Here is a 41,153-nt window from a genome sequence, read left to right as displayed (position 1 = left end):
GCGTGGCTTTTTCGGCGGGGTGCGGATGGCATCGCCCGTGAAAACCGCGCCTTGATTACGCTCCACCTCGTCGAAAAATCGGCGTCCCCTTCCGGCAATGTCCACACACAATGCATATGGTCCGGCAACACAACCCATGCGTCGATGTGGAACGGTCGCTCGGCCCGGGTGACCCGCACCGCCTCTCGCAAAACCTCCACCTCCCGCACCAACACATCCGACCCAGGCTCAACCAAAGCCACCGTGAAAAACACGGTCGCGCCGGGGTGATTGGGGCGGGTGTAAAGCGACATGTCTCACCCTGCCAAAGCTTGGTTAACAAAGCGTTCGCGGCCTTAACCTCCCCTTGACACGCCTTGCCAAAGCGTTACCCCACCGTGACGGCCTGTAGCTACGAAAGAACTACGCAGAACCTACGGGTCAACTACGCAAAACCGACGCTGAATTTCGGGGGCTGATCGATGATCCTTTACGGACTCTCCACCTGCGACACGACCAAAAAGGCGCTCAAGGCACTGGAGCGGGCGGGCAAAGAGGTCACCTTCCGCGACGTCCGCGCCACACCTTTGTCGGCGGCAGAGATCGACGCGATCATCACAGAATTCGGTGAGGCGGCCGTGAACAAGCAATCCACGACCTACCGGAGCTTCTCGGCCTATCTGCGCGAAAGCCAGCCCGAGGCGCAGATTGCCGCGCAGCCGACCGTAATGAAGCGCCCCATCATTCAGGACGGGGCGACTTGGTATATCGGTTGGGACGCGGAAACCGAAGCTAAAACAACAGCTTAAAGAATCCGCAGATCGCCGGCCGACTGTTTGCCGTCGCGGCCTGATTGCAGTTCGAAGCCGATCTTCTGATTCTCGTTCAGCCCTTTCAGGCCGGCGCGTTCCACGGCCGAGATATGCACGAACACATCCTTGCCGCCGTCATCCGGTGCAATGAACCCATAGCCTTTGGTCGCGTTAAACCACTTCACGGTGCCCGTCGGCATGCCGCTTCTCCCATCCAAACCCTCCCGAGGCGATATTGCCCCGGGCCGTGCGGCCAGACGTTTCTTGGCCTTCACGAGGGAGGCGGTCAGAACTTGGTCGTCACAACGTGATGATGCCAAAGGTTAAACGAAAATCAAGTGGAACCTTGAAAACAAGGCTTTTCCGCCGATTTCCGCCGGAAAACCAATTCATTCCCTTGCAAGAACCGCGCCTAGCAAGGGCCCCGCAAAGGGCCGGGGACGCAGGTCGCCCCGCGTCCCCGGCAATCTTGTCAGGCAGAGGGCGGCAGGGCTGCGAAGCCGAACTCGGCCAGGGCTGCGGCAAAGCTCATCGTGTCAGTCCGGGATTCGCCCAGACGGCGCACCGAGACCGAACGGTCCTCGACCTCCTTCATGCCGATCGCCAACAGGACCGGCACCTTGCCCAGCGAATGTTCGCGGACCTTGTAGTTGATCTTTTCGTTGCGGATGTCGGCCTCGGCCCGCACACCCGCCTTCTTCAGCGCGTTCACGACCTCATGTACATAGGCATCCGCATCCGAGACGATCGAGGCCACAACCACCTGACGCGGGGCCAGCCAGAACGGCAGCTTGCCGGCGTAGTTCTCGATCAGGATGCCGATAAACCGTTCAAAAGAGCCAAGAATCGCGCGGTGCAGCATGTAGGGGCGGTGCTTGGCACCATCCTCACCAACATATTCCGCACCCAGCCGTGTCGGCAGGTTGGGGTCAACCTGGAAGGTGCCGCACTGCCATTCGCGGCCGATGGCGTCGGTCAGCTTGAAGTCCAGTTTCGGGCCATAAAACGCACCGTCGCCGGGGTTGATCTGGTAGGGCAGGCCAAGGTTTTCGATGGCGGCTTTCAGCGCGCCCTCGACCTTGTCCCACGTCTCATCCGAACCGATCCGCACAGCTGGCCGGGTGGACAGCTTGATGTCGAACTTGGCAAAGCCAAGGTCCTTGTAGACCGAGGACAGAAGCGCAATGAAGCTGGCACATTCGCTTTCGATCTGGTCTTCGGTGCAGAAAATATGGGCGTCGTCCTGCGTGAAGCCCCGCACCCGCATCAACCCGTGCATCGAGCCTGACGACTCGTAGCGGTGGCAGGACCCGAACTCGGCAAGACGCAGCGGCAGGTCGCGGTAGGACTTCAGGCCTTGGTTGAAGACCTGAACGTGGCAAGGGCAGTTCATCGGCTTCAAGGCGTTGATGCGCTTTTCCTTGGCACCCTCTTCGTCGACTTCGACGATGAACATGTTCTCGCGGTAGGCTTCCCAATGGCCGGATTTTTCCCACAGGATGCGGTCAACCACTTGAGGAGTCCGGATTTCCTTGTAGCCCGCCGTGCGCAGGCGGCCGCGCATATAATCCTCCAGCGAGCGCCAGATCTGCCAGCCGTTGGGGTGCCAGAACACCATGCCCGGCGCTTCGTCCTGCAGGTGGAACAGCTCCATCTCGCGGCCCAGCTTGCGGTGATCGCGCTTGGCGGCCTCCTCCAGCATGGTTTGGTGGGCCTTCAGGTCGTCCCGGTTCTTGAACGCCAACCCGTAGATGCGCTGCAACATGGGCCGCGTGGAATCCCCAAGCCAATAGGCGCCGGCGACATGGGTCAGCTTGAACGCATCCGCCGGGACCTGGCCCGTATGCTGCAAATGGGGTCCACGGCACAGGTCCTGCCAATGGCCGTGCCAGTACATCCGCAGGTCTTCGCCCTCGGGGATGCGGTTGATCAGTTCGATCTTGAAGGGCTCGCCGCGCTCCTCATAATAGGCGAGGGCGCGGGCGCGGGGCCAGACTTCGGTCTTCACGGGGTCGCGGGCATTGATGATCTGCTTCATCTTGGCCTCGATCTGGCCAAGGTCTTCGGGCGAGAAAGGTTCTGCCCGATCAAAGTCATAGAACCAGCCATAGTCTCGGACCGGGCCGATGGTGACCTTCACATCCGGCCAGATTTCCTGCACCGCGCGGGCCATGATGTGGGCGCAGTCGTGGCGGATCAGTTCCAGGGCTTGGGCGTCATCGGCCATGGTGTGAATGGCGATGGAAGCGTCGGTCGTGATCGGCCATTGCAGGTCGTAGTGCACCCCGTTGACGGTGGCAGAGATGGCTTTCTTGGCCAGTCCCGGAGCGATCGAGGCCGCCACTTCGGCAGCGGTGACGCCTGCGGAATATTCACGCCGGGCGCCATCGGGAAATATCAGGGAGATTTGTGACGTATGGGGCATGGCCCTCTCCTCGTCTGTTTGGCGCCTACCAAGCGCCCGGTTGCGGGTATGTGGCCGGGGTTTTGACCGCAAGGCGGACGGTTGTCAATCCGCGCGGGACCCGTAGGATGGTGCAGATTGCCCGTGTTACCCGGAAGATACCCATGACCCAGCCGCAATACCTCACCTCACCCCAAGGTCGCCGTCTTGCCTATCACCAGACTGAGGGGCAAGGGCCGGGGATCGTCTTCTTGGGCGGCTATCGGTCGGACATGACCGGCACCAAGGCCGTGGCACTTGAGGCTTGGGCCAAAGCGCAGGGCCGTGCGTTTCTGCGGTTTGATTACGCAGGCCACGGGCAATCAGGTGGCGATTTCAACGTGCTGGGGATCGGGGACTGGTTTGCCGATGCGCAGGCGGCCCTGACCCTGACCCAAGGTCGTCAGGTGCTGGTCGGGTCCTCGATGGGGGGCTGGATGGCCTTGCTGCTGGCGCGGGCCGCCCCGGATCGGGTGGCGGGGCTGGTGGGCATCGCCGCAGCCCCCGATTTCACCGAAGACAGTCTGCTGCCCAGCCTCACTCCCGCCGAAGAGCTGGACATGGCCCAACAGGGCCGCATCGAGCGTCCCTCGGCCTATTCCGCCGATCCTTATGTTTTCACACGCAATCTGGTGGAGCAGGGGCGGGCCAATCTGGTCCTGCGCGCTCCGCTTCGGTTGCCGTTTCCGACACGCTTCCTGCAGGGATCCAACGACGAGGATGTGCCGCCCGAGGTGGCGATCCGCCTATTCAACCATGCCAGCGGGCCGGATATTCGCCTGACCATGGCAAAGGGGGCGGATCATCGCTTTTCCACCCCCGCTTGCCTTGCCATGATCGAAACCGCCGTGGCGGAGGTCTCTGCTTAGGGTTTGCTGGTCCGGCGGATCGGCGTCACCTTGTCCGCTATGGGCGCTTCAGAAGCCGCGCGCGCATCGACGGGTTTGGCGGCATCGACGGGCTTGGGCGCCTCGATGGGTTTGGCGGCCTCGACCACTTGCGCCGTCTCGACGGCTTTCGCAGGCTCTGCCACCTTTGCCGGTTCCATCGCTTTTGCCGTCTCGACCGGCTTTGCGGCGTCTACCTGAACCGGTTGCGGTGCGACCGGGACGGCCTCCGGCACGACAACGGTTTCAGCGACCAAGGGTTTCACCGCCACCGCCGGTTTTTCAGTGGCGACAGATTTCACAAAGACCGCCTTCGTGTCAGACGCCTTTGGTGCCGCGACGGTGGTATGGGCGTCGATGAACCCCAGCACCAGCGGCCGGATGTTCAACCGCCAGCTTTTCCCGGCGAAGATGCCGTAATGGCCGGCATCAGGTTCCAGATGCTGGGTTTTCTTCTCTTCGGCCAGCCCGGTCAGCATCTTCAGGGCAGCGACGCATTGGCCGGGGGCAGAGATGTCGTCCTTCTCACCCTCAACCGTCATGACGGCAACACGCTTGATGGCGCCCAGATCCACCCTTTTGCCGCCCACGATGAATTCGTTCTTCGCAATCTCGCGATTCTTGAAGATGCGTTCAACGGTGGACAAGTAGAACTCTGCCGTCATGTCCATCACAGCGAGGTATTCGTCATAAAAGCGATTGTGCGCATCGTGGTCCGAGGCCTCGCCGCGCGCGACACGCATGATCTGTTCCTGAAACGCCTTGGCGTGTCGGTCACCGTTCATCGAGATGAAGCCGGCAAGCTGCAAAAGGCCGGGATAGACCAGACGGCCGGCACCCTTGTATTTGAAGCCGACGCGCTGGATGGCAAGCTGTTCCAACTGGCCCATGGTGACACGGCTGCCAAAGTCGGTGACATCGGTTGCGGCGGCGTCCGGGTCGATCGGTCCACCGATCAGGGTCAGCGTGTGGGGCTGTGCGTCAGGGTCCTCGGCTGCCAGATAGGCGGTGGCGGCAAGGGTCAGGGGGGCGGGCTGGCAGACGGCGATCACATGGCTGTCCGGCCCCAGATACCGCATGAAATCAACGAGGTAGAGCGTGTAATCCTCAATGTCGAACTTGCCCGCCGATACGGGAATGTCGCGCGCATTGTGCCAGTCGGTCACATAGACGTCAGCATCAGGCAGCAGGCTGAGGACGGTCGAGCGCAGGAGGGTGGCATAATGCCCCGACATCGGCGCGACGACGAGGATCTTGCGCGCCAGCGGCTCGCGACGGCGGACCGAGAAGTGGATCAGGTTGCCAAATGCCTTCTCAACCACGGTCACCACGTCAACCAGATGGTCCTGTCCGGTCGGCCCCACGATGGACCGGATGCCCCAGTCGGGTTTCGCGCTCATCCGGCCAAAGCTGCGTTCGGCCACTTCGCCCCAGGCGGCGGTCAGGCCGATCATCGGGTTCATCGACAAGGCGAATGCCGGATAGGATGCCATGGCCCGCGCCGTCGCCCCTGCCCATTCACTGGTGTTGCGAAAGCTTTCCATCCAGTCGTATGTGGCCATATACTTCATGAGGCGTCCTTGCGATGCTGGGGTTGTGGTCCTAAGGGTCGCATGGCGACCGGGACCAGCCGTGGTTATGCTGCACAGCGGCGAGAATAGGGGCGAAAGTTTAACATGACAACCGACGAGATTGCCGCACAAGCAAAGTTGACGCGGTTGACCGAGAATCTTTCGCGGGTTGAACAGTTATCGGCCCGTCTGATGCAGGCGATGGCCGCGCGCAAACCGCATGATCAGGCGCTGGATGGGCCAAGCCAGGAGGTCTACATGAAGGCCGCCTCGGCCTATCTTGCCGGGATGATGCAGAACCCCGCCAAGCTTATGGAGCAGCAGGTCAGCTATTGGGGCAAGACGATGCAGGCCTATGTGGCCGCCCAGCAGGCGCTGGTGACCGGAACCGCCCCTCCGGCAGAGCCGACCAAGGACCGTCGCTTCACCAACCCGATGTGGGACACCAATCCGGCCTTTGCCTACCTGAAGCAGCAATATCTTCTGAACGTCGAGTCCGTGCAGAGTGCCCTCGCCGACATGGAGACGCTTGACGCCGATGACCGCAAGCGGGTGGAATTCTTCACGCGGCAGATTGTCGACATGTTCGCGCCGACGAATTTCCTGGGAACCAACCCGGACGCGCTGGAAAAGGCCCTGGCAACCGATGGCGAAAGCCTGGTGCAGGGGCTGGAAAATCTGGTGCGGGACATGGAAGCCAACAACGGCGAATTGTCGGTGACCCTCGCCGACCGCGAGGCCTTCAAGGTCGGTGTCAACATCGCCACCACGCCCGGCTCTGTCGTGTTCCGCAACCACCTGTTCGAGCTGATCCAGTACACTCCGGTCACCGAAACGGTTCATAAGACCCCGCTGCTGATCTTCCCGCCGTGGATCAACAAGTTCTACGTCATGGACATGAAGCCCGCCAACAGCCTGATCCGCTGGATCGTCGAGCAGGGGTTCACGCTCTTCGTGGTGTCATGGGTCAACCCGGATGCGTCCTATGCCGACATTACGATGGACGACTACATCCGCGACGGCTTCCTGACCGCCATGGCCGAAACCCGGCGCGCGACCGGCGAGAAGCAGATCAATTGCATCGGCTATTGCATCGCCGGCACCACGCTGGCCCTGACACTGGCCCATCTGGAAAAGGCCGGCGACCAGTCGGTGAACGCCGCCACATTCTTCACCACGCTGACCGATTTCTCTGATTCGGGTGAGGTGGGCGTGTTTCTGGCCAATGACTTCGTGGATGGAATCGAGCGGCAGTCCAAGGTCGATGGCATGCTGTCCAAAGCCTATATGAGCCGGACCTTCAGCTTCCTGCGCTCCAACGACCTGATCTATCAGCCTGCCATCAAAAGCTACATGCTGGGCGAGGCGCCTCCGGCGTTTGACCTGCTGTACTGGAACGGCGATGGCACCAATCTGCCCGCCAAGATGGCCGTCGAATATCTGCGCGGGCTGTGTCAGGACGACGGTTTTGCGCAGGGGACGTTCAAGGTTTTCGGCAAGACCGTGAAGCTGTCGGACGTGAAGCTGCCGCTTTGCGCCATTGCGTGCGAGACGGACCACATCGCGCAGTGGAAGGGAAGCTTCAACGGGATCAAGCAGATGGGGTCGACGGACAAGACCTTCATCCTGTCGCAGTCCGGCCATATCGCTGGGATCATCAACCCTCCGGCCAAAGGCAAGTACGGCCACTATACCAACGGCACGCCCCAAGGCGCGCCTGAGGATTGGCTGAAGGGCGCCACCTTCACGCAAGGCAGCTGGTGGCCACGCTGGCGCGATTGGCTGGCCGCCCGATCAGGTTCTCAGGTTGCGGCGCGCCAGCCGGGACAGGGTCCCTTGCCGGTCCTTGGCCCCGCCCCGGGCACCTATGTGACGGCTATCCCAAAGAGCTGACCCGGTGTTTCCGGAAGGCCGTCATGCGCCCTTGACATCGCTGCGTCGCAGAAATTTCACTTGAAATGCTGCAGCGCAGCATGTATATGTTCCTCATCAGAAACGGGACTGGACCCGCTTCATCAGGAGAGCATGAAATGACCAAGACCCCCGATTTCACCAAAGTTATGCAAGACATGATGGCGTCTTTCCCGGTTGACGCTTCGGCGTTCCAGAACGCCTTCAAGACCCAGGCTGCCTTCGGCGAGAAGCTGACCAAGGTTGCGCTGGAAGCCGCTGAAAAGTCGACCGAGATCTCGTCCAAGTGGGCGAAAGAAGCGCTGGCCAAGTTGTCGGCCGCGTCCAAAGCCAAGGCCGAACCGGCTGACTACACCAAAGCCGCCACCGACTTCGCCTCGGCCGCTGCCGAGATCGCTTCCGAGCACATGGCCGCTTTCGCGGAAGTTGCCAAGAAGGTTCAGGCTGACACCGTTGAACTGCTGCTCGCCGCTGGCAAGGACGCTTCTGTCGAAGCGACTGCCGCTGTGAAAAAAGCCACCGACGACGTTGCCGCTGTCGCCAAGAAGGCCACCGCTGCCGCCGCTGCGAAGTAATCGCCTGCGACACTGAATCAGGGGCGGGCTGCAAAGCCCGCCCTTTCTTTTATTCTGCACCTCGCCTAAGCTTCTCTGCACCGCAATATGTTCGGAGAGAGCACAATGGCTGAAACGGCAAAACCGCTGCTGATCAAGCGCTATGCAAGCCGCAGGCTCTATAACACCGAAACCTCGGATTATGTGACGCTTGAGGATATCGCGGGCTTCATCCGGTCCGGTCGTGAAGTGCAGATCATCGACCTGAAATCCGGCGATGACCTGACACGGCAATACCTGCTGCAAATCGTGGCCGAGCATGAATCGAAGGGCGATACCGTTCTTCCGACCAATGTGCTGACCGATCTGGTGCGCGCCTATACCACCAACATCCAGTCCGTCGTGCCGCAGTTTCTGGCCGCGAGTTTCGAGATGCTGCGCGATGGCCAGTCCAAGGTGCTGGAAAACCTGACCGTCATCCCGAACCCGCTGACCGCGATGCCGGGCTTTGATGCGATGCGCAAGCAGCAGGAAGCCTTCATGAAGACCATGATGGGCGGCTTGCCTTGGACCGGGGCTGGCACCAAGCCCGAGGCGGACGCCTCGACCGAAGCGCCCGAGGATTTGGCCGAGATCAAGCGCCAGTTCGCCGAACTGCAGAAGAAACTGTCCAAGCTGTAACGCCTGCAGCCTGAAGCGGAGGCCGGATTTTGCCCGATCCACAGGGACGTGTGACCCTTTGGGGCATAGAATGCTTTCTGGCCGTGGCCGAAGAGGGGGCGATTTCCGCTGCTGCACGTCGGCTTGGAGTCAGCCCCTCGGCGATCAGCCAGCAGATCACCGGGCTTGAGGCGGCTTTGGGGTCGCCCCTGCTGGATCGCTCGGCCCGGCCGATGGTGCTGACCCCCGGCGGCCAGATGTTCCGCCGCCACGCCCAGACCATCCTGAATGCGGAAGCCGAAGCGCGCGCGGATCTGGCGATGGCCGACCTGTCAGGCCTGACCACCCTGCGCCTTGGCATGATCGAGGATTTCGACGCCGAGGTGACGCCCGGCCTGCTGACCGCGCTGGCGCAAGACCTGCGCGGCTGCCGCTTTCTGCTGGAGACCGGGGCCAGTCACCGATTGCTCGACCAGTTGGAGGCTCGCGCGCTGGATGTGATCGTCGCCGCCGATCAAGGCACCGAAGGCGGCGAGGAAGGCTGGCGCGAGGTGCATCCGATCCTGTCGGAACCTTTCGTCGCCGTCACGCCAAAGGGCAAGACCATCGAGGGCCTGCCGCTGATCCAATACACTGCCCGCCACCTGATGGGCCGTCAGATCGCCGCACACCTCGCGCGGCAGAACCTGCGACCAGCGCATCGCTTTGAACTGGATAGCTATTCCGCCATTCTGGCCATGGTGGCCCAAGGCGAGGGCTGGACGATCCTGACGCCCTTGGCCCTGCACCACGCCGCCCGCTTCCGCCCTGCTGTCACAGTTGCCCCGCTGCCCTTCGCGCCGCTGGAGCGCAGCCTGTCCCTGTCAGCCCGGGCCGGGGTGTTGCGCGACATCCCGTCGCAAGTCGCCGTCCGCCTGCGGGGGTTGGTGGATGAACAGGTCCTCAAACCCGCGCTGCGGGATTGGCCGTGGATGCAGGGCAGCTTGCGGTTGCTTTAGGTCGGATGGGCGATCCGCCCCTCAGCCCTTCACATCCACTGCGGCATCGACCAAGGCGCCGGCGATGAAATCCAGCTCCGCCTCGGTCAACCTGGTCGGCAGGCGCACGTCGCAAGCGCGCATCAGCATGGCGCGGGTCTGCGGCAGGTCGGGCTGCTCACCCAGGAACTGCCAGTTCCAGAAGGCACGGGCGTTGTCAGCACTCAGGCCAAAGACCTGCACCGCTACACCGCGCTCTTTCGCCCGGGTCTGAAAGCTGCGGGCTTCGTCGTCAGTCCAGGTCCCGGCCAGGTTGAACTGGATCGAGTCCGGGGCGCGTTCTTCCGGCGGCAGGGCAGGGGGCACCGCCAGCCAGCCGCATTCGTTCAGCCGTGCCGCCACCCGGTCATGGCCCGCGCGACCCTTGGCAACGCGGCTCGCAACTTCGGGCAGCTGCGGACGGATCACCGCCGCCGAAAGGTTCTGCATCCGCATGTTGTACAGCGGCAGCTTGTTTTGCCACTGCATGAAGCTGTTCTGCAGGCCGGGGTGCTTCTTCCAGTTATGCTCGTAAGCGCCCGACATGATGACGCAGCGCGCCGCCAGTTCCGGGTCGTCGGTGACCAGCATCCCGCCTTCGCCCGCATTCACCAGCTTGTAGGACTGGAAGGAAAAGCAGCCGATCTTGCCGATGGTGCCGATCTTGCGGCCATTCCATTCGGTCCCCAGCGAGTGCGCCGCATCCTCGATCACCGGAATGCCAGCCGCGTCGCACAGCGCCAGAATGGCATCCATGTCCGAGGTGTGGCCGCGCATGTGGCTGATCAACACCGCATCCGCACCCGGCAGTTTGGCTGCGAAATCCTCCATGTCGACGCGGTAGTTCTTGCCCACTTCCACCAGCACCGGCACGCAATCGGCGTGGATCACCGCCGAGGGCACGGCGGCGAAGGTAAAGGCCGGGATCAGCACCTTCGCGCCGCGCGGCAGGTCAAGGGCTTTCAAAGACAGGAACAGCGCCGCAGAACACGACGACACCGCCAAGGCGAAGCGCGTGCCCATCATCTCGGCAAATTCACGCTCCAGCATGGCCACCGGTGCACCCTCGGCGGCGGTGTAGCGAAAGAGGTCGCCCGAGATCAGAAGCCGCTCAATCTCGGCCATTGCCGAGGCCGGGATCGGTTCCGCGTCATAAACATTGGGGGCGATTGCCTGACCGTCATGTGCCATGATTGCAGCTTTCCTGAAACTCTTCTTTAGGAAAGCTGTAAACCTGAGGAAAGTGACGCGCCAGTGACAAAACTTTGGCACCGGTGAAATCCGCCGAAAGTATTTTGATTGTTGCTGTCAGAACCCCAATCGATCGCGCAAGGAATACCATGTCATCGCAAGAACCAGCATCGGCCAACGCAGGGCCGGGCCGCCCGGAAAGGCCATTTGCGGGATGGATGCCATCAGGTCAAAGCGCTCGTTCTGGCCCGCAACGGTCTCGGCCAGAACGCGTCCGGCCAGCGTTGCCATGGCCACCCCGTGACCAGAATATCCTGACGCCGAAAGGATATTTTGGGCAGGTCGGGCAAAGCAGGGCATCCGGTTCATCGTGATCGCCAGGGTGCCACCCCAGGCGTGGTCGATCTTGGCGCCGGCCAGTTGCGGATAGATTTGCAACAGCGGTTTGCGGACGGTCTTTATGATGTCCGGGAAGCGGTAGCCATATGTCTCACCGCCGCCGAACAGCAGGCGATTGTCTTCGGACAGGCGCCAATAGTTCACGACGAATTTAGTGTCGGCCACGGCGACGGGTTCGGGCAGAATCTCGCGTGCGATCTCGCCCAAAGGCTCGGTCGCCACGATGAAATTGTTGATCGGCATGACCCGCGCGGCCACCGCCGGGTTCAGTCCGCCAAGATAGCCGTTGCAGGCGAGGATCACCTGACCCGCCCGCACCAGACCGTGGCGGGTGCGTACGAGGGGCTTGGCCCCGGGTTCGACTGACGTCACCTCGGACCGTTCAAACAGGCGGGCCCCGGCGGTCAGCGCGGCCTTGGCCAGCCCCAGCGCATAGTTGAGGGGGTGGACATGCCCCGCGTCGCGGTCCAGTACGCCGCCCTTGAAGGCGGTCGAGCCGGTCAGTCGTGCGATACCGGCATGGTCCAGGGATGCGTTGTGACCATAGCCGTAGTCGCGCTCCAGCTTTTCGGCATAGGCGATCGCGTCTTTCACCTCTGCCTCGCGCCAGCAGGCGGTGGCCACGCCGGGATGAAAGGTGACCGGCATCGCGTGGTCGCGGATCAAGCTTTTGACCAGACCTTTGGCCTCTTCGGCCAAATCCCAAAGCCGATGCGCCGCCTCGCGCCCCACTTCGGCCTCCAGCCAGTCCTGATCCTGCCGCTGTCCTGACCCCACCTGACCGCCATTGCGGCCAGAAGCGCCGAAGCCCATGCGGTGCGCTTCCAGAAGGACGACCGAATAGCCCTTCTGCGCCAGATGCAACGCCGCAGACAGCCCGGTATAGCCACCGCCGATAATGCAGACGTCAGCCTGAACCTCACCTTCCAGCGCGGGAAGGGCGGGGAAGGGGGTGGCGGTGGCGGCATAGTAAGACGGGGGATATTCCCCCGCCCGATCGTTCACATGCAGCAGGTTCATACGTTCAACAGCAGATGCTGACGCTCCCACGGGGAAATCACCTGCAGGAACTCTTTGTATTCATTGCGTTTGACCGATTCATAGACCTTGCAGAAGTCCTCACCCAAGACCCCCACCAAAGCCTTGTCGGCCTCCAATAGATCGAGCGCATCGCCGAGGTTGGACGGAATGTCGTCGCTGTCGATATAGGCGTTGGCCTTGAATTCTGGCCGGGGGGTCTTCTTCTCCATCAAGCCCAGATAGCCGCAGGCGAGGGTGGCGGCGATCCCAAGGTAGGGGTTGCAGTCCATCCCCGGCAGTCGGTTTTCAATCCGGCGGCCCGCAGGGGTCGAGATCGGGATCCGCAAGCCGGTGGTGCGGTTGTCGCGGCCCCATTCCAGATTGATCGGCGCCGAAAAGTCCGGCACATAGCGACGATAGCTGTTCACATAGGGTGCAAGAACGGCAATCGCCCCGGTCAGATGGTTCTGCATGCCGGCGATGAAGTGGAAGAAGGCCTCGGTCTCTTCGCCCTTCTTTTCGGAAAAGATGTTCTTGTCGGTCCGGCTGTCCACGACCGAGGTGTGGATGTGCATCGCCGAACCCGGTTCGCCAGCAATTGGCTTGGCCATGAAGGTGGCGAAGCAATCATGCCGCATCGCCGCCTCGCGGATCAGGCGCTTGAAGAAGAAAACGTCGTCGGCCAGACGGACCGGGTCACCGTGTTCGAGGTTGAGTTCGATCTGACCCGCGCCGCCTTCTTGCAGGATGCCGTCGATTTCAAGGCCTTGCGCCTCGGCATAGTCATAGATGTCGTCGATGACCTTGCCATATTCATCGACGGCCGACAGCGAATAGGCCTGCTTGCCTGCCGCCTTGCGGCCGGACCGACCCATGGGGGGTTCGACCGGCATGTTGGGGTCAATGTTGCGGGCGGTCAGGAAGAATTCCATCTCGGGCGCCACAACCGGGGTCCAGCCTTGGTCGTTGTACAGTTGCACGACGCGTTTCAGCACGTTGCGGGGCGAGAAGGGGATCGGGTTGCCCTCCTGGTCCATCGCGTCGTGGATGACCTGCAGGGTCACGTCCGCTGTCCAGGGGGCTGCGGTGGCGGTGGTATAGTCGGGGACCATGACCATGTCCGGCTCTGTGAAGGCATCGAAGGGGTTGTCGGCCCATTCGCCGGTGATGGTTTGCAAAAAGATCGAGTTCGGCAGGAAGTAGTTGGTTTGCTTGCCGAATTTGGTAGCAGGCATGGCTTTGCCGCGGGCCACACCGGCAATATCGCCAATCACGCATTCCACTTCATCCACGCGGCGCGAGCCGATATATTCCTTGGCGGCTTCGGGAAGTTGGTCGGTCCATTTGGACATGAAATCACACTTGGGTTTGGCAGGCCCTAGGCCCGCACCATTTCAAAGAAGGCCGCAATCTGATCGGCCATGGTCTGATCATCGAGGGGCAGGTCCAGACGCTCGGCGGCGGCGGCCATCAGATCGTCGGGCACCAGCCCTTTGCCCCGTGTCGTCATCAGCCCATCAATGAATTCGGGGCGGAATTCAGGATGGGCCTGCACCGTAAGGGCGCGGTCACCGTAAAGCAGGGCGGCGTTGGTGCAGAACGCGTTGGAGGCGATCACTTCCGCCATCGGCGGCACCTCGGTGACCTGATCGCGGTGCCAGGCGTTCAATCGCAAGGTCCTGTCGCCAAACGCATAGTCGGTGGCGCCGACAGCCCAACCGCCCGGGTAGCGTTCCACTTTGCCGCCCATGGCTTGCGCCACGATCTGGTGGCCAAAGCAGATGCCCACGATCGGCACATGGGCCCAATAGGCGTGGCGGATAAAGTCTTCGAGCGGCGGGATCCAGGGATGATCCTCGTAGGCGCCATGCCGCGAGCCGGTGATCAGCCAGCCATCGCAGTCCTCAATCGAGGCGGGAAATTCGCCATCGACCACGCGGTAGGTGACAAAATCAAAGTCATGCCCCGCCAGAAGCCGGGCGAACATGTCCGGATAGTCCCCCATCTTGTCCTTGAGGGTGTCGGGGGCCAGGCCGGTTTGCAGGATGCCGATTTTCATATGGGTTCCGTTTGCTGTGCAGCCAGCCTAGCGCAGCGCCCCCCTATGCGGTCAAGGGGGGCGCGCCAGAATTTGATCAAACCGTGTCGAGATACAGCTCAACCTTTTCGGACTCGTTCAATTCGTCCAGATAATGCAGTTCCTGGCGCTTGGTCTGGATCAGGTTCTTGATCAATTCCGGATGCAGGAAGCGCGGCACGATGCTGCTTTGCTCCAGCGCGTCGATGGCGGTTTCCCAATCCTCGGCGATCTGTGGCAGGCCTTCGACGGCATAGGCGTTGCCGACGATCGGGCTGGCGGGCTCCATCTCGTTCTCGATCCCGTCAAGGGCGGCGCCCAGAATGGCGGCGAGCATCAGATAGGGGTTCACATCGCCCCCCGCCACACGGTGTTCGATCCGCCGGGCCGAGGGGTTGCCTGCGGGGATGCGGATGGCCGAGGTGCGGTTTTCATAACCCCAGCAGACAGCGGTCGGCGCGTGCTTGCCGGGGACAAGGCGCTGATAACTGTTCTGGTGCGGCGCGAAGATCAGGGTGCTGTCGCGCATGGCGTTCAGGCATCCCGCGACGGCCTGTTTCAGCATCGCGGTGCCTTTCGGGCCGCCGCTGTCGAACACATTGCGGCCGGTGTCGTCGATCAGGCTGAAATGGGTGTGCAGGCCAGAGCCGGAATATTCCGGATAGGGTTTGGCCATGAAGCTGGCGGCAAAGCCGTGGCGGCGGGCGAGGCCTTTGACCAGCATCTTGAAAAGCCACGCATCATCGGCGGCGCGCAGCGCATCGTCGCAATGCATCAGGTTGACTTCGAACTGCCCCAGACCGGTTTCCGAGGTGGAGGTGTCGGCCGGAATGTCCATTGCTTCGCAGGCGTCGTAAAGGTCGGTGAAGAAGGTGTCGAACACGTCAAGCGCCCGGATCGACAGGGTTTCCGCCGCCTTGCGCCGCTTGCCGGAGCGGGGGGAGGGCGGCACTTGCAGGGTCTTGCCGCTATCGTCGATCAGGAAGAACTCCAGCTCCATCGCGCAAACCGGGGTCAACCCGCGGGCCTTGAAACGTTGCACGACGGTCGCCAAGGCGTGGCGGGGATCGCCCTCGTACGGCGTGCCGTTTTCGCGGAACATCCAGATCGGCAGAAGGGCGGTTGGCGCCTCCAGCCAGGGCATCGGCATGAAGCCGCGTTCGGTGGGTTTCAGGACGCCGTCCTGGTCGCCTTGTTCGAAGACGAGGGGGGAGTCGTCAATGTCTTCGCCCCAGATGTCGAGGTTGAGGACCGAGAAGGGGAACCGCGTCCCGTCCTTCACGATCTTGTCCGCAAAGCGCGCCGGAACCCGTTTGCCGCGCGCCTGCCCGTTCAAATCCGCCGCGGCCACGCGAATGGTCCGGACGTCCGGGTGTTTTCTAAGCCAGTCTTTCATCATAGCACATCGGAAAGGCACACCCCCGCCCACACTTGGAACGCCCCTCTTGGAAAAGCGAAACCCAGCAGGCAGGTCGGATCATGCCCTTGATCCATCCCTTTTTGTCGATCCCGGCAGAGGTCGGTATAACCCACGCGCAATTTGATCAAATCTGAGAATAGGCGGGATGCGCGATTCCGGCAAGGAAAATCGGTGATTTGCCCCGAGCCGCGATTTTTCTACGAAAAATCAGTGCTATTCTGCGGAGTAGCCGAGGGCTTCAGGCGTTGGAGGGAAGGGGACGGCAAGGTATGTCGCAGGCTCGATGCGGACAAGGCCGCGCAGGCGCAGGGTGTCGCGGTCTTGCGGGGGCAGGTCGGCGATGGCTTTGGCGATGATGCGGAACAGGGTTTCCGGCGCGCTGCCAAGCGCCGAGATATAGGGCAGACCGGGGGTGGGTTCGGTCTGGCCCACGACTTTGAGGTCCGCGGCAAAAGCCTCCCACCGGGCGATCATCGCCCAGGTGATGGCATCGAGGGCGCCGATCTGGGCGCGGCCTTCGGCCACGGCGCGGGCCGAGGCGAGGTGGCCGCCGGTGCGCAGAAAGGGCATCAGGGTCAGGTTGTGGGCCTTGGCGTGGTTCTGCGGCGCGGCCCAACCCGATTGCGACAGGTCCTCGTTAAAGGCGAGCGTGGCACCGTTGAAATCGGCCAAGGTGGTGCCGGGATTGTCTTTTCGCACCACAAAGACTGAGCGGTAATAGCCCGGGGCACAGCCTTCAACCCCGTAGTCCGGCGTGCCGATCAGGGTTACTTTGCCATGCAACTGGGCGCGATAGGGAAAGCCGCAGGTTTGCGACAGGATCAGGTCCGGCGCCTGCCACGCGTCCCAATAGGCGCCAGCGCCCCGGGTCAAAGTGTCAGGTGCGGCAAGACCTTCGGCCCGCAAGCCATCCCGGATCAGGGCCCAGAGGCGGTCATTGGCGGGCTGGCATTCGACCCGGTCATACATGCCCAAGGAGGCGATCATTGGCCCTGCGCCTTGCGTCGGGCGATGGCGGATTCGACATCGGTCAGCCCCAGAAGTCCGGCCACCAGCCGCAACAGGCGGTCTTCTTCGGCATCCCTTTGCCCATCGGCCAGCGCCACGGCCCACAGCGCCTCGACCAGACCGGCGCGGGCCTCCAGCGGCACAGCCTCTTTCAGGGCGCGGGTGAAGCGCACCGTGTCGGGGGCAAGGGTTTCGGCCGTCTCGGCCTCGTGCCGCAGGGCAAGCGCGGCATCGGGGGCAAGGCCGTAGCGGGTGGACAGGATCCGGTCGATCCGCGCCAGCTCGGCGGGCGAGGCATAGCCATCCGCCCGCGCCACGCGCACCAAAAGGGCAGCCAGCGCCAACTGCTCATCCGGGGCAGGCAGGCGGGACGGGGCGGGGCCGAAGAGGCGATCAAGAAAGCTCATGGGCGGAACATAGGCGGCGGAGGGCGGGCTGCCAATGGGTTAGCGGCCCATTCAGCGCCTGTGCGCCTCAAAGATCGCGTGAAGGCGGGCGGCTTCCTCGGCAAGGCCGTAAGGCGGGTTGACGAAGAACATGCCGGACCCGGCCATGCGGTGGCCCGTGCGGATCGGCGGGAAGCGGACTTCCGATGTCAGACCTTCCGGGAACTCTCGTGTCAGGGCGGCCAGCATCGGCACGTGGGGAATGTCGAGAAGGATCGGATACCACAGCGCAATGATCCCGACATTCCAGCGCTTTGCGACCTTGGCGATGATTTTCGGGATTTGGTCGTAATCGTCCTTCACCTCATACGAGGGGTCGATCAGCATCATGCCCCGGCGCGGCGTCGGCGGGGTCAGCGCCAGAGCGGCCTCCAGCCCGTTCACCTGGGCGATATGGGCGCCCCAGGGTTTCAGGTTGGCCTCGAGCGCGCGGAATTCCTGCGGGTGCAGTTCGCATAGGTGCATGACGTCGCCAGACCGCAATGAGGTGGCGGCGATCAGCGGTGACCCGGGATAGGAGGCCGCGCCATGATGGGCGCGCACCTCGGCCAGACGGCGGCGGTAGGGATGGTCGGCGGGCAGCCAGTCGATGGCGCGGGCAATGCCGCCAGCCGCCTCGCCGGTCTTTTCCGCTTCGGCCCCGGTCAGGTCATAAAGCCCCCGGCCGGCATGGGTTTCGATATAGGTCAGCGGTTTGTCCTTGGCCGTAAGGTAGGCCAGCGCCCAGGCGAGCAGGGCGTGCTTGTGGACATCGGCCAGATTCCCGGCGTGATAGGCGTGTTGATAGGACAGCATGTCGCGGCCTAACCCAAGACGGGCTTTGCGTCCAGCGGGCTTTGCGGTTGAAAGATGCCGGGGCACCCCTTACCTAAGCCCTGCCTTGCCCCGGAGACGCTCATGGATCTTTTCTCACCCGACGCCCTGACGGCACTGCTGGGCGTTATCGGGATTGATCTGGTTCTGGCGGGCGACAATGCCATCGTGATCGGCATGGCGGCGGCGGGCCTGCCCAAGGCGCAGCGCACCAAGGCCATCATCATCGGCGTCCTGGCGGCCACGGTCCTGCGCATCCTGTTCGCCCTTGCCGCCACCCGGCTTTTGGCGATCACGGGGTTGACGCTGGCGGGGGGCGTTCTGCTGCTGTGGGTGTGCTGGAAGATGTGGCGCGAGCTGCGGCAAGGCGATGAGGCCGCCCATGCCGCCGAGGCGCTGGCCAACTGCGACCTGAATGCCGACGGCGCGGTCGGCGGCGGCCCGCGCAAGAGCTTCGCCCAGGCCGCGTGGCAGATCGTGGTGGCCGATGTGTCGATGTCCTTGGACAACGTTCTGGCGGTGGCCGGGGCGGCCAAGGAGCATCCCGGCGTGCTGGTGTTCGGCTTGGGATTGTCGGTGGCACTGATGGGGCTGGCCGCGAGCCTGATCGCGGGGTTGCTGCACCGCTACCGCTGGATCGCCTTTGTTGGGTTGGCGATCATTTTGTATGTCGCCGGGCATATGATCTGGGAGGGGGCGTTTGAGGTGATGCCGGGGTGAGACGCTGTCCCGGCTTTGCCGGGGCGAAAACGGTCCTGTGGACCATTTTCAGCGTCGAACGCCCGAGCACGCTTGCGAGGGCAGGGTGGATTGCACGCGTGCAATGAAGCTAAGAAGTTTAATAAGTCCAAACAATACGATGCGGATTTACGGAAGGTTAGAGAAAAGATCCCGGAAAGCAGGCGACGTGCTAGCAATCACTTTCCCCGAAATTATGATCTGTAACACCTATTTCATTTCATTAGCATATACGAGATTAGTCGAGCTCTCCGAAATAGGCAGTCTACAAGAGCCAGTTTCAGGCGCTCGAAGTTTTCCTGTCAGCATCTGACGGAGTTCATCGGGCACCGCAAGGTTTGCAGGGCACGACGGCAATACCGTTGAGCTATAACCTTTTGCAGCCATGCAATGTTGCTCAAACTCTGACCGCAATGAAGCGTTTCCGTCGTAGCTATAAGTATTGCCTCCATACACTTGCCCGCCAGAAGTCGTACAAGTGTAGCCGTAGCAGCTCGTAGTAATTGGGGTGCTGTAAACCGGCGTCGTACCAATCTGCGTGTTTGCTGGGACTTGCTGAGCTGCGGAAACTTTGCATTGAAACAAATCATTGTCTTTGGTCGAAACCGTGGTGTTGGGCCTATAAAGGTACGGCCCCGGAGGAGCGTCACATCCCGACAGTTCCAAAACCACAAGCACAAGGCCTACCACTTTGATATTCATCTGAAACTCCCCGACAACATTTAAAGAGTACACGAAATCGTGAACTTCGCAACTTCATTCTAGCTTTCTTAGGGATTTGATCAAAGTCAAACTGCTAAACCAGCCGCTCCTGCTCCTTCGCCGCCCGCACGAAATCCGCAAACAGCGGGTGCGGCGCGAACGGCTTTGACTTCAATTCCGGGTGGAACTGAACCCCAATGAACCACGGGTGGTCCTTGACCTCAACAATTTCCGGCAGTTTGCCGTCCGGGCTCATGCCCGAGAAGATCAGGCCGCATTGTTCCAGTTGGTCGCGATACTGGATGTCCACCTCGTAGCGGTGGCGGTGGCGTTCTTCGATGGTTGTGGCGTGGTAGACTTGGGCGACCTTGGAGCCTTCTTTCAGGAGGGCGGTGTAGGCGCCAAGGCGCATGGTGCCGCCTTTGTCGTCCGAGGCTTTTCGGGTCACGGTGTGGTTGCCTTGCACCCATTCCTTCAGGTGGTAGACGACCGGGGTGAAGCGCTTGGCGCCGGCGGCGTGGTCAAACTCCTCGGAGCCTGCGTTTTTGACACCGACCAAATTGCGGGCGGCTTCGATCACGGCCATTTGCATGCCGAGGCAGATGCCAAGGTAGGGGATCTTGCGTTCGCGGGCGAATTGGGCGGCTTTGATTTTGCCTTCCGTGCCGCGTTCGCCAAAGCCGCCGGGGACGAGGATGGCGTGGAAGTTTTCGAGGTAGGGGGCGGGGTCTTCGCGTTCGAAGATCTCGGCGTCGATCCATTCGGCCTTGACCTTGGTGCGGTTGGCCATGCCGCCATGGGTCAGCGCCTCGGCGATGGATTTGTAGGCGTCTTCCAGCTGGGTGTATTTTCCGACGATGGCGACGCGGACGACGCCTTCGGGGTGGTTCAGGCGGTCCATCACATCCTCCCATCGTGCCAGGTTGGGCTTGGGGGCGGGAGAGATGCCGAAGGCATCCAGAACCGCCTGATCCAGGCCGGCGCGATGGTAGGCGAGGGGGGCTTCGTAAATGGTTTTCAGATCGTACGCCGGGACGACATGCTCTTTGCGGACGTTGCAGAAGAGGGCGATCTTTTCCAACTCGCGGTCGGGGATCGGGTGTTCGGAGCGGCAGACGAGGATATCGGGGGCGAGGCCGATGCTCTGCAGTTCCTTGACGGAGTGCTGGGTGGGTTTGGTTTTGAGTTCGCCGCTGGCTGCGAGGTAGGGCAGCAGGGTCAGGTGCATCAGGATCGACTGGCCGCGCGGGCGTTCGTGGATGAACTGGCGGATGGATTCGAAGAAGGGCAGGCCCTCGATGTCGCCCACCGTGCCGCCGATTTCACAAAGCATGAAGTCGACTTCGTCTTGACCGATGCGGAGGAAGTCTTTGATTTCGTTGGTGACGTGCGGGATGACCTGGATGGTTTTGCCCAAGTAGTCGCCACGGCGTTCCTTCTCCAGCACGTTGGAATAGATGCGGCCGGAGGAGATGCTGTCGGTCTGGCGGGCCGAGACACCGGTGAAGCGTTCGTAATGGCCAAGGTCAAGGTCGGTTTCGGCGCCGTCGTCGGTGACGAACACCTCACCATGTTCGAAGGGCGACATCGTGCCGGGGTCGACGTTCAGGTAGGGGTCCAGCTTGCGCAGGCGGACCGTGTAGCCACGGGCCTGCAGCAGCGCGCCCAAGGCGGCGGAGGCGAGGCCCTTGCCGAGAGACGACACAACGCCACCGGTGATGAAGATATAGCGTGCCATTGGGGCCCCCGTGTTGAACGCGATTCGGTCTGATGGAAAAGCATGACCACGGGATTTGATGCATAGGGCAGTTTTGCCAAATGCGCAACCAGACCGCTAGATGCTGCCCTTCCTTAACTCAGGTCGTCAAAGGCTTGTGGTCAGTTTTGCGCCTTGGGCGGTGCCGCAGGGGCATCGGTGGTGGCGGGAAGCGCATTCAGCGGCGACTTGGTGGCCGGAACGGCCGGCGCTGCCGGAGCGGGCACCGTGCCGCCGATCTGGTCGATCACCGAGGACGACGCGCTGTCATGGGCGGCGAGGATCGTCAGGGTGATGGAGGTGGCGATGAAAAGGCCCGCGAAGATCCAGGTGACTTTCGCCAGCGCGGTGGCGGCCGAACGACCAGAGACCACACCCCCGGTGGAGCCCATGCCAAGCCCGCCGCCTTCCGACCTTTGCAGCAGCACGATGCCGATCAGCAGCAGTGCCAGAATGAGGTGGATGGCGAGGATGACGTTTTCCATGCGGGCGGGCCTTTCAGGTGACGCGCCTATCTAGGGGCAAGTGCGTTTGGCCGCAAGCCCTTCGGCGGGGCTGGGGTGGGCGACGGGCAAAATTGCCGGTCGGGTTTGGCGGTGGGGCGGCGGGTTTGGCCGGGTTCGCGGCGTGGGAGCGCGAATCGGGGCGGAAATCCTTTGGTTAATTGGGAAATCCGCCGCTTTTATCCTGTCGGGGCGGCGTCGGGGTTCTGTAGGGTTTTCGTAGCTACAGGGCGCGCGCCGCCCTTGGGGTTAACACAGCGCGCGCGGGCTTACGCGGGCATCAGGCAGACGGCGGACAATTTGTTGCCGTCGGGGTCACGGACGTAGCAGGCGTAGAAGTTCGGGGCATAGGGGCGCAGGCCGGGGGCGCCCTCGTCGGTGCCGCCATGGGCGAGGGCTGCGGCGTAAAAGGCGTGCACGGCGGCGCGGCTGGCGGCGGTGAGGGCCAGCATGGAGCCATTGCCCCGGGTGGCGGGCTGTGCGTCATAGGGCGGGCCGACGAAAAGCTGCGCTTCGCCGCCGGGCGGGCCGTAGCAGCCCTCGTCACTGTCAGGCGCGAGATCGACGATGCCGAGTGTGGCAAGGGTCGGGGCGTAGAAGCGGCGGGCGGCGGGCAGGTCATTGGTGCCGAGGGTGACGTAGGTGAGCATGGCGTTCTCCGCTGGCTGGATTACACGCTGACTGTGCGCTGCGGGCGGATTGCGGCGCAAGGGGGGGATGGTATGTTTGGCGCATGGAACATCCGTGCCCTGCCCGTCTGACGCCCGATCTGGTGGCGCGTCTGCCCTGTTCGATCCCCGATCCGGGACCGATGACCCGGCCCCCCGTGGCGTTTTGCGCCGCCGAGACGGCAGCTTGCGTGCTGGGACGGCTGAAGGCGGGGGAAGCTTTGTGGGTCTTTGCCTTCGGGTCGATCCTGTGGAAACGACGGTTTGAGGTGGTGGAGGAACGGCCGGCGCGGGTGCGCGGCTGGCACCGCAAGTTCTGTCTGGGGCCGGACACCCGCTATCGCGGCAACCCGGACGCTCCGGGTGTGATGCTGTCGATGGACCGGGGCGGGCAATGCGTGGGCAAGGTGCTGCGGATGGCGGAGGCGGGGCGCGCGGCGGCCCTGGTGCATCTTTTGGAGAACGAGCCGCCGATCCCGCCGGCCTGGGTGACGGCGATGACGCCGGAGGGGCCGGTCAAGGCGATTGCCTTTGTGGTGGCGCGCAATTTCGTGGGCTACTGCGGTGGCATGTGCGACGCGGAGGTGGCGGATCGTCTGGCGGCGGCGGTCGGCATGTGGGGCTCGATGGCGGAGTATCTGATGAACACCGTGCAGCATCTGGAGGCGATGGGGATCAAGGACAGCTACCTTGCCCGGATGGAGCGGATGGTGGCGGAACGGTTGGCGGCCCGGTAGGGTGGGGTTGAACCCCACCCTACGCGAGGGCCCCGGCGGACGGGCGGCAGGGTTGGCCATGTGCCGGATTTGTGCCGCGGCCGGATGGGGCGGGGGCAGGTCAGGCCCCCACCGGCCTGAGGCCTTGCGGCTTTGGGCCCTCCCGATGACGGGCCTGTCAAGCGGGGATCGGTCCGGCGGCGTGATGGACTGCGGTGCGGCACCCGGTCTACTTTGTGGTTTCGCTTGGCCCCATGTCTCGCTATAGGTCGCACGGTTTTTCCAGAACGCGAGGTGATGCCATGGCCAATGTTGTTGTTGTAGGCTGCCAATGGGGCGACGAGGGCAAGGGGAAGATCGTCGACTGGCTGTCCGAACGCGCCGATGTGATCGCGCGCTTTCAGGGCGGGCATAACGCCGGGCACACGCTGGTCATTGATGGCAAGGTCTACAAGCTGAGCCTGCTGCCCTCTGGCATCGTGCGCGGTGGCAAGCTGTCGGTCATTGGCAATGGTGTGGTTGTCGATCCCTGGCATCTGGTGACCGAGATTGCCAAGCTGCGCGATCAGGGCGTGGAGATCACCCCCGAGAACCTGATGCTGGCCGAGAATGCCAGTCTGATCCTGCCGATCCATGGCGAATTGGACCGGGCGCGGGAAGGTCAGGTCGGCGTGGCCAAGATCGGCACCACGGGGCGCGGCATCGGGCCGGCCTATGAGGACAAGGTGGGCCGCCGGGCGATCCGGGTGGCGGATCTGGCGGATGATGCGACCTTGGTGGCCCGCGTCGATCGCTTGATCGGGCATCATGATGCGCTGCGGCGCGGGCTTGGCGTGGCGCCGGTGGACAAGGCGGCTTTGCTGGCCGCGCTGCACGAGATCGCGCCGCAGGTGCTGCCCTATGCGCAGCCGGTCTGGAAGGTGATGAATGACGCGCGCCGCGCCGGCAAGCGCATCCTGTTCGAGGGGGCGCAGGGCGCGCTTCTGGACATTGATTTCGGCACCTATCCGTTTGTGACCTCCTCCAACGTGATTGCGGGGCAGGCGGCGACGGGTGTGGGTCTGGGGCCGACGGCGATTGATTTCGTGCTGGGCATCGTGAAGGCCTATACGACCCGCGTGGGCGAGGGGCCGTTCCCGGCGGAGCTGAAGGATGACGATGGCGAGCGGCTGGGGCAGCGCGGCCACGAGTTTGGCACCGTCACCGGGCGCAAGCGGCGCTGCGGGTGGTTTGATGCGGTCCTGGTGCGGCAGACCTGTGCCACTTCGGGCGTGTCGGGGATTGCGCTGACCAAGCTGGACGTGCTGGACGGGTTCAAGACGCTGAAGATCTGCGTGGGCTACGATCTGGACGGCAAGCGGCTGGATTATCTGCCGACGGCGGCGGATGCGCAGGCGCGCTGCACGCCGATTTACGAAGAGATGGACGGCTGGTCGGAAAACACCGCAGGGGCGCGGTCCTGGGCGCAGTTGCCGGGGGCGGCGATCAAATATGTGCGGCGAATCGAAGAGTTGATCCAGTGCCCGGTGGCGCTGCTGTCGACCTCGCCCGAGCGGGATGATACGATTCTGGTCACTGATCCTTTTGCGGATTGAGAGATGACAATCACTTACAAGACCCGCCGCCGCCTTGCGCTTTTGGTGCTGGGTGTCGGGCTGCCCTTGTACATCGTGTTGGCGGTGACGCTGGTGGATCTGTTTGACCGGCCCTCGATCTGGGTGGAGCTGGCGATCTATGTCGGCTTGGGCTTTGCCTGGATCGTGCCGCTGCGGCCGATCTTTCTGGGGATCGGGCAACCGGACCCCGATGCCAGTCCCGAGGATGACGCTGCGAAATGACACAAGGCGGAAGGGTGACCCTTCCGCCTTGTGCGTTTCGTAGGTCCGGGGGCCGGATCAGGAGGCGCGGCGCTTGGCCTCGGTCAGGATGGGCGAGGTTTCGGCCAGGGCATAAAGGCCGCGTTTGGTCTTGGTCAGACGGCCGTCACGCAACAGGCGGCCAAAGCCGCGCAGGCTGTCTTCGCGCGACAGGTCGGTCTGGCCGGGCATCTGTTCGATCTGCTGGAAGAGCAGGGGGCGGGTGAAGGCATCAAGGCCAAGGACGAGGGTGCAATAGGCGGCAGACGCCTCGATCAGGTCTTGCATGGACTGGGCGCCGATGCTGTCGGCAAAGGCCGGGAAGGATGGCTTGCCGGGGTCGGCAAAGACATTGTCCATATCATCGGGCGTCAGATCGTCTTCGACCTGCAGGTGGGACAGGACCTGTGCGCTGGCCCCGCCCGAGGTCACGCGGCGCGGCCGCACCGGTTGCAGAAGGCCGGGCTGCTGGGCGGCGGGCTGGGCGTGCGGGACGGCTTGCGGCGGAAGGCGGGTGCCATCGTCAGGCTTGCGGTCGATGCGCTGCGAAGAGACCAGCACCAGCGGGGCCGGACGGTCGGCCGAGCGATCGGCGGGGCGCACGACCTGATCGAGGTCCTTGCGGTAGGGGTCCATCCGCTGGTCGGGCTTCTTGCCGTTGGGATTGTTGCGCCGTTCGGCCACGGTGGCCAGAACGGCGGCCTTGAGATGGGCGATGGCCGAGCGGCGGCGCTTGGTTTCAGGCACCTCAAGCTCGGTATTGGCTTTGGCCAACAGGCGGTTGACAGAATCATCGTCGGTCTGGGCGGCGGCAAGGCGGTGCGGTTCGGCGGGCACCAGATCGGCGGGCACCAGATCGGCGTGCACCAGATCGGCGTGCACCAGATCGGTGGCGCGCAGGGGCAGAGGGGCGGCGTCAAGCGGCGCCTTGGCTTCGGGCTGGGGCAGGGCTGCGATGGCGGCGGGCGCAGGTTCGGCCACGGGGGGGGGTGTACCGGGGGCGGTTGTACCGGGGGGCGCAAGCTCTGCCTCAAGGGCGGCGAGTTCGTTTTGCAGGGCAGCCTCGGCCTCGGCGCTGAGTTTGGCGGCGGGCAGGTCGGCCGGGGCCGTGTCCAGACGGCGGATCTTGATGACGCGGGCGCGGGCGCGTTGCAGCTTTTCGGCCACGACGGGGGCCGCGATCGTGACCTCGGGTTCCGACGAGGCGAGGGGGTGGGCCGGCGTGGCGACGACGGGTGGTTCGGAGATCAGCAGGGCTTCGTCCGCGGCGGCAGGCATGTCGTCGGGGTCCAGCGCGGTTTCGGCCTTGGCTGCGGGGGCTTCGGCGATCCGGTCCGGGGAGGCTTCCGGGGCAGGTTCTGATGCGGGTTCTGCCGCCAGGTCTGCTGTCACGTCTGCGGCTGCTTCGGTCGGGGGCAGGGGGGCTGCGGCCTTGGCGACTGTCCCGTCACCCTCGGTGAAAGAGGTCGGTTCGGACGCGAATTCGGCGGCAAAGGGCGCGGCCTCTGCCGGGTGGGCTGCCGCCTCCTCCTCCCAGTCGGTATCGACCCAATCGGCTTCGGGGAAGGCGGATTCGGGTGAGGCCAGGGGGGGCAGGGCTTCGGGGTCATGCGCGGCTTCGGGCTGGGCGCTGTCGGCCATGTCGATGGCCAGTTGATCGTCAGCCGCACCAAGGCCGGCCAAAGTTTCGCGGATGGCGGCGGCAAGGCTGTCAAGCGCCGCTTCCGGTTCGATCGCGGCGGGCGCGGCTGTGGCGGTTGGTTCGACCACGGGTGAGGGTTCAGCCGAGGCTGCGGCTGTCACGGTCAGCGGTGCGGCCTCGGCTGCGGCGCGCAGCTGCAGGGCCTTGCGGGCCCGGCGGGCGGCGGTTTCTGCGGATGCTGTCTCGGCGGCGGCTTTTTCGGCGCGTTTGCGTTCGGCGGTGGCCTCGGCGGCGGCGGCCTTTTCGGCGGCAACCTTGGCCGCGGCGGCGGCTTTGCGCGCGGCCTTGTCGGCGGCGGATTTTTCAGCGGCGGCCTGCTGGGCGGCGGCCTTGTCAGCGGCGGCTTTCTGGAGGGCGGCGGCCTTTTCGGCCTCAGCAGCCTGATCGGCGGCAGCCTTGTCGGACGCAGCTTTCTCGGCAGCGGCCTTGCGGGCGGTGCGCTTTTCGGCGGCGGCAGGGTCTGGTGTGGCGGCGGCGGGAAGCGGCGCGGTGGCGGGCGCTTCGGCGTCAATCTCATCGGTGTAGGCGTCGATGAAGGCGGGGAGCGGGGCGATCTTCAGGGTCGCGGTCTGCGATGCAGTTTGGGTTGCGGTCTGGGCTTGGGCTGCGCGCAGGCGGGACAGGCGGGCCGCGGCGGAATCGATGGCCGGGCCGGCTTCGGCCACCGACGCGAGGACGGGGGCGAGAACCGGGGCGGCAGGCGCGGCCTCGGCCGTCCGGCTGGGGAAACTGACTTTGGGCGGGGTGGCCTGATCGGCGCGCAGGGTGACGCCGTTGCTGTCGATCTTCGCCTCGACCCGGCGCTGGATTTCACGCTCGGCAATCCGGTGCAGCATGGCGGCGTCGGGGGTCGGCGGCTCGGCTCCGAAATAGCGGTCCTCGGCGGCAAGGTCGCGGAAATATTCGGCAATCGCCCTCATGGTGTTGAAGGGATCGTCGAAGCCTTCCAGCGTACAGCTGAAGGTTCCGTAAGATACCGTTAGAATTTTACTGGCACCGTTCATCGGATGCACACCTTCTGTCATACTCGATCAGGCCAATTTGACCGTTTCACTGTTCGAATCCATGGACAAATATGGGTAATTTGAAGGATTGATTGTGTCCGTCAGACGCCCTGTTTGCCGCAATTCGAAGGACAATATCAGCATGACAGAGGTTATTGTCCAATCAACAGGGGGCGTGACTTTGGCGGGGGGCGGGCGATTTTCCGCGCGTTTGTTGAAGGAAGCACGCGATTGGGCGCCGCTTTTGGTGGCGGCGGATGGCGGGGCGGACCGGCTTTTGGCGCTGGGCGCGGAACCGGAGGCGGTGATCGGTGATTTCGATTCGATCTCGGCCAAGGCGCAGGTGCGGTTGGCGGGGCGGCTGCATCCGATTCGCGAGCAGGTGACGACGGATTTCGACAAGGCGCTGCGGTCGATTGCGGCGCCCTTCGTGCTGGGCCTGGGCTTTGCCGGGCAGCGGCTGGATCACGGGCTGGCGGTGTTGAACGGGCTGGTTCGCCATCCTGCGCAGCGCTGCCTGATCCTGAGCAGCACGGATGTGACCTTTCTGGCGCCCCGCGACTTGACGCTGCAGCTGCCGGTGGGATTGCGGTTCTCGTTGTTTCCGATGGGCCCGGTGGCGGGCCGCAGTCAGGGGCTGCGCTGGCCGTTGCAGGGGCTGCACTTCGCGCCAGCTGGGATGATTGGCACCTCGAACGAGGTGTCAGAGCCGGTGGTCCACCTGAGCTTTGATGCGGACCTGATGCTGGTCATACTGCCTCGGTCGGCAATGGCGGCGGCATTGGATGGTTTGCGGCCCGGTCATGTTCATGCTTGATGATGTAAAGGCCTGACCCGGTGATGAGCGCGATGCCAACCCAGGTCAGCCAGTTGGGGAAGTCGCCGAAGATGGCATAGCCGAGGAAGACGGCCATCGGCAGTTCCAGATAGTGCAGCGGGGCCAATGTGGCGGCGGGGGCGTATTTCATCGCCACGGTCATGCACAGATGGCTGATGGCGGCCCAGAAGCCCACGCCGAAGAGGTAAGCCCAGTTCAGAAGGTCAGGCGACACCGGGTCAAGCTCGGCAATGCCCGAGCCGTTGAAGAGCCACAGGAGCGGCAGGCAGATCAGGGTTCCGGCGATGGAGGTGTGCAGTTGCATCGTCACCGGGTGGACGCGGTTGGACATGGCTTGGGTTGCCATCTCGTAGAACGAGAAGGCCAAGGCACAGCCCAAGGGGAACAGGGCCACGAGACCGTAATGCGACAGCGAGGGCTGGATGACCAGCATGGCACCGGCAAAGCCCACGACGGAGGCCGCGATGCGGTTGGGGCCGATGGGATTGCCGAAGATCACCTTGCCCAGAAACATCAGGATGAAGGGCATGACGAAGACGATGGCGATGCTGTCGGCGATGGGCATGTATTGCACCGAGGCCACGAAGGAATAGGTCGACAGGATCAGGCAGCAGGCGCGCGCGGCCAGCAGCATCAGGTCGCGGGCCGAGGCGCGCCAGTTCAGCCGCATCAGCAGGATCACCGGCAGCATGCAGACGCCCTGAAACACAAAGCGCATCGCGGTGATCTGACCGACCGGCACCTGAGCGGTGGCGAGTTTCGAGCAGGCATCCAGCAGAGGGGCAAAGATGCAGAAGGCGACCATGAGGAAAAGGCCCCGGGAAACCGGCTTTTGCATGATCTTGATCCTCCTCCTCAGCCCGATGTGACCTTTTGGGCCGCCGGGCGTCCTGTGTGTTTTGCCCGGATGGGCTATGCTGGCGGAGGGATTGTCAAGGGCTGCGGTTTTGGCGGGTCCGTGCGTCAGTTGGCCAGAGCACCAGGGGGAATGTCATGGTCCCAATAGCGGATCAGGTTGCCCGCGAAGGCGCCGGGGTGGTTGGCAAAGCCTGCCTTGGCGGTGATCTTCCGCCAGTTCCTGATGCCGGCCATGGTCAGCTCTGGCCCCTCGGCTGCCAGTTTGGCGGGGCTGGAGTCATTGGGCCGGACGATGGCGACATGGCCCGGAGTGGTGGGGTCGGGGTTTTCATAGGTGGCCACGACCAGAAGGCCCCGGTTCGCCTCGGCCTGGGCCGTGGCGCCATCGGGCAGGGCGCGCCAGCCTTGCGCCTGACCGGGCCCCGCCAGCCATACGGCCTGCGCGTTGCTGAGCAGGGTCTGGCCGTGTTCGGGGGGGCGCAGGATATAGACGCCCAGCCGCTGGGCGGCGGCGGCGACGAAGGCCGAGCAATGGGTGTGATGGGCGGGCAAAGGCAGCGGGTCGCCGGTGGGCAGGCCGGTTTGCCAATCGACATGGGCGCCCGCGATCCACTTCTGTTCGACGTCCAGACTGTCCAGCACCTGCGCCAGCGCGAGCCCCTGCGCATCGGGCGGGGCGGCCAGCGCCGGGCGGGCAAGGGCCGCAAGCGACAGGACAAGCACGGCGCGGCGGGTCAGGTTCATGGGGCACCTTGCGGGACGGGCAGGGGCTTTATGCGTCGTCTGCCTGCCTTGGTGCGATCACATCGGTGTGACGTTCAGCAGTTGGGCACGTTGACGGCAAGGCCGCCGAGCGAGGTTTCCTTGTACTTCTCGTGCATGTCGCGGCCGGTCTGGCGCATGGTTTCAATGCAGACGTCAAGCGAGACAAGGTGCTGGCCATCGCCCCGGAGGGCCAGACTGGCGGCAGAGACGGCCTTGATGGCGCCAAGGCCGTTGCGTTCGATGCAAGGCACCTGGACAAGGCCGCGGACCGGGTCGCAGGTCATGCCGAGGTGGTGTTCGAGGGCGATTTCGGCGGCGTTTTCGACCTGCTCGACTGAGCCGCCCAAGACGGCGGCGAGGCCTGCGGCGGCCATGGCGGCGGCGGAGCCAACCTCGGCCTGGCAACCGCATTCGGCGCCGGAGATGGAGGCGTTATGCTTGCAAAGGCCGCCGATGGCGGAGGCGGTGAGAAGGAAGTCGGGGATCTTGGCGGTGGAGGCCCCCGGCACGTGGTCAAGGTAATAGCGCAGGACGGCGGGGAGGACGCCGGCGGCGCCGTTGGTGGGGGCGGTCACGACCTGGCCGCCGGCGGCGTTTTCCTCGTTCACGGCCATGGCGTAAAGCGACATCCAGTCGTTGATGACATGGGGGGCGGTCATGTTCAGGCCGCGTTCGGCGATCAGGGCGTCATGGATGCCTTTCGCCCTGCGGCGCACTTTCAGGCCGCCGGGCAGGATGCCCTCGCCCAGCATCCCGCGCGAGATGCAGGCGGTCATCACCTCCCACAGGCGGGCGATGCCCTTGTCAATCTCGGCCTTGGTGCGGAATTTCAGCTCGTTGGCGAGTTTCAGCTGGGCGATGGTCAGGCCGGATTTGGCGGCCATGGCCATCATTTCGGCAGCGGTCTCGAACGGGTAGGGGACATCGGCGCGGGCCTTGGATTTGGCGCCCGAGGCTTCGGCCTGTTCGGCGGCGGTCAGGACGAAGCCGCCGCCGATCGAGTAATAGGTCTCCTCGAGGATCACGTCGCCTTGGGCGTCGGTAGCGCGCAGGATCATGCCATTGGCGTGGCCGGGCAAATTGGGGCCGTAGTCGAAGGTCAGGTCCTTTTTCGGGTCGAAGGTCAGCGCGGGCAGGCCGGGCGGGGTGATCTTGTGGGTGGCGTGGATGGCGGCGAGGGTGGCTTCGGCCTTTTCGGCGTCATAGGTGGCGGGTTCAAACCCGGCCAGCCCAAGGATCGTGGCGCGGTCGGTGGCATGGCCGACCCCGGTGAAGGCCAGGGACCCGTGCAGCGAGGCCTTCAGGCCCGCCGCATGGAAGGGCGACTGGCGCAGAGTGTCCAGAAAGCGGGCGGCGGCGACCATCGGCCCCATCGTATGCGAGGAGGAGGGCCCGACGCCCACCTTGAACATGTCAAAGACCGAAAGGAACATGGGCGCCTCAATACGGAGCGGTGAAGAAGGTTGTAGCGCAGCCTTCGATCTCGGCCACGTCCTGCACGCAGGGGGTGGATTCGAGGGCGGTCAGGATCGGGCCCAGGGCCGGCAGATCGGCCACGGTGATGCGGGCGGGATGGCCCGCCGGGAAGCCCGACAGCCAGCGCACCAGAACCCCGACGTAAAGGCTGAGGGCCGAGGGTTTGGCCGACAGCCAGTCGGGCGCTTCGGTGGCGATCATGTGGTCGAGCACGCGGAAGTTGTCCTGCAGGGTGGCGCCGGCATGGGCGACGACCGCCTCGGCCGCGGCGGGGCCCGCGATGCGGTCGGGATAGAAGACCTGCATCAGGACGCTGTGCAGGTTGGTCGAGGTGAAGAACAGCCATTTCAGGAAAGCCGCGCGCTGCGGGCTGTCGGGGGCGGGGGCGAGGTTGTGGCGGTCGGCGAGGTACAGCAGGATCGCCGCCGTTTCGAACATCGGGCCATCGGGGGTCTGCATCGCCGGGATTTTGCCCAAGGGGTGCAGGGCGCGGTAGGCCGGCGAGGCCAGTTCCCCGGCCTCTCGGTTGATTTGCACCTCGGCGAAGGGGGCGCCGGTCAGGCGCAGGGCCAGGCGCACGATGATCGAGGCAGAATCGGGCGAGACATGCAGGGTATAAAGCGGGTGGGGGGCGGCTTTTGTCACGGGCGGATCTCCTCTTTCGGCCACGATAGCTTGGCGGGCGGCGGGATGGGGCGCAAAACCGACTATCGTTGTGAAAAAACGGCCCGTCTGTTGCAGGTCAGGTGGAATTTCGCTGATGTGTTCCGGTTTTGTTTACTGCGCCTTAACGATGAGGCGGCAGGATCAGGGGCAGAAACACACCACCAGAACGGAGGTTCCGATGCGCCTGATCCCGATGCTGTTCGCCCTTGTGCTGCCCCTTGCCGCGCAGGCGTCGCCCTTGTTGCCCGACACGCTGCTGAAGACGATCAAGGCCGATCCGGCTGGATACCTCGACAGTGTTTCGGTTCTGATCGCCTCGTATGGCGCGGCCGATGGCATTACCGAGGAGCAGGTCAATGCCAGCATGGCGCTGGCACGGGCCAAGGCGCGGACCACGGCGATTGTGCCGCTGATCGCCGCCGATCTGGATGCCGATGGCACGGTGACGCGCGATGAGGTGGCGGTGGCCGAGGGCGCGGCCAGCGTCTCGGCCCGGGCCAGGCTGGAAAAGGCGTTTCTGGCAGCGGATGCCGATGGCAATGCCATGGTGACGCCCGAGGAACTGGCCGATTTTGGCGCCGGGGCAGCGATGGCGGCCCTTGGACCGGCGGCGCTGGCCAAGGTCAAGGTGTTGATGGGCTTTGACGCCGACGGCGACGGCAAGGTGACGGTGAACGAGGTGCGGGCCGGGCTGGCGGGCCTGAGCTCGTGAGGGCCAGAGGCTGAGCGCCAGAGGCTGAGCGCCAGAGGCTGACGGTCAGAAGCTGACGGGGCGGCGGCGGTCGGGCGGCACCTGCCAGAAGGCTGCGGCCTCGGGGTGCAGCTTGGCAAGGCAGGCGTCCCAGTCAGCAGCGAGAACCTGTGCCGCAATCGCCTCGGCCACGGCGTCGAGGGTGTGCGGCGGGGTCAGGTTGTGGTGGGGGTGATAGGCCCGCACCTCGGACAATTGGTCCGCCCGGCTGCCCCAGGGCTTGGCTGGGGCGGGATGCCAATCGGCCACCAGAATGGCGCGCAGCACGGCGGGCAGAATGTCGGCGAAACGCAGGGTGTCGTCCAGAGAGGCCCGGGCGCGGAAGGTCAGGAACACGGCACGGGTGGCGGTATAGGCCATGGTGTCGGACTGCTGCAGATCCAGCAGGTCCTTGACCAAGGCCATATAGGCCGAAAATTCGGCGCTGGCGTGGCGGTAGGTATAGGGCATCGGCATCGGGCACCTGTGCCGGCAGTCTCCTGCGGTTCGGGCGTCTGTTCAAGGACCTTGTACCGGGAGACGGTTAAGCCCGTGGCGGGGGCGTCATCGGCGTGTGGCGGGATCGCTGAAGGCGGCGTCGCCGCGGCGGACATGTCTGTGGCGCCTTTCCGGAACCGCGATTGATCGCGGGCGGTACCGGTCAGGCCTGTGGGCACTTCGACAAGCGCGCGGGGGGATGGGATGACGTCGTCTACCTTGCCCTTGAGTCGATATCACTTCGACGGGCACGCGGGGGGACAGGCGCGCGGGGGGATCGGTGACGCTTCGCGAGGCATCCGGGCTGACAGAGGCGCGGCCGTGCAGGATAGGGGCCTGCGGTGCCAGCGGATCAGGCGGACAGGAAATCCCACAGCAGTTTGAGGTTCAGGACCACGATGGCCAAAGCCACCACCCAAGCCAGGACCGCCAGCCAGCGCGGGGCCACCAAGTCTGCCATCCGGGATCTGGAGGTGGTGAACAGCACCAAAGGCACCACGGCGAAGGACAGTTGCAGGCTGAGCACGACCTGGGTCAGGATCAAGAGCCGCCCGGTACCTGCGGTGCCGTAAAGGATCGTCACCCCGGCGGCGGGGATGATGGCAAGTCCGCGGGTGATCAGCCGCCGCAGCCAGGGCGGCAGACGGATTTGCAGAAAGCCCTCCATCACGGCCTGTCCGGCTAGGGTGGCTGTGACGGTAGAGTTCAGACCGCAGGCCAGCAGCGCCACGGCGAACAGCATCGGCGCGATCCCGGCACCGAGCAGGGGGCCCAGAAGCTTGTGGGCGTCGCTCAACTCGGCCACCTCGGTCTGGCCGGAGGCGTGGAACGACGCGGCGGCGAGGATCAGGATCGCCGCGTTGATCGACAGGGCGAACATCAGGGCCACCGTCGAATCGATGGTGGCAAAGCGCAACGCCTCGGCCCGGTCTTGCGGGCGGTCGCCCCAGTCCCGGGTCTGGACGATGGCGGAGTGCAGGTAAAGGTTGTGCGGCATCACGGTGGCACCCAGAATGCCCAAGGCAAGGTAAAGCATCTGGGGGTTGTGCAAGACGTCGGTCGTTGGCGCAAATCCGTGCAGGACGCCCGCCCAATCGGGATGGGCCAGCACGATCTGCACCGCAAAGCAGGCCGCGATCAGGGCGAGGAGGGCCACGACAAACCCCTCCAGCTTGCGAAAGCCGCGGCGTTGCAGCCACAGGATCAGGAACACATCCAGCGCGGTGATCAGGACGCCCAGTTCCAGCGGAATGCCGAACAGCAGGTTCAGGCCGATGGCGGTGCCGATCACCTCGGCGATGTCGGTGGCGATGATGGCCACCTCGGCGGCCAGCCAGAGGGGGATGGTGACAAGGCGGGGGAAGGCGTCGCGGCAGGCTTGCGCCAGATCGCGCCCGGTGCCGATGGCGAGGCGGGCGGACAGCGATTGCAGCACGATGGCCATCAGGTTGGACAGCAGCGCGACAAACAGCAGCGCGTAGCCGAACCTTGACCCACCGGCCAGCGAGGTCGCCCAGTTGCCCGGGTCCATGTAGCCCACCGCCACCATGTAGCCCGGCCCCAAGAATGCGAGGAAGCGTTTCCAGGGCGTGGCCCCGAGCGGAACCGAACGGTGGACCTCTGCCAGTGCCGCCGCGCCGCGCGGGGCACGCCAGACGGGTTTGCTCGGATGTTTGATGATGCTCACGGGTTTGGGGCTGCAATTGCGACTTATTCGCAATTTAGGTGCAACACCCCCAGTGTCAAGCGACTGTTTCCCCCTCGCCCCCGGCAAATGCTTTGCTATAAGCATTGCAGACCAGAAGGAGCCCGCGATGTCCGCCGATCTTTCCCCTATCGACAAGGCCAAGTATGTCGCCGCCAAGCGGGCGGTGGATTATGTGCATCCCGGCATGAAAGTCGGACTTGGCACCGGCTCGACCGCCGCATGGATGGTGCGCTGCCTGGGTGAGCGGGTGCGCGAGGAAGGTTTGCGCATCACCGGGGTGCCCACCTCGACCCGGACGGCGGAACTGGCGCGATCGGTCGGGATCAACGTGGTTTCGCTGGACGAGGCCAAGTGGCTGGACGTGACGATTGACGGCGCGGATGAATTTGACCGGCAACTGGCGCTGATCAAGGGCGGCGGGGCGGCGCTGTTGCAGGAGAAGATCGTGGCGACGGCCAGCGATCAGATGATCGTGATTGCCGATGCCGCCAAGGAAGTCGCGACGCTGGGTGCCTTCCCGCTGCCGATCGAGGTGATCCCGTTTGGCTGGCAAACCACCAAGGCGCTGGTCGAGGAAACGCTGGAGGCGCTGGACGTTCTGAACCGCGACGTGACCTTGCGGATGAACGGTGGACGGCCTTTGGTGACGGATGAAAGCAACTACATCCTTGATCTGCACCTGCGCCGGATCGGCAACCCTCGGCAACTGGCCCTGGTGCTGAACCAGATCCCCGGGGTGGTTGAAAACGGGCTGTTCATCGACATCTGTGACATCGTGGTGATCGGCCACCCGGATGGCCGGGTGACAGTGCGCGACATCAACGAGGGCACCGAGCGCGATGACCGCATCGAGATCGAGCCCAACGACAATATCTTCCGCGACCTTGGCGACTGAAGCAGTGGAGTTTGGCCTTGTCCTTTGACTATGACCTGTTCGTCATCGGTGGCGGCTCTGGTGGCGTGCGGGCGGCGCGGATTGCTGCGGCCGAAGGCGGCGCGCGGGTTGGTCTGGCCGAGGAAAGCCGGATGGGCGGCACCTGTGTGATCCGTGGCTGCGTGCCCAAGAAGCTGTTGGTCAATGCCTCGTCCTATCCCAAGGCGCTGGCGGATGCGGCGGCCTATGGCTGGCAGGTGACGGCGGGGCCGTTTGACTGGGACAGGTTCCGCACGACTTTGGCGGCAGAGCTGAACCGGCTGGAGGGCGCCTACCGCAACACGCTGAAGAACGCGGGCGTGGTGATCCATGACTGCCGGGCCATGCTGCTGGATGCGCACACGGTGCGGCTGGCCTCGGGGGAAAGCGTTTCGGCCAAGCATATCCTGATTGCAACGGGCGGCTGGCCTTTCGTGCCGCAGATTCCGGGGGCCGATCTGGCGGTGACCTCGAACGAGATGTTTGATCTGCCGACCTTGCCCAAGCGGGCTCTGGTGGTGGGCGGCGGCTATATTGCCAGCGAATTCGCCTGCATCCTCAATGGCTTTGGCACCAAGGTCACGCAATTTTACCGTGGTCCGCAAATCCTGCGCGGCTTTGATGACGAGGCGCGGACCCATGTTGCCACGGCGATGCTGGCCGACGGGATCAGCATTCGCTGCAACACCGACGTCGTGCGGCTGGAGCGCACGGCAAAGGGCATTCTGGCCACCGCGACCGATGGTACGACGCTTGAGGTGGATCTGGTGCTGTACGCGACCGGTCGTCGCCCCAATGCGCAGGGCCTTGGGCTGGAGGCGCTGGGCGTGCAATTGGGCAAGCTGGGTGAGATTGTCGTGGACGAGTGGAGCCAGACGGCGGTCCCCTCGATCTATGCGGTGGGCGATGTGACCAACCGGGTCAATCTGACCCCGGTGGCGATCCGCGAGGGCCATGCCTTTGCCGACACGGTGTTCCGCGCGGTGCCAGCCAAGGCCGACCATGCGCTGGTGCCCTCGGCCGTGTTCACGCAGCCTGAAATGGGGGCGGTGGGACTGACAGAGGAAGACGGCAAGGCGCGCGGCGGGGTGGAGGTTTATGCCACCAATTTCCGGCCGATGAAGACGCTGTTTGCCGGGCGGCAGGACCGCACCCTGATGAAGCTGATCGTCGATGAGGCGACGCGCAAGGTGCTGGGCTGCCACATCGTGGGCCCCGAGGCGGGCGAGATGATCCAGTTGGCGGCGATTGCCATCAAGATGGGGGCCACCAAGGACGATTTCGACCGCACCGTGGCCGTGCACCCCACCGCCGCCGAGGAACTGGTCACGATGCGCAAGCCCTCGCGCCGTCATCCGCCTGTTTAGGGCGTTTTGACTTGAAATCCGCCGGGCAATGCCCAGTTTACCCATGAACATCAGAGAAGGATAACCGATGGCAGGTGGGAATGGCCCCTGGGGCGGTGGAAACGGCCCCGAGGACGACAAGCGGCCCAAGACGGACCCGCGCGACGAACGGCGCGGACCGGGTTCGCAGATTCCCGAGCTGGATCAAGTGCTGCGCAAGGGGCAGGAGCGGTTGCGCCTGATCATGGGCGGCGGCGGCAAGGGGCCGGGGGGCGGCGCGTCCAACGGCGGCGGCAACTGGTTTCTGTCGCGTCAGGGGCTGATTTCCGGCGTGATCGCGCTTGGACTGGTCTGGTCCTATCTGTCTTTCTATCAGGTTCAGCCCAACGAACGTTCGGTCGAGCTGTTTCTGGGCAAGTTCTATCAGGTCAAGGCCGATGGTCTGAACATCGCACCCTGGCCCGTCGTCTCGGCGGAAATCGTCAACACCAGCCAGCAGCGCACAACGGAAATCGGCACGGGGGCGAATGGCGATCTGGACAACGGGCTGATGCTGACCGGCGATCAGAACATCGTGGATATCGAATTCCAGGTGGTCTGGAACGTCAGCGACCCGGCGAAATACCTGTTCAATCTGGCCGAACCGGAAGACACGATCCGTGCCGTGGCGGAATCTGCCGTGCGCGACATCGTGGCACGGTCCGAACTGGCGCCAATCCTGAACAAGAGCCGGGGCGAGGTCGAAGACAGCCTGATGAAGGAAGTGCAATCCACGCTGGACACCTATGACAGCGGGATTTCGGTGGTGCGGGTGAACCTGCTGAAATCGGACGTGCCGGCACAGGTGGCCGACAGCTTCCGTGCCGTGCAGGCCGCCCAGCAGATGCGCGACCAGTTGCAGAAAGAGGCGGATGCCTATGCCAACAAGGTGACCGCGGCCGCCCGTGGCCAAGCCTCGCAAACCGGGCAAGAGGCGCAGGCCTATGCGGCGCGGGTGGTCAATCAGGCCGAAGGTGACGCCAGCCGCTTCGTCTCGGTCTATGATCAATATGTCAAAGCGCCGGAGGTGACGCGCAAGCGGATGTACCTTGAGACGATGGAACAGGTTCTGGGTGGGGCCAATAAGGTGATCATGGATGGCGCAGCCAGTCAGGGCACGGTGCCCTATCTGCCCCTGACCAACCTGTTCACCCCCAAAGCACCCAACCAGACGCCCGCCACGCCGGCGCCTGCCTCGACCGGAGGAAGCAACTGATGAAGCTGATCTATACGCTTCCCGTGATGGCCATTCTGTTGGCCACGGCAATCTCTGCGGTCTTTGTGGTGGATGTGCGCGAAAAGGTGCTGGTCTTGCAGTTTGGCGAGGTCAAGCAGGTGATCGACGCGCCGGGCCTGTATTTCAAGGTGCCCTTCATTCAGGAGGTCTTCCGCTATGACGACCGCATTCTGGGGCTGGCCACCGATCCGCAGGAAATCACCTTTGCCGACCAGCGCCGTCTGGTGGTGGATGCCTTTGCCCGCTGGCGGATTGTCGACCTGCAGAAGTTCCGCCGCGCCGTGGGCCTTGGCGGGATCGAAGCCGCGCGCGACAACCTGTCCAAGATCGTGAACCCCGAAGTGCGTGACGTTCTGGGCTCGGTTCCGCTGCAATCGGTGCTGTCGGAAGACCGCGTCGCGCTGATGAACAAGATCCGCGACAATGCCAAGCTGAAGGCCGCGACGCTGGGGATTGACGTGATCGACGTCCGCCTGACCCGAACCGACCTGCCGCAGCAGAACCTGGATGCGACCTACAGCCGGATGCAGGCCGAACGGCAGCGCGATGCGACCGATGAGATCGCCCGCGGCAACGAGGCGGCGCAGACGCTGCGCGCCGAGGCCGATCGTCAGGCGGTGGAAATCACCTCGGAGGCCAGCAAGCAGGCGGAAATCGTGCGCGGTCAGGCGGATGCCAAACGCAGCGAAATCTATGCGTCGGCTTACGGCAAGGACCCGGAATTCTTCGCCTTCACCCGGTCCTTGTCAGCCTATGCCACGGCCTTCCAGCCCGGCAACACGGCCTTCGTGCTGGCGCCGCAGGGCGAGTTCTTCCAGTATCTTGGCGCGCAAGCCTCGGCTCCGGTGGCGTCGTCCAGTGGCGATACCGCAGCGGCAACGGGCAACGGCAGTACGGTGGCCGGCGGCAGCGCGCCCAAGGCGCCCTGAGACAACGGACGCGCAGGTGCCGGGAATGTTACAATCCGGCCCTGCGCTTCTCACGCGGCTTTGAGCCTACGAGAGTGGGTTTGCATTGCAAAACGCGCCCCGCAGCGGATGATGCGGACATGACACCTTCTGCCCCGTATTGGCGGGGCAAGGCACATCGAGAGGAGTTCGAACGTGCAAGCGACTGATCCTATCATCCGTTTCCCGGCTTTGCGGGCCGCCAAGCCGCGCCGTGCGCTGATGGCGCTGGGCATGGGCCTTGCACTGACGCTGAGCCCCATGGCCGGGGCCACCCAAGCGCAGGGCGTGCCGCCCAGTTTTGCCGACCTTGTGGAAAAATTCTCTCCGGCGGTGGTGGACATCACCACCTCCTCCATCGTGGCGGCGCAGGCCGACACGCAGATGCAAGTGCCGCCCGGCTCTCCGTTTGAGAAGTTCTTCAAGGATTTCAATGGACAGAATGGCCAGAATGGCCAAGCGCCTGACCAGCAGCCGATGGAACGCTCGGAGGCTTTGGGCTCGGGGTACATCATCTCGGCAGACGGCTATATCGTGACCAACAACCACGTGATCGACGGGGCTGACGATATCGAGATCGAGACCTTCGGCCACAAGACCTTCAAGGCCAAGCTGGTGGGCCGTGACCTGAAGACCGACGTGGCTTTGCTGAAGGTGGAAAGCAAGGACCCGCTGCCCTTCGTGGCCTTCGGCGACAGCGACAAGATGCGCGTCGGCGACTGGGTCGTGGCGATGGGCAACCCCTTGGGTCAGGGCTTCTCGGTTTCGGCCGGGATCGTTTCGGCCCGTGGGCGCGAGCTGAACGGCACCTACGACGACTTCCTGCAGACCGATGCGGCCATCAACAAGGGCAACTCGGGCGGGCCGCTGTTCAACGTGAACGGCGAAGTGATCGGGATGAACACCGCGATCCTGTCGCCCTCGGGCGGGTCGATCGGGATTGGCTTCTCGATGGCGTCGAACGTGGTCAGCAAGGTTGTCGATCAGCTGAAGCAATACGGGGAAACCCGTCGCGGCTGGCTTGGCGTGCGGATTCAGGACGTGAGCCAGGATGTGGCCGATGCGATGGGCTTGCCGGAAGCCAAGGGCGCTTTGGTGACCGACGTTCCCGCTGGCCCGGGCAAGGATGCGGGCATCCTGTCGGGTGACGTGATCATCACCTTCAACGGCAAGGACGTGAAGGATTCCAAGGAACTGGTCCGCATCGTCGCCGATGCGCCGATTGGCGAAACCGTTCCGGTCATTGTTCTGCGCGCCGGCAAGTCGACCGACCTCAGCGT

General features: G+C 64.0%; 38 protein-coding genes and 1 pseudogene (1 of these 39 running past the window's edge). 17 read left to right on the top strand and 22 right to left on the bottom strand.

The annotated features are described in order from the left end of the window. Positions 1–293: REP-associated tyrosine transposase (locus tag AC1Y2B_RS07665; RefSeq protein ID WP_482252482.1), on the bottom strand; the 293-nt coding region annotated here is incomplete at its 3' end. A gap of 168 nt (positions 294–461) precedes the next feature. On the opposite strand from AC1Y2B_RS07665, the gene AC1Y2B_RS07660 reads away from it, so the two are divergent. Beyond that, positions 462–788: an arsenate reductase family protein gene (locus AC1Y2B_RS07660; RefSeq protein WP_482252481.1), complete on the top strand. Its 327-nt coding sequence runs from the start codon at positions 462–464 to the stop codon at positions 786–788. Here the strand turns inward: AC1Y2B_RS07660 and AC1Y2B_RS07655 are convergent. After that, positions 785–991: a cold-shock protein gene (locus AC1Y2B_RS07655; protein WP_482252480.1), complete on the bottom strand. Its 207-nt coding sequence runs from the start codon at positions 989–991 to the stop codon at positions 785–787. The two genes, AC1Y2B_RS07660 and AC1Y2B_RS07655, sit on opposite strands and share 4 nt — an antisense overlap. A gap of 272 nt (positions 992–1,263) precedes the next feature. Continuing rightward, positions 1,264–3,216, bottom strand: coding sequence for a threonine--tRNA ligase (gene thrS, locus AC1Y2B_RS07650; protein ID WP_482252479.1), 1,953 nt, complete (start codon positions 3,214–3,216; stop codon positions 1,264–1,266). A 143-nt stretch (positions 3,217–3,359) separates the two neighbouring features. On the opposite strand from thrS, the gene AC1Y2B_RS07645 reads away from it, so the two are divergent. After that, positions 3,360–4,103 carry an alpha/beta hydrolase gene (locus AC1Y2B_RS07645; RefSeq protein WP_482252478.1) on the top strand — a complete coding sequence of 248 codons (744 nt, stop codon included), beginning with the start codon at positions 3,360–3,362 and terminating at the stop codon, positions 4,101–4,103. 344 nt (positions 4,104–4,447) lie between these two features. Here the strand turns inward: AC1Y2B_RS07645 and phaZ are convergent. Continuing rightward, positions 4,448–5,692 (bottom strand): annotated as a pseudogene (gene phaZ, locus AC1Y2B_RS07640) (polyhydroxyalkanoate depolymerase); the annotation flags it as partial. 105 nt (positions 5,693–5,797) lie between these two features. Here phaZ and phaC point away from each other — a divergent pair. The 4 genes from phaC (at position 5,798) to AC1Y2B_RS07620 (ending at position 9,815) form a co-directional block, all read left to right on the top strand. Further along, positions 5,798–7,585 (top strand): class I poly(R)-hydroxyalkanoic acid synthase, encoded by a 1,788-nt coding sequence (phaC, locus tag AC1Y2B_RS07635; protein ID WP_482252477.1) that lies wholly within the window; start codon positions 5,798–5,800, stop codon positions 7,583–7,585. Between the two features lie 137 nt (positions 7,586–7,722). Beyond that, positions 7,723–8,178, top strand: a complete 456-nt coding sequence (locus tag AC1Y2B_RS07630; RefSeq protein ID WP_482252476.1) for a Phasin — start codon at positions 7,723–7,725, stop codon at positions 8,176–8,178. A gap of 105 nt (positions 8,179–8,283) precedes the next feature. Next, positions 8,284–8,838: a polyhydroxyalkanoate synthesis repressor PhaR gene (phaR, locus tag AC1Y2B_RS07625; RefSeq protein WP_482252475.1), complete on the top strand. Its 555-nt coding sequence runs from the start codon at positions 8,284–8,286 to the stop codon at positions 8,836–8,838. A gap of 29 nt (positions 8,839–8,867) precedes the next feature. Continuing rightward, a complete protein-coding gene (locus tag AC1Y2B_RS07620) occupies positions 8,868–9,815 on the top strand; it encodes a LysR family transcriptional regulator (protein WP_482252474.1) in 948 nt (315 codons plus the stop codon). Positions 9,816–9,836: 21 nt separating this feature from the next. Here AC1Y2B_RS07620 and AC1Y2B_RS07615 read toward each other — a convergent pair whose 3' ends face one another. The 8 genes from AC1Y2B_RS07615 to rlmJ all read right to left on the bottom strand — a co-directional run bounded on the left by AC1Y2B_RS07615 (position 9,837) and on the right by rlmJ (position 18,189). Beyond that, complete coding sequence (locus AC1Y2B_RS07615) at positions 9,837–11,024, bottom strand: DegT/DnrJ/EryC1/StrS family aminotransferase (protein WP_482252473.1); 1,188 nt, start codon at positions 11,022–11,024, stop codon at positions 9,837–9,839. A gap of 117 nt (positions 11,025–11,141) precedes the next feature. After that, positions 11,142–12,443, bottom strand: coding sequence for an NAD(P)/FAD-dependent oxidoreductase (locus AC1Y2B_RS07610; RefSeq protein ID WP_482252472.1), 1,302 nt, complete (start codon positions 12,441–12,443; stop codon positions 11,142–11,144). Beyond that, positions 12,440–13,795 carry a glutamine synthetase family protein gene (locus AC1Y2B_RS07605; RefSeq protein ID WP_482252471.1) on the bottom strand — a complete coding sequence of 452 codons (1,356 nt, stop codon included), beginning with the start codon at positions 13,793–13,795 and terminating at the stop codon, positions 12,440–12,442. Before AC1Y2B_RS07605 ends, AC1Y2B_RS07610 begins: the two co-directional genes overlap by 4 nt. 26 nt (positions 13,796–13,821) lie before the next feature. Next, a complete protein-coding gene (locus AC1Y2B_RS07600; protein ID WP_482252470.1) occupies positions 13,822–14,502 on the bottom strand; it encodes a type 1 glutamine amidotransferase in 681 nt (226 codons plus the stop codon). 76 nt (positions 14,503–14,578) lie between these two features. Beyond that, positions 14,579–15,916 carry a glutamine synthetase family protein gene (locus AC1Y2B_RS07595; protein ID WP_482252469.1) on the bottom strand — a complete coding sequence of 446 codons (1,338 nt, stop codon included), beginning with the start codon at positions 15,914–15,916 and terminating at the stop codon, positions 14,579–14,581. A gap of 237 nt (positions 15,917–16,153) precedes the next feature. Next, the gene (locus tag AC1Y2B_RS07590; protein WP_482252468.1) at positions 16,154–16,927 is read right to left on the bottom strand and encodes a phosphate/phosphite/phosphonate ABC transporter substrate-binding protein; all 774 of its coding nucleotides are present in this window, start codon (positions 16,925–16,927) and stop codon (positions 16,154–16,156) included. Continuing rightward, positions 16,924–17,355 carry a tellurite resistance TerB family protein gene (locus AC1Y2B_RS07585; RefSeq protein WP_482252467.1) on the bottom strand — a complete coding sequence of 144 codons (432 nt, stop codon included), beginning with the start codon at positions 17,353–17,355 and terminating at the stop codon, positions 16,924–16,926. Before AC1Y2B_RS07585 ends, AC1Y2B_RS07590 begins: the two co-directional genes overlap by 4 nt. Positions 17,356–17,406: 51 nt before the next feature. Beyond that, positions 17,407–18,189: a 23S rRNA (adenine(2030)-N(6))-methyltransferase RlmJ gene (gene rlmJ, locus AC1Y2B_RS07580; RefSeq protein WP_482252466.1), complete on the bottom strand. Its 783-nt coding sequence runs from the start codon at positions 18,187–18,189 to the stop codon at positions 17,407–17,409. 102 nt (positions 18,190–18,291) lie between these two features. Here rlmJ and AC1Y2B_RS07575 point away from each other — a divergent pair, with 102 nt between their 5' ends. Beyond that, complete coding sequence (locus tag AC1Y2B_RS07575; protein ID WP_482252465.1) at positions 18,292–18,927, top strand: TerC family protein; 636 nt, start codon at positions 18,292–18,294, stop codon at positions 18,925–18,927. Between the two features lie 814 nt (positions 18,928–19,741). Here the strand turns inward: AC1Y2B_RS07575 and AC1Y2B_RS07570 are convergent. The 3 genes from AC1Y2B_RS07570 to AC1Y2B_RS07560 all read right to left on the bottom strand — a co-directional run bounded on the left by AC1Y2B_RS07570 (position 19,742) and on the right by AC1Y2B_RS07560 (position 22,556). Continuing rightward, entirely contained in the window at positions 19,742–21,385 is a 1,644-nt protein-coding gene (locus AC1Y2B_RS07570) for a CTP synthase (protein ID WP_482252464.1), read from the bottom strand. Positions 21,386–21,525: 140 nt separating this feature from the next. Then, on the bottom strand, positions 21,526–21,888 hold the full coding sequence (secG, locus tag AC1Y2B_RS07565) for a preprotein translocase subunit SecG (protein ID WP_482252463.1): 363 nt from the start codon (positions 21,886–21,888) through the stop codon (positions 21,526–21,528). A gap of 287 nt (positions 21,889–22,175) precedes the next feature. Then, entirely contained in the window at positions 22,176–22,556 is a 381-nt protein-coding gene (locus AC1Y2B_RS07560; protein WP_482252462.1) for a VOC family protein, read from the bottom strand. Between the two features lie 83 nt (positions 22,557–22,639). Here AC1Y2B_RS07560 and AC1Y2B_RS07555 point away from each other — a divergent pair, with 83 nt between their 5' ends. From AC1Y2B_RS07555 to AC1Y2B_RS07545, 3 genes are all read left to right on the top strand, one after another. Beyond that, complete coding sequence (locus AC1Y2B_RS07555; RefSeq protein ID WP_482252461.1) at positions 22,640–23,311, top strand: gamma-glutamylcyclotransferase; 672 nt, start codon at positions 22,640–22,642, stop codon at positions 23,309–23,311. A gap of 281 nt (positions 23,312–23,592) precedes the next feature. Further along, entirely contained in the window at positions 23,593–24,885 is a 1,293-nt protein-coding gene (locus AC1Y2B_RS07550; protein ID WP_482252460.1) for an adenylosuccinate synthase, read from the top strand. Between the two features lie 3 nt (positions 24,886–24,888). Next, positions 24,889–25,128: a DUF2842 domain-containing protein gene (locus AC1Y2B_RS07545; RefSeq protein WP_482252459.1), complete on the top strand. Its 240-nt coding sequence runs from the start codon at positions 24,889–24,891 to the stop codon at positions 25,126–25,128. 57 nt (positions 25,129–25,185) lie between these two features. Here the strand turns inward: AC1Y2B_RS07545 and AC1Y2B_RS07540 are convergent, their stop codons facing one another. Further along, on the bottom strand, positions 25,186–27,852 hold the full coding sequence (locus AC1Y2B_RS07540) for a hypothetical protein (protein ID WP_482252458.1): 2,667 nt from the start codon (positions 27,850–27,852) through the stop codon (positions 25,186–25,188). Between the two features lie 142 nt (positions 27,853–27,994). Here AC1Y2B_RS07540 and AC1Y2B_RS07535 point away from each other — a divergent pair, with 142 nt between their 5' ends. Continuing rightward, positions 27,995–28,669 (top strand): thiamine diphosphokinase, encoded by a 675-nt coding sequence (locus tag AC1Y2B_RS07535; RefSeq protein ID WP_482252457.1) that lies wholly within the window; start codon positions 27,995–27,997, stop codon positions 28,667–28,669. On the opposite strand, the gene AC1Y2B_RS07530 is transcribed toward AC1Y2B_RS07535, so the two are convergent. The 4 genes from AC1Y2B_RS07530 to AC1Y2B_RS07515 form a co-directional block, all read right to left on the bottom strand. Next, positions 28,602–29,528: a DMT family transporter gene (locus AC1Y2B_RS07530; protein WP_482252456.1), complete on the bottom strand. Its 927-nt coding sequence runs from the start codon at positions 29,526–29,528 to the stop codon at positions 28,602–28,604. The genes AC1Y2B_RS07535 and AC1Y2B_RS07530 overlap by 68 nt on opposite strands. Positions 29,529–29,653: 125 nt before the next feature. After that, positions 29,654–30,292 (bottom strand): hypothetical protein, encoded by a 639-nt coding sequence (locus AC1Y2B_RS07525; protein ID WP_482252455.1) that lies wholly within the window; start codon positions 30,290–30,292, stop codon positions 29,654–29,656. Positions 30,293–30,366: 74 nt separating this feature from the next. After that, positions 30,367–31,746 (bottom strand): L-serine ammonia-lyase, encoded by a 1,380-nt coding sequence (locus AC1Y2B_RS07520; protein WP_482252454.1) that lies wholly within the window; start codon positions 31,744–31,746, stop codon positions 30,367–30,369. Positions 31,747–31,753: 7 nt separating this feature from the next. Next, a complete protein-coding gene (locus AC1Y2B_RS07515) occupies positions 31,754–32,434 on the bottom strand; it encodes a glutathione S-transferase family protein (protein ID WP_482252453.1) in 681 nt (226 codons plus the stop codon). 199 nt (positions 32,435–32,633) lie between these two features. Between AC1Y2B_RS07515 and AC1Y2B_RS07510 the strand changes: the two genes are divergently transcribed. Then, positions 32,634–33,167, top strand: a complete 534-nt coding sequence (locus AC1Y2B_RS07510) for an EF-hand domain-containing protein (protein ID WP_482252452.1) — start codon at positions 32,634–32,636, stop codon at positions 33,165–33,167. Positions 33,168–33,212: 45 nt separating this feature from the next. On the opposite strand, the gene AC1Y2B_RS07505 is transcribed toward AC1Y2B_RS07510, so the two are convergent. Further along, positions 33,213–33,662 (bottom strand): DUF2267 domain-containing protein, encoded by a 450-nt coding sequence (locus tag AC1Y2B_RS07505; protein ID WP_482252451.1) that lies wholly within the window; start codon positions 33,660–33,662, stop codon positions 33,213–33,215. Between the two features lie 373 nt (positions 33,663–34,035). Next, a complete protein-coding gene (locus AC1Y2B_RS07500) occupies positions 34,036–35,370 on the bottom strand; it encodes an Nramp family divalent metal transporter (RefSeq protein ID WP_482252450.1) in 1,335 nt (444 codons plus the stop codon). Positions 35,371–35,497: 127 nt separating this feature from the next. Between AC1Y2B_RS07500 and rpiA the strand changes: the two genes are divergently transcribed. The 5 genes from rpiA to AC1Y2B_RS07475 form a co-directional block, all read left to right on the top strand. Next, a complete protein-coding gene (gene rpiA / locus AC1Y2B_RS07495; protein WP_482252449.1) occupies positions 35,498–36,286 on the top strand; it encodes a ribose-5-phosphate isomerase RpiA in 789 nt (262 codons plus the stop codon). A gap of 17 nt (positions 36,287–36,303) precedes the next feature. Next, positions 36,304–37,671, top strand: a complete 1,368-nt coding sequence (gene gor / locus AC1Y2B_RS07490; protein ID WP_482252448.1) for a glutathione-disulfide reductase — start codon at positions 36,304–36,306, stop codon at positions 37,669–37,671. A 67-nt stretch (positions 37,672–37,738) separates the two neighbouring features. Then, positions 37,739–38,905, top strand: coding sequence for an FtsH protease activity modulator HflK (hflK, locus tag AC1Y2B_RS07485; protein WP_482252447.1), 1,167 nt, complete (start codon positions 37,739–37,741; stop codon positions 38,903–38,905). Further along, positions 38,905–39,855, top strand: coding sequence for a protease modulator HflC (gene hflC, locus AC1Y2B_RS07480; RefSeq protein WP_482252446.1), 951 nt, complete (start codon positions 38,905–38,907; stop codon positions 39,853–39,855). The genes hflK and hflC overlap by 1 nt, the downstream gene beginning before the upstream one ends. A gap of 240 nt (positions 39,856–40,095) precedes the next feature. Beyond that, on the top strand, positions 40,096–41,153 hold the 5' portion of the coding sequence (locus tag AC1Y2B_RS07475; RefSeq protein ID WP_482252483.1) for a Do family serine endopeptidase. Its footprint extends 379 nt past the window's final position; 1,058 of the gene's 1,437 nt are visible here — the first part of the coding sequence; it begins with the start codon at positions 40,096–40,098; its stop codon lies off the right edge, out of view.

The sequence above is a fragment of the Stagnihabitans sp. genome (assembly GCF_964946895.1).
Note: the sequence above shows the minus strand (reverse complement) of the source record. Positions and strands in the feature narration are given on the sequence as shown.

Excerpts from the sequence above, each read along its gene's own strand:
- AC1Y2B_RS07660 (WP_482252481.1), top strand. The coding sequence starts at position 462 with ATGATCCTTTACGGACTCTCCACCTGCGACACGACCAAAAAGGCGCTC.
- AC1Y2B_RS07655 (WP_482252480.1), bottom strand. The coding sequence starts at position 991 with ATGCCGACGGGCACCGTGAAGTGGTTTAACGCGACCAAAGGCTATGGG.
- thrS (WP_482252479.1), bottom strand. The coding sequence starts at position 3,216 with ATGCCCCATACGTCACAAATCTCCCTGATATTTCCCGATGGCGCCCGG.
- AC1Y2B_RS07645 (WP_482252478.1), top strand. The coding sequence starts at position 3,360 with ATGACCCAGCCGCAATACCTCACCTCACCCCAAGGTCGCCGTCTTGCC.
- phaC (WP_482252477.1), top strand. The coding sequence starts at position 5,798 with ATGACAACCGACGAGATTGCCGCACAAGCAAAGTTGACGCGGTTGACC.
- AC1Y2B_RS07630 (WP_482252476.1), top strand. The coding sequence starts at position 7,723 with ATGACCAAGACCCCCGATTTCACCAAAGTTATGCAAGACATGATGGCG.
- phaR (WP_482252475.1), top strand. The coding sequence starts at position 8,284 with ATGGCTGAAACGGCAAAACCGCTGCTGATCAAGCGCTATGCAAGCCGC.
- AC1Y2B_RS07615 (WP_482252473.1), bottom strand. The coding sequence starts at position 11,024 with ATGGCACATGACGGTCAGGCAATCGCCCCCAATGTTTATGACGCGGAA.
- AC1Y2B_RS07610 (WP_482252472.1), bottom strand. The coding sequence starts at position 12,443 with ATGAACCTGCTGCATGTGAACGATCGGGCGGGGGAATATCCCCCGTCT.
- AC1Y2B_RS07605 (WP_482252471.1), bottom strand. The coding sequence starts at position 13,795 with ATGTCCAAATGGACCGACCAACTTCCCGAAGCCGCCAAGGAATATATC.
- AC1Y2B_RS07600 (WP_482252470.1), bottom strand. The coding sequence starts at position 14,502 with ATGAAAATCGGCATCCTGCAAACCGGCCTGGCCCCCGACACCCTCAAG.
- AC1Y2B_RS07595 (WP_482252469.1), bottom strand. The coding sequence starts at position 15,916 with ATGAAAGACTGGCTTAGAAAACACCCGGACGTCCGGACCATTCGCGTG.
- AC1Y2B_RS07590 (WP_482252468.1), bottom strand. The coding sequence starts at position 16,927 with ATGATCGCCTCCTTGGGCATGTATGACCGGGTCGAATGCCAGCCCGCC.
- AC1Y2B_RS07585 (WP_482252467.1), bottom strand. The coding sequence starts at position 17,355 with ATGAGCTTTCTTGATCGCCTCTTCGGCCCCGCCCCGTCCCGCCTGCCT.
- rlmJ (WP_482252466.1), bottom strand. The coding sequence starts at position 18,189 with ATGCTGTCCTATCAACACGCCTATCACGCCGGGAATCTGGCCGATGTC.
- AC1Y2B_RS07575 (WP_482252465.1), top strand. The coding sequence starts at position 18,292 with ATGGATCTTTTCTCACCCGACGCCCTGACGGCACTGCTGGGCGTTATC.
- AC1Y2B_RS07570 (WP_482252464.1), bottom strand. The coding sequence starts at position 21,385 with ATGGCACGCTATATCTTCATCACCGGTGGCGTTGTGTCGTCTCTCGGC.
- secG (WP_482252463.1), bottom strand. The coding sequence starts at position 21,888 with ATGGAAAACGTCATCCTCGCCATCCACCTCATTCTGGCACTGCTGCTG.
- AC1Y2B_RS07560 (WP_482252462.1), bottom strand. The coding sequence starts at position 22,556 with ATGCTCACCTACGTCACCCTCGGCACCAATGACCTGCCCGCCGCCCGC.
- AC1Y2B_RS07555 (WP_482252461.1), top strand. The coding sequence starts at position 22,640 with ATGGAACATCCGTGCCCTGCCCGTCTGACGCCCGATCTGGTGGCGCGT.
- AC1Y2B_RS07550 (WP_482252460.1), top strand. The coding sequence starts at position 23,593 with ATGGCCAATGTTGTTGTTGTAGGCTGCCAATGGGGCGACGAGGGCAAG.
- AC1Y2B_RS07545 (WP_482252459.1), top strand. The coding sequence starts at position 24,889 with ATGACAATCACTTACAAGACCCGCCGCCGCCTTGCGCTTTTGGTGCTG.
- AC1Y2B_RS07540 (WP_482252458.1), bottom strand. The coding sequence starts at position 27,852 with ATGAACGGTGCCAGTAAAATTCTAACGGTATCTTACGGAACCTTCAGC.
- AC1Y2B_RS07535 (WP_482252457.1), top strand. The coding sequence starts at position 27,995 with ATGACAGAGGTTATTGTCCAATCAACAGGGGGCGTGACTTTGGCGGGG.
- AC1Y2B_RS07530 (WP_482252456.1), bottom strand. The coding sequence starts at position 29,528 with ATGCAAAAGCCGGTTTCCCGGGGCCTTTTCCTCATGGTCGCCTTCTGC.
- AC1Y2B_RS07525 (WP_482252455.1), bottom strand. The coding sequence starts at position 30,292 with ATGAACCTGACCCGCCGCGCCGTGCTTGTCCTGTCGCTTGCGGCCCTT.
- AC1Y2B_RS07520 (WP_482252454.1), bottom strand. The coding sequence starts at position 31,746 with ATGTTCCTTTCGGTCTTTGACATGTTCAAGGTGGGCGTCGGGCCCTCC.
- AC1Y2B_RS07510 (WP_482252452.1), top strand. The coding sequence starts at position 32,634 with ATGCGCCTGATCCCGATGCTGTTCGCCCTTGTGCTGCCCCTTGCCGCG.
- AC1Y2B_RS07505 (WP_482252451.1), bottom strand. The coding sequence starts at position 33,662 with ATGCCGATGCCCTATACCTACCGCCACGCCAGCGCCGAATTTTCGGCC.
- rpiA (WP_482252449.1), top strand. The coding sequence starts at position 35,498 with ATGTCCGCCGATCTTTCCCCTATCGACAAGGCCAAGTATGTCGCCGCC.
- hflK (WP_482252447.1), top strand. The coding sequence starts at position 37,739 with ATGGCAGGTGGGAATGGCCCCTGGGGCGGTGGAAACGGCCCCGAGGAC.
- hflC (WP_482252446.1), top strand. The coding sequence starts at position 38,905 with ATGAAGCTGATCTATACGCTTCCCGTGATGGCCATTCTGTTGGCCACG.